The organism is Bradyrhizobium sp. UFLA06-24 (assembly GCF_054967145.1).
The window spans coordinates 1-56856 of record NZ_JADFUE010000032.1 but is presented as its reverse complement, the minus strand read 5'-3'; the positions used below and the strand labels follow the sequence as shown (position 1 = coordinate 56856).

Genomic DNA, 56856 nt, shown 5'->3' with positions numbered 1-56856 from the left:
CTGCATCCCTGGATTGAAGGAGCTTGCATTCGCACCGCGCCGAATGCACAGCCACCCTGCCGATTGAGAGCACCTGATGCGTCTGACCGACATTGCAATCTCGAACTATCGCTCCATCAGGCGGCTCTCCATACCCATTCACCCCTTGTCCGTGTTCGTGGGCGAGAACGGTGTCGGCAAATCCAACCTCTACAAATCCTTGTCGCTGTTGCGCGACGCGGCGACCGGGCGGATCACGCGCACGATCGCCGACGAAGGTGGGTTGAATTCGGTCTGCTGGTCCGGCATCCGCAAGCGCGGCGAGGACGGACGACTGCGATTGTCGGCGAGATTCGAGCGCCTGAAATATTCAATAGAGATCGGATTTCCCAGCCCGCTTGCGGCGGCGTTTGCCGGCGAGCCGATGATCAAGGAAGAAAGCATCGAGGCGACGCAGGGCAAGCGAACGGTCAGGTTGATGGAGCGGAAGAATTCGCTCGTCAGCGTCCGCGACGACGGCGGCACATGGAGCAGCCACAAGGATGCCGTGCTGCCGTCCGAGACGGCGCTCGCGGGATTTTACGACGGCAAGCAATGTCCCGAGATCGACCTGATCAGAAACGCAATGCTGGGATGGCGCTTCTATCACGACTTCCGCACCGATCCGGCCTCGGCGATCCGAAAGCCGTGCCTCGCGATCACGACGCCGTCGCTCAGTGCCGATGGCAGCGATCTGGCAGCGGCCCTGGCGACACTCTATACGATCAGGCAGGACGCCACCGAATTGCAGGACGCGATCCAGGATGCGTTCCCAGGCGCCGATCTCCGCGCCTGGGAGCAGGGCGGTCTGTGCGATTTCGATCTGCAACTGGAGGACATGCCGCGCCCGTTCAGGGCGCATGAACTGTCCGACGGGACGCTGAAATACATCTGCCTGCTCGCCGTGTTCATGGGCTATCGGCTGCCGCCGTTCATCGCGCTGAACGAACCCGAGACCAGCCTGCATCCGTCGCTGCTGGCGCCCTTGGCCCGGCTGATCGCCAAGGCATCAAGCCGCGCCGATATCTGGATCGTCACCCATTCGGAGCAGCTGATGGAAGCCTTGCGAAGCGAGAGCTCGGTCCCGCTTCGCCGGGTGATCAAGCAGAAAGGCGCCACCATGATCGAGGGCCTGACCCTCGGCGGGGAATACCGCGAGGAGGAAGCGGAGGAGGACGACGAATGAATTCCGGGCTCAGCGCTTCGCGCTGCCCCGGAATGACGATTTGGAGGGAGTGCTCTCGCCTTACGCCGGCTTCCGCAAAATCCTCACCAATTCCCCGTGCACGTACTCGTTCCCGCACACCACGTCGCCCGTGACCAGCGCATCGCCCGCGGTGTTGATGTCGCTGATCGTCCCGCCCGCTTCGCGCACCATCAGCATGCCGGCGGCGATGTCCCAGGATTGCAGATTGCGCTCCCAATAGCCGTCGAGGCGGCCGGCGGCGACGAAGGCGAGATCGAGCGAGGCGGCGCCGAAGCGGCGCAGGCCCGCGACGCGGTCCTGGATCGCGGTCATCTCGCGGCGGAATTCCTCGTGGTCGCCGCGGCCGATATGGGGCAGGCCGCAGGCCACCACGCATTCATTGAGCTGGCGGCGGCCGGCGACGCGCAGGCGCTGGTCGTTGAGGAAGGCGCCCTTGCCGCGCTCGGCGATGTAGAGCTCGTCATTGGCGGGGTTGTAGATCACGCCGGCGATCACGGTGCCCTCGCGGGCAAGGCCGATCGAGATCGCGAATTGCGGAATGCCGTGCAGGAAGTTGGTGGTGCCGTCGAGCGGATCGACGATCCAGGTGTGGCTCTTGTCGGTGCCCTCGCGGGTGCCCCCCTCTTCGCCGATGAAGCCGTAGCCGGGCCGCGCCTTGGCGAGGTCCTGGTAGAGGATCTCCTCGGCGCGCTTGTCGGCGAGCGAGACGAAATTGGCCGGCCCCTTCAGCGAGACCTGGAGATGCTCGATCTCGCCGAGATCGCGCTTGAGGCTGCGGCCGGCGCGGCGCGCGGCTTTGACCATGACGTTGATAGTAGCGGAATACAGCATGAGGTCAGTCTTTGATGGGGGAGGGGCGCGAAAGAGCGCCATTTGAGGAGATTGGGTGCCCCGCGAGGGGCCTCAGGTCAAGTCATTTGGTCCCGAGCCATTTCTTGGCGGCGGCCTCCGCCTTGGCACGGTCCTCCGCGGGAAGATCGGCCAGCTCCTTGTCGAGCTCCGGGTCGCCTTTGCCGCCGGTCTTGGCCACCAGATGCCATTTGAAGCCCTCGACCTTGTCCACGGGCGCGCCCATGCCGTTGATCAGCACCCAAGCGAGGCGGTTCTGCGCGATCGCGCTGCCCTGGCGGGACGCCTTGCGCAGCAACGCCACGGCCGCGGGCTCGTTCTTCGGCGTGCCGGTGCCGTTGAACAGGGCGATGGCATATTCGACCTCGGCATCGACATTGTCGGCCAGCGCAGCCGCCTGGAGCAGCCGCACCGACCGTTCGAGGTCTTTCGGCACGCCGGTGCCTTCCTTGTAGAAGGTCGCGAGCGCGTATTGCGCCTCGGGCAGGCCGGCATCGGCCGCCTGGCGCAGCAGCTCGGCGGAGCGCTTGACGTCCTGCGGCAGGGTCTGGCCGTCCAGATAGAGCAAGGCGAGATTATAGGCCGCCTTGGGCTCGCCGAGCTTGGCGGCGGAGGCCATCAGCTTGACCGCCTCGGCCTTGTCGACGGGACCGCCGCGGCCGGCGATGCGCAGCATGGCCAGCGCGAACATCGCCTCGCGGTCGCCGGCGTCGGAGGCGCGCTTGTACCATTCCACCGCCTTGGCGTAGTCGCGCCGGATGCCCATGGCGTTGGAATACAGCTCGCCCAGCATGGTCATGGCCTTGGCGTCGCCCGCCTTGGCGCGCTCGGTGGCGAGGTCGAAGGCAGTCTTGTACTGGCCGCGCTGATAGGCGCCGAACACCAGATCGACGTTGGGATTGTCTGATGGCGGCGCGGGGATCACGGTCGCAGGCAGGGTCGGGCTCGGCGAGGCCGACGGCTTCGGCGCCGGTGCGGCCTCCTTCTTCTTGGTGATCGTGTGCGGCGCGACCTTGGGCTTTTCCTTGGCCGGTTCTTTGGACTTCTGCTTTTCGGGCGCAGGACTTGGGATCGTGCCCGGCGGCGTGATCTGAAGCTGCGCGGCCGCAGGCATTGCCAGGAGCTGCGTCGCCAGCAGCAGCGTGGCCAGAAGCGTGATGCGAGGAAGCTTCATGGCACCCGCTAGCCCTGGCCCGCGGCAGCCGCCGCGAAGGCCTTCTTGATCGCGGCGTCGGCCTCGATCAGCGCGGCCCTGGGTCCGCGCGGGTCGGCCCAGACGAGATCGCCGACCAGCACGAAATCGGCGCCGCTGGCGGCGAAATCGTAGGCCTCCTCGAACGAGGTGGCGAAGCCGACGCAGGGCGGCTCGAACAGCTCGGCCCACCAGTCCAGCCGCTCGGCGATGGCCTCCGCGGACGGCCGCTGGCCTTTCGCATCGGGCTCGCCGAACAGCACGTAATCGGCGCCCATCTCGCCGGCGCTCATGGATTCGTGGCGCGTGGCGAGGCCGCCGACGCCGGCGATGCGATCGGGCTTGAGCGAGGGCAGTGCCTCCTCCAGCGCCGCGACATTTGCCAGATGCGCGCCATCGGCGCCGCCGCGCGCGACGATCTCCGGATGACCGTCGACCAGGAGGGCCGCGCCGGCGTTCTGCACGAGCGGCGCCAGCGCCTTGATCCGAGAGATCATGGTGCGCTGGTCGGTCTCCTTCAGCCGCACCAGCACGGCCGCGACATCGGCCGCCGCGAGCAGATCAGGCAGTTCAGCGAGCAGCGAGGCGGGATCGTCGACGACGGGCGTCGCGAGATAGAGGCGCGGCGCGGGGCGCGGCGGAGGCGATTTGTTCGACAAGATCTAGGCTGCCTTCTGTTCCAGGCTGCTTTGCCATTCGCCTCTGGAGGCGAGGCCGTTCATGCGGGCACGATGACTGAATGCGGCTTGCCCGGCCGCAACGTTCTCGGGCCGGCCGGACCAGGCCTTCTGCGGCGCGGCTTGCAGCGCGCGGCCGTAGGAGAAGGTCAGGCCCCAGGGCAGCGGACCGAGCCTGTGCATGGCGTTGAGATGCGCGGTGGCTTCCTGATCCGACTGGCCGCCGGAGAGGAAGGCGATGCCGGGCACGGCCGCGGGCACGCAGGCCCTCAGCAGCCGGATCGTCTTTTCCGCGACCTCCTCGACGGAGGCCTGCTTTGCGCATTTCTTGCCTGAGATCGCCATGTTCGGCTTCAGCACCATGCCTTCGAGCGCGACGCGCTGCACGCGCAGCTCCTGGAACGTCTTGTTGAGCACGCGGCTCGTCACCTCATAGCAGCGATCGATGTCGTGGTCGCCGTCCATCAGCACCTCGGGCTCGACGATCGGCACGATCTGCGCGGCCTGGCACAGCGCGGCATAGCGGGCCAAAGCGTGGGCGTTGACGCTGATCGCGGTCATCGAGGGGATGCCGCTGCCGATGTCGATCACGGCGCGCCATTTGGCGAAGCGCGCGCCGCGCTCGTAATATTTCTTCAATCGCTCGGCGAGCTTGTCGAGCCCGATGGTGACTGTTTCGCCCGGGCACATCGGCAAGGCCTGCGTGCCCTCGTCGACCTTGATGCCGGGAATGGCGCCGGCCTGTTCGATCAGCTTGACCAGCGGCGTGCCGTCTCTGGCGTCCTGCCAGATCGTCTCGTCATAGAGGATCACGCCGGAGATGTACTGGCTCATGGCCTCCTTGGCGCGAAACAGCATCTCGCGATAGTCGCGGCGGTTCGTTTCCGTCGATTCCACCCCGATCGCGTCGAACCGCTTCTTGATGGTGCCGGAGGATTCGTCGGCGGCAAGGATGCCCTTGCCCGGCGCGACCATGGCGGTCGCGATCCTGTTGAGCTCAGTCAGATTCATCGAGAGGTCCTCCCAAAACGATTCTGCCCTTGCCCGTGAAAATAGACCGTTCTCGGGCAATTGCCGAGACAACGTTGGTCGCAGGGCAAAACCGTTCCCCGTCATTCCGGGATGCGCCGAAAGGCGCAGGCCCGGAATCCATACCCCCAGGCTGTGGTTATGGATTCCGGGCCCACGCTTCGCGTGTCCCAGAATGACCCGGGAATGGGCTTGAGAGGTTTACGCCACCTTCACGATCGCTCACGCGACGCGGGGATCCAGCTCGCCCTTGGCGTAGCGCTTGGCCATCTCGGCGGGGGTCAGGATCTTCTTGAACTTGGCGGCCTGGCCTGCCGTGTTGAACTCCTGCAGCCGCTGCTTGCACAGCTTGGTCATGGCCTCCATCGCCGGCTTCAGGTACTTGCGCGGGTCGAACTCTTCGGGATTGTCCTTCAGGACTTTGCGGATCTGACCGGTCATGGCCATGCGGTTGTCGGTGTCGATGTTGATCTTGCGCACGCCGTTCTTGATGCCGCGCTGGATCTCGGCGACCGGCACGCCCCAGGTCGGCTTCATCTTGCCGCCATAGGCGTTGATGATGTCCTGCAGCTCCTGCGGCACCGAGGAGGAGCCGTGCATCACGAGATGCGTGTTCGGCAGCTTGCGGTGGATCTCCTCGATCACGTTCATGGCGAGGATGTCGCCGTCGGGCTTGCGGGTGAACTTGTAGGCCCCGTGGGACGTGCCCATCGCGATCGCGAGCGCGTCGACCTTGGTCTCCTTGACGAACTTCACGGCCTCGTCCGGATTGGTCAGCAGCTGGTCGTGGGAGAGCTTGCCTTCGGCGCCGTGACCGTCCTCCTTGTCGCCCATGCCGGTTTCGAGCGAGCCGAGCACGCCGAGCTCGCCCTCGACCGAGATGCCGCCGAGATGGGCCATATCGGTCACCGTCTTGGTGACGCCGACATTGTAGGCCCAGTCGCCGGGCGTCTTGCCGTCGGCTTTGAGCGAGCCGTCCATCATGACCGAGGTGAAGCCGGCCTGGATCGCGGTCATGCAGGTCGCGGCCTCGTTGCCGTGGTCGAGATGCACGCAGACCGGAATGTGCGGGTAGATCTCGGTCACCGCGTCCATCATGTGCTTGAGCATGACGTCGTTGGCATAGGAGCGCGCGCCGCGCGAGGCCTGGATGATGACGGGCGCGTCGACCTGGTTGGCCGCGTCCATGATCGCCAGCGCCTGCTCCATGTTGTTGATGTTGAAGGCCGGTACGCCGTAATCGTTCTCAGCCGCATGGTCGAGCAATTGACGCAACGTGATCCGAGCCATCTGTCTTTTTCTCCGTTCGAGCCTGAAGGTCGCTGTTTCCAGCCGACTGTTTACTTGATGCGCAGGACTTCAACGCCGGGCAGCGGCTTGCCTTCCATCCATTCCAGGAATGCGCCACCGGCGGTCGAGACATAGGTGAAGTCGCCGGCCACATGGGCCTGGTTGAGGGCTGCGACCGTGTCGCCGCCGCCCGCGATCGAGATCAGCTTCTTCGCCTTGGTGCGTTCGGCGGCGTGCTTGGCCGCCGCCACGGTGCCGCGGTCGAACGGCTGCATCTCGAAGGCCCCGAGCGGCCCGTTCCAGACCAGCGTGGCGGCGTCGTCGATCGCCGCGTGAACCCGCGCGATGGATTGCGGGCCGACATCCAGGATCATGCCGTCGGCCGGGATCGCGTCCAACCCGTAGGCATGCGAGGGCGCGTTGGCGGCGAAATGATAGGCGACGGTGGCATCCACGGGAAGGATGATGGCGCAGTTGGCGGCTTCCGCCTTCTCCATGATGCGCACGGCGGTTGCGGCGAGGTCCTTCTCGGCCAGCGACTTGCCGACCGCGACGCCCTGGGCGTGCAGGAAGGTATTGGCCATGCCGCCGCCGATCACGAGCGCGTCGACCTTGGTGACGAGGTTTTCCAGGAGGTCGATCTTGGTGGAGACCTTGGCGCCGCCGATGATGGCGATGACGGGCTTGGTCGGCGAGCCCAGCGCCTTCTCCAGCGCATCCAGCTCGGCCTGCATGGTGCGGCCGGCATAGGCCGGCAGCTTGTGGCCGAGGCCTTCGGTCGAGGCATGGGCGCGGTGCGCGGCCGAGAAGGCATCGCTGACCCAGATGTCGCCGAGCTTGGCCAGCTCCGCGACGAAGGCGGGATCGTTCTTCTCTTCTTCCTTATGGAAGCGGGTGTTCTCGAGGCAGAGGATGTCGCCATCCTTCATGTCAGCGACCGCCTTGGCCGCGGGCTCGCCGATGCAATCGTCGGCGAAAGCGACCGGCTTCTTCACGACCTTCGACAGCGCCTCGGCCACGGGCAGAAGCGAGTCCTTGGCATCGCGCCCCTTCGGCCGGCCGAAATGCGCGAGCAGGATGACCTTGCCGCCCTTGTCCGAGATTTCGGTGATGGTCGGCGCGACGCGCTCGAGCCGGGTCGCGTCGGTCACGCGTCCGTTGTCCATGGGGACGTTGAGATCGACGCGCAGCAGCACGCGCTTGCCCTTCACGTCGACGTCGTCGAGGGTGCGGAATTTGGCCATGTCCTGATCACTCGTTGGCTGGCGACGCTACGGCGCATCGCGCTCGGGTGGATTGCCTTCCTGCCTGGTCTTGATCTTACTCCCCTGGCGCACGCCATACGCGATCAATGCGAACAGCAGAATGACGCCAGGAATTCCGATCCAGGCAGGAAGCATTGCGCTCCCCTTAGATCACCTTCGCCATCGCGACGGCGGTGTCGGCCATGCGGTTCGAGAAGCCCCACTCGTTGTCGTACCAGGACATCACGCGCACCAGCGTGCCATTCTGCACCTTGGTCTGGTCCTCGTGGAAGGTCGAGGAGTGCGGGTCGTGGTTGAAGTCGATCGAGACGTTCGGCGCACTGGTGTAGCCGAGGATGCCCTTGAGCTGCTGCTCGCTGGCGCGCTTCATCGCCGCGTTGATCTCCTTGGCATCGGTCGCGCGCTTGGCGACGATCTTGAGATCAACGACCGAGACGTTCGGGGTCGGCACGCGGATCGCGACGCCGTCGAGCTTGCCCTTCAGTTCCGGCAGCACGAGACCGATCGCCTTGGCGGCGCCGGTCGAGGTCGGGATCATCGACATCGCCGCCGCGCGGCCGCGGTAGAGATCCTTGTGCAGCGTATCCAGCGTCGGCTGGTCGCCGGTGTAGGCGTGGATCGTGGTCATGAAGCCGGTTTCGATGCCGACGAGATCGTTCAGCACCTTGGCGACCGGCGCGAGGCAGTTGGTGGTGCAGGAACCGTTGGAGACGACCAGATGATCCTTGGTCAGCGTCTCGTGATTGACGCCGTAGACGATGGTGGCGTCGGCGCCGTCAGCCGGCGCGGAAACCAGCACGCGCTTGGCGCCGGCGGTCAGATGTGCCGAGGCCTTGTCCTTCGAGGTGAAGATGCCGGTGCATTCCAGCGCGATGTCGACGCCGAGATCCTTCCACGGCAGCTTCGAGGGATCGCGCTCGGCGCTCACCTTGATCTTGCCGTTGCCGAGGCTGATCGAGTCGCCATCGACAGTCACGGTGCCGGGGAAACGGCCATGGACGCTGTCGTAGCGCAGGAGATGAGCGTTGGTCTCCACTGGGCCGAGATCGTTGATGCCGACGACCTCGATGTCCTTGCGGCCGGACTCTGCGATCGCCCGCAGCACGTTGCGGCCGATGCGGCCAAAACCGTTGATTGCCACGCGGACTGCCATGTTTCGTCTCCTTCAATGACCGTTGTCATCCCGCACAACGCGCTTCTGACGCGCCTGCGAGGGTTTTTTAGGGCGGACGCCCGGTTCGGCCGGGCGGTGCTTGATCATATGAGAGCTTTGGTAGTCCTTTTTTTTGACAAGCTCAACTCTCAGCTGACGCGCTTCAGCACGGCGTTAACCGCAGCCTCGGCGGTAATGCCGAAATGCTGGAAGATCTTGTTCAAAGGCGCGCTGGCACCGAACGAGTGCATGCCTACGAATTCGCCATCCTGGCCGATCACGGCATCCCAGCCCCAACGCACCGCAGCCTCGATCGCGACCTTGATCGGCGCATTACCGATGATCGCGTCACGGCGTTCCTTTGGTTGCGCTAGCAAAAGCTCGAGCGAGGGCACCGAGACCACCCGCGTCGGAATGCCGCGCTCGGCGAGCTGCTTCTGGGCGGCCACTGCCATCTCGACTTCGGAACCCGAAGCGAACAACGTCGCCTTGGCTTCGCCTTGGGCGGCGACCAGCTCATAGGCGCCATGCTGGCAGGGATTGTCGTTCGGCGCCGTGGTCCGGAGCTGCGGCAGGTTCTGGCGCGTCAGCGCCAGCACGGTCGGGCCGTCGATGCGGTTCAGTGCGAGCTCCCAGCACTCGGCGACCTCCATCGCGTCGCAGGGACGGAACACGCGCATGTTCGGAATGGCCCTGAGCGCGGCGAGGTGCTCGACCGGCTGGTGGGTCGGACCGTCTTCGCCGAGGCCGATGGAATCGTGCGTCATCACATAGACGACGCCGGCACCCATCAGCGCGGCGAGGCGCATCGCGGGACGCGCGTAGTCGGTGAAGACCAGGAAGGTCGCACCGTTCGGCGCGAAGCCGCCATGCAGGAAAATGCCGTTCATCGCCGCCGCCATGCCGTGCTCGCGGATGCCGTAATGGATGAAGCGGCCCTTCGGCGTCTTGGCGGAGAAGGCGGTCGCCGAGTTCGCCTTGTTGTTGTTGGAGCCGGTGAGGTCGGCGGAGCCGGCGAGGAATTCCATCGGCATCGCACCGGCGATCACTTCGATGACCGCTTCCGAAGACTTGCGGGTCGCCGCAGTCATCGGCTTTTCCAGGAGCTCCTTCTTGTAGGCGCGCAGCGCCTTGGCCAGCGAAGCGGGACGTTCATGGCGCAGGCGGCGCTCGAACTCGGCGCGCTTGCGGTTGCCGAGCTCGCCGAGCCGCGTTTCCCATTCCTGCCGTGCGGCCGCGCCGCGGCTGCCGGCGCCACGCCAGGCCTTCAGCACGTCATCGGGCACCGAGAACGGCTCGAGCGAGATGCCGAGATTTTCCTTGGCGGCCTTCAGCTCGTCGGCGCCGAGCGCCTCGCCATGCGCCTTCGCGGTGCCGGCCTTGTGCGGCGCGCCGAAGCCGATGGTGGTGCGGCAGGCGATCAGCGTCGGCTTGTTCGACTTCTTCGCGCGGGTGATGGCATCGGCAATCGCCGCCTGGTCGTGACCGTCGATCTTCTCGGCCGCCCAGCCCGCCGACTTGAAGCGCTTCACCTGGTCGACCGAGTCGGAGATCGAGGTCGGGCCGTCGATCGAGATGCCGTTGTCGTCGTAGAGCACGATCAGCTTGTTGAGCTTCCAGTGCCCGGCCATCGCGATCGCTTCCTGCGACACGCCTTCCATCAGGTCACCGTCGGAGGCGAGCACGTAGGTGTGGTGGTCGACGATCTTCTTGCCGAACTCGGCGGCCAGCATCTTCTCGGCGAGCGCCATGCCGACCGCGGTCGAGATACCCTGGCCGAGCGGGCCGGTGGTGGTCTCGATGCCCTTGGTGTGGCCGTGCTCCGGATGTCCGGGGGTCAGCGACCCGAGCTGGCGGAAGTTCTTGAGCTGGTCGATCGTCATCTCCGGACTGCCGAGGAGATACAGCAGCGAATAGAGCAGCATCGAGCCGTGGCCGGCCGACAGCACGAAGCGGTCGCGGTCCGGCCATTCGGTCGCGGCGATGTCGAATTTCAGGAATTGCGTGAACAGCACCGTCGCGATGTCGGCGGCGCCCATCGGCAGGCCGGGATGGCCCGATTTCGCCTTCTCGACAGCGTCCATCGAGAGGCCACGGATCGCGTTGGCCATGCGGTTGTGGTCGACTTGCGTCATGTCTGAAATCCGTCTGAAATGAAGCGCTTGGCGGTGGTGCGGGCCGCGCGGGAGAAGTCTGGCGGCAGCTGAAGGTCGGGGCTGGGATAGCACCTCGGTTCCGGGAGTCCAAGGCAATCAAACGCGCCACGGCGCGAAAAGCTGCTTATCGGTGCATAGTTTCGCGGCGGCGTTGCGCTCGGCTAGCTTGCCACGTAAATTTCTGCTTCTAACCGCTTGCCGAACCGAGTCTTTTGCTGGCCGGCAAGCTCTCGAGGTCAAGCCCACGGGCTTAAGCCCACCAGGTTCCGCCGCTGACTGCATGAACGATCGCGTGTCCAAAAGCTCTGCCATGACGGAATCAGCTGCCGTCGAGATCGAGATCGCGACCCGCAGACTCACGGCGGCGCTCGACGCGCTCGAAAGCGCGGTCGAGCGGCGGCGCGATGCCGATCGCGACGAGAACGAGCTTGCGACGCGAATCCAGGCGCTGGGCGCGGACCGCTCGCGCCTTGCCGACGAGCTCGACGGCGCGCTGGTCAAGGCACGCAAGCTCGAGCGCACCAACCGCGAGATCTCCGACCGGCTGGATTCCGCGATCGTCACGATACGCTCGGTGCTCGATACCGGAGAGGACGGATGAGCCACATCAACGTCACCATCAACGCGCGGCAGTACCGCATGGCGTGCGAGGAGGGCCAGGAGGTGCGGCTGCTCAAGCTCGCCGAAAGCCTGGAGACCCGCATCCAGTCGCTGCGCGGAAAATTCGGCGAGATCGGCGATGCGCGCCTCACCGTGATGGCGGCGCTGACCGTCTGCGACGAACTGGTCGACGCCGGCAACCGCATCCGCACCATGGAGCAGGAGCTGACCGAGCTCCGGGATTTCCGCAACGCCGCCGTCGAGCGCGCGCGGATGACGCAGACCGCCGTGGTCAACGCCCTGAATGCCGCCGCCGAGCGCATCGAGAAATCGACCCAGGTGCTGAACCGCACCGTCGGGAATGGCATCGCGATCGGGTGATCGTGGTTAGAACGAAAGATCGCGCCGCGGCGGAGGTGCTCACCTCTCCCGGAGGGAGAGGTCGGATCGCATCGCAAGATGCGATCCGGGTGAGGGCTTAAGGTCCCTCTGTATGCCGCGGCCCCTCACCCGGATTGCTCAGGCGCGCAACTGCGCGCCTGAGCAATCCGACCTCTCCCCGCTGGGGAGAGGTGGGCACCGAGACCGCAGCCGCTCTGGCGATTCGGCAGTATCGTTGTTACATTGCCCCCGCGAGGCTGCGACGCGCGTCAGGAGCCATATATCCCCGGGGCCTTATCGATCCTTTAGGGAACTGTCCCTGGCCGGGCCCGTGGGCCCGGACATATGGTGCCCACCTACTTTCGTAGGGAACTCCGGGATCGAGTGCTTCAACGGCGTCCGCGGCTTCGCACTGTTTCTTCCTTCTGGTTCGTGCCTGTTGAAATGATTGCGGCCAGCTCAACAGGTGTCATTCCCCGCGAAAGCGCGCGAAAGCGGGGAATCCAGTACGCCGCGGCGTCGAAGTTTTAGCACTGGCGTCTCTGGCATACTGGATCGTCCGCCTTCGCGGACGATGACGGCGGAGCAAGATTCCGCCTCGGGGGACCAACGCACATGCCCAACACCAAATCCGAACTCCGCGCCAAAGCTCTCGCCGCGCGCGACGCGCTGAGCGAGAAGAAGCGCGCCGCCGCCGCGACAAAGCTCGCCAAGCGCGGGCTGCCGTTCGAGCTGCTGCCCGGCAGCATCGTCTCAGGCTATTCGCCGATCCGCAGCGAGATCGATCCGATGCCGCTGATGAAGAAGCTCGCCGAGCAGGGCGCGAAGCTGGCGCTGCCCTGCGTCACCGCGCGCGGACAGTCGCTGATCTTCCGCCTCTTCCATCCGAGCGACCGCCTGATGCTCGGCCCGCTCGGCATTCCCGAGCCGTCGCCGGCGGCCGCCGAAGTGATTCCCGACATCATGCTGACGCCGCTCGCGGCGTTCGACCGTCTCGGCCATCGCATCGGCTATGGTGCGGGGCATTACGATGTCACCTTCGCCCATTTGCGCAAAGCCAAGCACATCGTCGGCATTGGGCTCGCTTTCGCAGCGCAGGAGATCGAGGCGGTTCCGGCACTATCACACGACGTGGCGCTGGATTATGTGCTAACGGAAACGGACGTGTTCGATTTCCGGAGTTCTGAAGTTGCGCATTCTCTTCGTGGGTGATGTCGTCGGCCGTAGCGGGCGCAACGCCGTCGCCGAATATCTGCCCGGCATGGTCAAGGACTGGTCGCTCGATTTCGTCGTCGTCAACGGCGAGAATTCGGCCGGCGGTTTCGGTATCACCGAAGCGATCTACCAGGAGTTTCTCGATGCCGGCGCCGATGCGGTGACGCTCGGCAACCATTCCTGGGATCAGCGCGAGGCGCTCGTCTTCATCCAGCGCGCCGAGCGCCTGGTGCGACCCGCAAACTACCCGCGCGGCACGCCCGGCCGCGGCGCCGCTCTGGTCGAGACCAAGAACGGCAAGCACGCGCTCGTCGTCAACGCGCTCGGGCGCGTCTTCATGACCCCGTTCGACGATCCCTTCGCGGCGCTGGAGCGCGAGCTCGGGGCCTGTCCGCTCGGCGTTGCTGCCGATGCCATCGTCGTCGATTTCCATTGCGAGGCTTCAAGCGAGAAGCAGGGCGTTGGCTTCTTCTGCGACGGCCGCGCCAGCCTCGTTGTCGGCACGCACACCCATGTGCCGACCGCCGACCACCAGATTCTCTCGGGCGGCACCGCCTACATGACCGACGCCGGCATGACCGGCGATTACGACTCCATCATCGGCATGCAGAAGGAAGAGCCGCTACGCCGGTTCACGTCGGGGATTCCGTCAGGCCGCTTCGAGCCGGCCGCGGGCACGGCAACGCTGAGCGGTGTTGCGGTCGAGACCGATGACGCGACGGGCCTCGCACTGAAGATCGCGCCGGTGCGTGTGGGCGGAAGGCTGGAGCCGGCGACGCCGAAGTTCTGGTTGAGCTGAAGCGCGGCACCACAAGCTCGGAAATCGCAGGGTGGGCAAAGCGCACTTGCGCCGTGCCCACGATATTTCGCTCTCTTGGCAAGTGCGTGGGCGCTTCGCTTTGCCCACCCAGCTAGCCAGACGTTCAGCCGAATTTCGGAATAATGGCATTATGCGCCTGTTTTGCCCGACGGTGCAACTGTTGTTCGTCAGTGGGCGCCCCAGCACCCGAGTCACCTCTTCCGGAGAGGTGAACCCACGCTGCCAAACGGGTCTGACTTCGTCAGGCGTCTAAGCCGTTGATTCCCCACACACCGGCTACTGTGCATGGGGTCGTTTTCAACATTTTGGTCGGAGCGGCCGTCAGCTCTGCCGGAATCCCATCCGGAAGGCGCCCCAGTGCTTGCCGCGGATCATGATCGGCGAGGACAGATCCTTCATCAGCACGAACTGTCCGCCGCCCATGTCGCGGCGATAGGTCTGGAGCAGGAATGGTTTTGTGTTGGCCGCGACCTTCTTCACCGCGCGGTCTGTGAAGAGGCGGCGGTTGCGGCAATTGGCGTTGTTCCAGACCGGGTCCTTGCCCTGCGGCAGCCGATAGTTCGGATTGTGCGTCGGCAGATAGCCGCCTTTGGCCCAGGCGACGCAGAACACGATGCGCGGATCGGACTTCTGGATCGGATCCTGGATCGCGGGCAGCACGCGGTCGGTGAAGTCGACATAGGCGGTGGTGTACTGCTTGGGATCGGTGCCCGATATTTCCCGGTAGTTCTCGTCCATGAGCTGGTCGAGCGTGATCTCCCCGCGATCGATCGCGGCTTCGAACTCGGCCGAGATCCGCCTGGCGGTCTCGACGACGACGCGGATCAGCGGTGCATCCGACGTCTCGACGCCGCTGTCGGCGATCAGCGCGATCAGGGCTTCGGACGTGTCGAGCAGTTTCGTCACGCGCTGGTCGGCGCTCTTCAGATCGCGCGAGGAGAGGTCGACGCCCTTGGCGAGCTCGTTGAGCTCGCTGATCACGGTATCGCAATGGCCGAGATTGGAGGTCGCCGCGCGCGTGACGCTGTCGATCTCGGCTTCCACGGAAGCGAAGCCCTGCTGGACGCGCGAGATGATGCCGGAGATCGCTTGCGCGCCTTCGCCCGCGGTCTTGGCGCGCTGCGAGGCATCGCTGCTCTCGCCGATCAGCCCTTCGATCTGGCCGTCGAGATCGCGCACGGTATCCGAGATCTGGTGCGTGGCCTGCCGCGTCGCCTCCGCAAGATTCTTCACTTCGCTGGCGACCACCGCAAAGCCGCGTCCGGCATTGCCGGCACGCGCGGCTTCGATGGTGGCGTTCAGCGCCAGCAGATTGGTCTGCTTGGCGATCGCCTCGATCGATCCGGAGACCTTTGCGACCTGCGCCAGCGCCGAGCCGACGGCGCCGAGTCGCGCTTCGATCCGCTCCACGGCCGCGATCAGCTCGGAGATGTGGCTGACCGCGGTATCGACCGCGCTGCGCGACTGCGCGATCTCGCCGACCGCCGCCGACGTGGTCGATTGCACCGCCTGCGAGGCGTTGGCGATGTCGTGGTTCGCGGAGACCATGGTCTCGGCGGTCTGCTGGAGGTGATGGAACCGCTCGGACTGGTTGGCGACGCGGTTTGCAACTTCCTGGACGTTGCCGGCGATGTCGGCGAGCTCGACGCCGAGACCGCCGATGCGGTCGGCCAGCTGGTCGATCAATCGCTCGGCGAGCGTCCGGTTGGAGCCGGTGTCCATGACTGCAAGTTGTGCGACGGACATGTCAGATGAGTCCTCCAGTCGGAGCCGCCCGCCGGCCCCCGCGGCATTCCCATTCCAATTTCGATGTTAGAGGATGATTCGCGCCCGCCGTCTTGCCTGAGCGTGCACTACAGCTTGTAAGCCGTCCTGAATCCGCCCCAGTGCCGGCCCTGCACGCGGATCGGGACGTCGATCTCGCGCATCATCACGGTGTTGCCGTTGCCCATGTCACGGGCATAGCTCTGGATCAGGTACGAGCGCAGGTTGTGCGCGGCCGCGAGCCCCGCCGGATCGTTGAAGATGCGGCGGTTGCGGCTGTTGGCCGTGTTCCAGGCGACATCGCCCGGCCGCTGCGGATGCGAATAGATCTTGTTGTGCACCGGCAGGAAGCCGTTGCGGTCGACCATGGCGCAGAACGCCATGCGCGGTTCCCTGGCGAGAAAGGCTTCCTGGAACGGCGGCAGCGCGCGATCGGCCCAATCGAGATATTTGGTGCGGTATTGCTGCGGATTGGTGCCTGCGATCTCGACATAGTCGGTATCGAAGAGGTCGTCGAGCCTGACTTCGCCGCGCGCAACGGCCTGCTCGAAGATCTTGGTCAGCGCGTTGCCCGCCTCCATCGCGCGGGTGACGAACTCCGTGTTCTCCTCGTGGATCGACCAGAGCTTGTCTTCGATCTTCTCGCGCAGCTCGGCACTGGGACTGACGAATTGCGTGCGCGCACCGGCCTTGGACTGCTCGACCACGCGCAGGCGGCAGGCGCCGACGTCTTCGAGGTTGCCGTCGACGATGGCCTGCGATGCAAGCCGGCCTGCTTCGGCGCCGCCGATCAACACGCCGTCCATTGAGATTTCGTAGGCCGGCAGCACGCCGCGCGCGCTCTCGAATTTGAGATGGCAGGGCAGCCGCTCCGTCTTGCGGCGGTCATCGTGCTCGCTCTGTTTGAGCAGCACCGCGCAACGCGACTTCAGCTTCTGCGCAAAAGTCGTCACGGCCTTGCCGGCGCTGGCGACGTTCTCGCCGTGGGTTTCGGCCGCCTTGGTCGCGGCGTCGATCTCGGCCGCGCTCTCGCCTACCGAGCTGATGAATTGCGAGGCGCTGGTCGCGTTGTCGGAGACCTCGCTGGTGGTGGCGTTCTGCTCGGCGACCGCGCCGTTGACGGTCTCGAACACCGGGCGGATCGCTTCGATGGCTTGCGAGATCCGGTGCACGGCGTCGGCCGACCCGGCGGCGTCGCGCTGCAGCGCGTCGATCTTCTTGGTGATCTCCTCGGTGGCGCTTTGCGTCTGCACCGCGAGCGCCTTGACCTCGGTCGCGACGACCGCAAAGCCCCTGCCGGCTTCGCCCGCACGCGCCGCCTCGATGGTGGAGTTGAGCGCAAGCAGCGTGGTCTGCCGCGCGATCTGGGCAATCAGATTGACGACGTTGCCGATGGCGGCAGAGGACTCGCGCAGGCGATCGACGTTGGCGCGGGCTTCCTGCGCGGCGGCGCTGGCCTGGTCTGCGAGCTTTCCGGCCTCTCGGACCTGGGTGCCGATGCCCTGCGCGGACTGGGTGAACTTGTCGGCGGCATGGGCAAAGCTGGAGGCGTTCGACTGCGCGGCATTGGTCCGCCCGGTCAGCGCGTCGGTGCGCTGGCGTATATCCGCAAGCGTTGCCGCCGTCGCCTCGGCGCCGCCCGCCACCGAATTGGCGGCACGCTCGAGCTGGCGGATCATGGCGCCGAGTTCGAGTTCCAGCAGTTCCAGGATCTCCCGGGCCGAATCGCCCTCGGCGGCCGGGGCCGGCTCGGAATGGGGCGCGGCCGCCGGAGCGGCCGCAGGCGCAGCCTGGTCCGGCAGACGCTTCCGAAATAATCCGAACGCCATCGGCTCTCTCTTGTCGGGGAAAACGGTCGGACGCTATTCTTGCAGTCCGGAATGAAATCAGGGTTAACAATGCCCGATCTCTAGGCAGCCGGCCGTACCCAGGGCTAGCTTTACGGTGCTACCTTAGGAGTAGGAGATCCCTTTGATTCCGGCGGGTTGGCGGCCTATAAGGCCGCGCTTCCCAGGCTCACCTTTGGCTGACGATTCCTCGAGAGACCACGCATGGCCGGACATTCCCAATTCAAGAACATCATGCACCGCAAGGGGCGGCAGGATGCCCAGAAGTCGAAGCTGTTCGGCAAGCTGGCGCGGGAAATCACCGTCGCGGCCAAGCTGGGCACGCCCGACCCGGCCATGAACCCGCGCCTTCGCGCCGCCGTGATCGCCGCGCGACAGGAGAACATGCCGAAGGACAATATCGAGCGCGCCATCAAGAAGGCGCTCGGCAACGACGGCGAGAACTATGACGAGATCCGCTACGAGGGCTACGGCCCCGGCGGCGTCGCCGTCATCGTCGAGGCGCTGACCGACAATCGCAACCGCGCCGCCTCGGACATCCGCTCCTTCTTCACGAAATCCGGCGGCAATCTCGGCGAAACCGGCTCGGTCTCCTTCATGTTCGATCGCACCGGGGTGATCGAATATGATCGCAGCGTTGCCGATGACGACTCGGTGCTGGATGCCGCGATCGAGGCCGGCGCAGACGACGTGGTCTCGGGCGAAGGCGGCCACGAAATCTACGCCTCGACCGAAGGCTATCGCGACGTCGCCAAGGCGCTGGAAGCCAAGTTCGGCGAGCCGCGCAAGGCCGCGCTGATCTGGAAGCCGCAGAACACGGTCGCGGTCGACGACGAGACGGGCGAGAAGCTGCTCAAGCTGATGGACCTGCTCAACGAGCACGACGACGTCCAGAACGTCTACGCCAATTTCGAGGTGTCGGACGCGCTGATAGCGAAGATGGGCGGGTAGGGGACGGGCGCCTTTCCCGGGGGACTTTTGTTCTGTTTCTGTTTCGCTATCATGGGCCAACCGCTATCACTGGCCCATGACCGCGCTCCCGATTCGCCAACCCGTTCGCATCATCGGCATCGACCCCGGCCTGCGCCGCACCGGCTGGGGCGTGATCGAGGCTGACGGCAACCGCCTGATCTACGTTGCCTGCGGCTCGGTGGAACCGCCGGACGATCTGCCGCTGTCGAGCCGGCTGCTGGCGATCCATCAAGGGCTCGCAGCCGTTCTCTCCAGCCACCAGCCGGCGGAAGCCGCGGTCGAGCAGACCTTTGTCAACAAGGATGGCGTCGCGACGCTGAAGCTTGGCCAGGCCCGCGGTGTTGCCATGCTGGCGCCCGCGATGTTCGGCATCTCTGTCGCAGAATACGCGCCGAACCAGGTGAAGAAGACGGTGGTCGGCGCCGGACACGCCGAGAAAGCCCAGATCGCGATGATGCTGAAGATTTTGCTGCCGAAGGCCGAGCCGCCATCCGCCGACGCTGCCGATGCACTCGCGATTGCCATCACGCACGCTCATCACCGCCAGAGCACCGCGCTCAGGCTGAGGGTCGCGGGACTATGATCGGCAAGCTCAAAGGCCTGATCGATTCCTACGGTGAGGACTATGTCGTCCTCGATGTCGGGGGCGTCGGCTATCAGGTGCATTGCTCGGCGCGCACGCTGCAGCATCTGCCCTCGCCGGGCGAAGCCGCCGTGCTCTCGATCGAAACCTATGTCCGCGAGGACCAGATCAAATTGTTCGGCTTCCGCACCGACCAGGAGCGCGAATGGTTTCGCCTGCTCCAGACCGTGCAGGGCGTCGGCGCCAAGGTCGCTCTCGCCGTGCTCGGTACGCTCGCGCCGGCCGATCTCGCCAATGCGATTGCTCTGCGCGACAAGGCCGCGGTGGCGCGCACCCCCGGCGTCGGGCCCAAGGTCGCCGAGCGCATCGTCACCGAGTTGAAGGACAAGGCGCCGGCCTTCGCCAATGTCGATCCCGCCGTCGTGCATCTTGCCGGCGCCGTCGACGACCAGCGCGCGCCGCGGCCGGTGGCCGATGCGATCTCCGCCCTTGTCAATCTCGGCTACGGCCAGCCGCAGGCGGCCGCGGCGATCGCCTCGGCCTCGCGCAGCGCCGGTGAAAATGCCGAGACGGCGAAGCTCATTCGTCTCGGCCTGAAGGAGCTCTCGAAGTGAGCGATCCCAAGGCCAGCCGCATGGTTTCGCCCGAACGCCGCAGCGACGATGTCGGCGACACCGCGCTGCGTCCGCAATCGCTGTCCGACTTTGTCGGACAGCAGCAGGCGCGCAAGAACCTCTCGATCTTCATCGAGGCGGCGCGCAAGCGCGGCGAGGCGCTGGATCACGTGCTGTTCGTCGGTCCCCCCGGCCTCGGCAAGACCACGCTGGCACAGATCGTGGCGAAAGAACTCGGCGTCGGCTTTCGCGCGACGTCAGGGCCCGTCATCGCCAAGGCCGGCGATCTCGCCGCGCTTCTCACCAATCTGGAAGAGCGCGACGTGCTCTTCATCGACGAGATCCATCGCCTCAGTCCCGCGGTGGAAGAAGTGCTCTATCCCGCGATGGAAGACTTTCAGCTCGATCTCATCATCGGTGAAGGTCCCGCGGCGCGCTCGGTCAAGATCGAGCTGTCGAAGTTCACGCTGGTCGGTGCCACCACGCGCGCCGGCCTCCTCACCAACCCCTTGCGCGATCGCTTCGGCATTCCGGTCCGGCTGAATTTCTACACCGTCGAGGAATTGGAGAGCATCGTCACCCGCGGTGCGCGCGTACTCAATGTCGGCATGAGTGCCGACGGCGCCAACGAGATCGCGCGCCGCGCCCGCGGCACGCCGCGCATCGCGGGCAGGCTGCTGCGTCGCGTGCGCGATTTTGCCTCGGCTGCAAATGCCGACAAGATCGATTGGAAAATCGCCGATCATGCGCTCAGCGCGCTCGAGGTCGATGCCGCAGGCTTGGACGCCATGGACCGCCGCTATCTCAAGACGATCGCGACAAACTACGGCGGCGGCCCGGTCGGCGTCGAGACGATGGCGGCTGCACTGTCCGAGCCGCGCGATGCGATCGAGGATATCATCGAGCCTTATCTCATTCAGTGCGGCTACCTCCAGCGCACCCCGCGCGGTCGCCTGCTGACATCGCACGCGTTCCGCCATCTCGGCATCGCCGAGCCCTCGCGCGATGCGGCCGCGCAGTTCGGCCTGTTCAGCACCGAGGATGACGACGACTAGCCCGTGATGGCTTGGGCGCGCTTCGCTCGTCATGAACTTCCGGTAAGGTTGACGGAGGTTTGCAGGGCGGTGCAGATGATCTGCACGAACGCACCCCATTTCCGCTCCAATCGGATCCCATCAAGACGCAGCATCACTATCGGGCTTCCATGATCACGCGTCGTCATCTCATCCGTTCCATCGGGGGTCTCTCCGCCCTCGGCGTCTCGACGGCCGCCTATGGCGTCGGCGTTGAGCCGGTGCTGCGGCTCGGCGTCACCCGCTATCACCCGACGCCGCCGCAATGGCCTGCGGACTTCCCGCTGAAGATCGCCGCGATCGCCGACATTCATGCCTGCGATCCCTGGATGTCCCTGGAGCGGATCGAGGCGATCGTCGATCGCACCAACGCGCTGAACGCCGACCTCATCGTGCTGCTCGGCGATTACGTCGCAGGCCTGCACCAGGTCACGCGCTTCATCCCGGCGAACGAATGGGCCAAGGTGCTGGCCGGCCTCAAGGCGCCGCTCGGCGTCCATGCGGTCATGGGCAATCACGATTATTGGGCCGACAGGGCCGTGCAGCAGGTCGGGCACGGACCGACCGTTGCGCATCGCGCGCTAGAAGCCGCCGGCATTCCGGTCTACGAGAACGACGCGATCCGTCTTGGCAAAGATGGTCGCCCGTTCTGGCTGGCCGGCCTTGGCGACCAACTCGCCTTTCTACCCGCACGACGCTCCCGGAGCACGGGGCGCTTCGGCGCCGACGATCTCGGCGCGACGCTTGCCAAGGTCACCGATAATGCGCCGGTGATCCTGCTCGCGCATGAGCCCAATATCGCGCCGCGCGTGCCCGCTCGCGTCGCCCTACAATTGTCCGGCCACACCCATGGCGGCCAGATCCGCCTGCTCGGCTGGTCGCCCGCTGTTTCGCGGGAGCACGGCCTCCGGCTCGCTTATGGTCATTTTCGGCTGAAATGCGATGTGATCGTCTCCGGCGGTCTCGGCTGCAGCATCGTTCCAGTCCGCGTCGGCGTGCCGCCCGAAATCGTCGAGGTGAATTTGGGGCGGACACCCATGGCACCCGAGTCCTAGCCGCGCTTGCGCGGCCGGCTGTTTTTGCGCAAAACGGGCCGGTAGCGACAAGCGAAGAGGCTCGTGACGTGACTGCCCATCTCGACGGCGAGATCCGCGACGGCCGCCACCACATGCAGGTCCGCGTCTATTACGAGGACACGGATTTCTCTGACTTGACGTTATCATAGTAGACGAACGCACTGATCTCTCTCGTCTTGCGTCGATTTTCTGGGAAAAGATTCATGCTAGAAAGGGAAGCGCTGTTCAGGTACGGAGTATACTCGTAGGGCATCCGCTTGCGAACCGGATGTACTACGATGCTGTCGATCAAGTTGCGAAAGGCGACGCGGGTTTCGATGGCCTTCGGATTAATCTTCAGCGCGGTGAGCAGTCTCTTGGCCTCCGAACGATATCGGTCACCGAACTTTGGATGGTCGAACGGGATCACGTTTTCGCCGCCACTACCCAGAAGCCGCAAGCGCTCCTTAACTGTTTCCCGTTCCACATCGCACTCATCGATCCGCTTGAGCAACTCATCCGGCTTGCGACGGCTGTTTGCGATGGCATATGACAAGCGTTCGATCTCAGTGGTCAACGTACGAAGTCTACGCTCTAAATTTGCGTGTTCGCTGTTCTTTTTCCGATCGTTCTTACGCTCCTCCTTCCAAGCACGCATCGCCTCTTCAATCGCTTTGGGCGAAAGCAATTTTAATTCCATTTTGCTTGAGACATCCTCAAGTAGCACGTCCATGTCAAAGCTCCGGGTGTGCTCACACGTGCCTCGTTGATGCGCGTTGGCGCATGCGGCGCGCGGAGCGCCATTCCTGGAGGATTGAGCGATTCGCATATTCCCGTTGCAGACACCACACCGCAGGACCCCAGCAAGTGGGTGCTCATTATTGCGCGGGATCACAGGACGGCGCCGGGGCTTGCCCGTCGGTCCGAACATATGGATGGCGCGGCCGCTGCGAACCTTCTGCGCCCTGTCCCAAAGCACTTGCGGAACAATCCGCAGCTCGGGCTTCTTGACAATGATGTGCCGGTCTTCCGGATTGCGGCGTTTCTGTTTCTTCTGCGTTTCCGGGTTCAGAATTGTTGATCGAACGTTCCAATGTATTTCGCCGATATACAGCTCGTTGCCGATAATGCCGCGACCGTGGCGACCGCCAGTTATGCACTGATGATTCCAGGTCGTGCGACCAGCCTTGTTCTTGTGACGGGTGGCGCCAGGCGAGGGCAAGCCTTGGCGCGTGAGATCGGCCGCAATATCTCGGGTTGAACGCCCCGATACATATTCGGTGAAGATGCGGACCACGATCTTCGCTTCGTTCTCATCGATCACGCGCTCACCGGGCGCGCCCGGCCTTGGCCGGTAACCGTAAGCGTATGAGCCAGGAATTCTTCCACTAGCGACAGCATTATCATGGCCACGCCGAACCTTGTCGGCGAGCTGCGGCTTATAAATCGTGTTGTAGAGACTTGCGATGCTGATGTCGGTGGCAGTCGCGTAAACGCCTTTCTGATCCATTAGCTCAACGCCATTGAACTCGAAAACTTGCTTGAGACGCTGGATGGTTGCGGGATCGCGCGACAGGCGATCGAAATGCTCAACGATCACAACATCAAAATCATGGTTTCGCACGCCATTGAGCAATTGCTGATAGCCGTCCCTCGCATATTCGGTTAGGCCAGACTTCGCGGCATCAACAAATGCACCGATGACATCTAGGTCGTTGCGTGCCGCGATCTTCCGGCAGAGCAATAGCTGGCCGTCAATCGAGGTCGCCTTTTGCATGTCGCTCGAATAGCGGGCGTATAACACGGCCCTCTTTTTTGTTGGCCCCGTCATCATGCCTTTCCTCCTTTCGGCTGCTCCAAACCGTCGTTTTCGTCTCGTGCAATCTGCCGTCCGATGGCGCGCGCCAGTTCAAGCCAAACTTCCTCATTGTCAGGATTATCCCAACCCTGAGGGTGGGAAGGATCAAGCGGTCGGATGATCGCCTTCTGCCTCCGAGGCGATCGGATTCGAGTACGCATATGGACCGACCGGCAAACGTTAACGTAAATTGTCGCCCAGCGCGATAGCTGGGCTGTGATCACTTGCGGTGCCTGCTTCTGTTATTCGGAGCGTCGATCGCGCCGGCAGAGACCCCTCCCTGATTTCACAATTTTCGTCGGCGTGGTGATCAGGTTCAGATCGTCCTTCAGCCACAGCTTTCGTCAGCCTTGGCCGTGCGCCGATAGAAATCACAGAAGGTCCACACTTGACCTTTGCCTCTGGAGTGCTCACGGAAGTCTCGATCTGAGTAATTGTGGGTCCAATCATGTTGACCGCTGCAGCGATCAATGAAAATGAGAGTTTTCTGGTGTCGCGGTGCTCCACATCGGGCGTTAGCGCATTCCTGCGATAGCGGTCGTAGGCGAGAGAATTTTTGCCAAACAAGGCGGAGTAAAAAAACTTGCGCCTGACGGCGACGAAAGTCCGATGCCCGTGTCCATATTTAGCGGTGCAGTTCTCCGCTCGAGCATCCGCTCCGTCTGATGCCAGCGGTTGCCGCAGACGAGACGGCTTCATTGATCAGTGAAATCCGGCGGTCGGCCGACAAATCGTGGCGCACGACGCTAGATGCGGTTGTCCTGATCTGAGTATACGCACGGAGGAATTGCTGAGACGCCGCCTGTTTTAGCCGCTACCTTCGTCGCTTGGGGAGATATGGAAGACCACAAGGGAGGCCTTCTTCGGCCGGTGCCGCAAAGTGCGGTGGAGGCTGAAAAGACAATCTTTTTGCAGGAGCCCACCCAATCGCGAAAATTTTCCACGAACCGGCCTCGCAAGCGCTGATCATCACCGTGGAAACGCGTCTGATGGGCCGAGGCGGCGGCTTGTTGCTCCCGGTGGATTGCGTTGCTTCAATCCTTGTCGTCTCCGAGGAAGCGCAGGTCAGCAGATAATCGTTCGCCGCCTTCTGATCGTCGCCCGAACAAAGGAGCCGATTGGCCGCCGGCAGGGCACTCACAGCGGTGAGCGAGTAAGCAGTACCTGCTCTCCATTGTCCCCCACGTCCTCTATACAAGCCTTATTGCCGGCCTGGTCGGCGTGTTCTACTGGGGGCTTCCCGGACTCTGACACCATTGATTGGTGTGCTATTCCCGGAAGTGGTGCCAGTCACTGTCTTCATCGCCTCCGCAATCATGGGCGTCCTTAGGCGCCACCGCGGATTGGATGCTCGAAGATGATCGTTGTTGGAGAGCGGGCATAACACCTTACGTTGCGCCCGGGCACCGTTTGAACTTGCGACCTGACCCGCATGGACATGGATCGTTGCGACCGATCTTGCGGCGTCCTACTGGGAGCGCCCCTGGTATCAATCGACGGGCATTTGGCGGCGGGGCTAGCCTTTTGAGATGAACGCGGCCCGCCGCGATGGCTTCCACGACTTCAGCGCGCTCCTCAACCATCGCCCGCTGATCGGGTGTGCCACCATATTCCGCTAACGCGCGCACTTCCCTTCGTGCCTCTGCGAAGTCCTGGCACCAAGCCAAAACAATCGCGTAGTGGCTACGGATGGGCACTATCATATCAGTCAGTTGGAAAGCCGCGAGCAACGGGAGCACGTGCTGTTCCATCGTCTGGCGTGCGCCGACGGGATCGGTCATGATCTGGAGGAAGTCGTCTACCGCCTCCTGACCTGTACCAGCGGTGGAACGGCCTGCGTTTGCCAGGACGTAGAATTTGAGCGCATGTAGGGGCGGGAAACTGAGCGGCGCTCGGTTTGGCCGCAGCCTGCGGCTGCCCCCTGGTGACGGTTTCTGGGTCTCGGCGCCATCGTCGCCGACGCGAATGATCACGTCCGGATGGAAAGGACAAACAATCGTGGCACGCGTCGTCAACAAGGCGTAGCGCACAGCTGATTGGAGATTAGGGCTCGAGCTCGTGGATCAACACTTCTTCGATAGTGGCAGAATCTAACCGCTTTTTTGACAGTCTGCGGCCCTTGGTTGGTGTTGCGGCTGCGCATTCGCAGACTGTGAACAACGTGTGGCCTGCGGATTTTCCGCATGGGAAGATGATGTTTTTCCCGTATGGTGATTGTCAACGTCCGCAAGAGGAAGGGGGCGGTCCCCCGCGAAGAGCACCGCCCCAAACCGACCCTCTACGGATCGTTCACCTTGGAAGCCGCCGCACCCTAACGGGTCGGCGGCGACCATAGGCAGAGCCGCGCGGACCACTGCCTAGCCGACACTATAGCTGGCTTCAGTTGTGGAGCCGGGGCGTTGCGAGCGAATTGCGCCAACTCGTCAACACCTTTTCCTTTTCGGTGGAAGGCCTCTCTTTTTAGTGGCGACTGGCTGACGGGTGCGCCTGGAAGGCCGACGATTCTTCATGTCCCATCCGCGTCAACGGCACGATACAGCGCTCGGGCCCTCGCTTGCGCGTCGAGCTAAATCAAGGGAGCGTTAACCATTTAACCCGATGATCAATAATGAGTTATTCGTATGTTCTTGCTTTGTTCTAATTGCATGCTACGCTCTGCTGACGCTTTTGTCCCCGAAAAGCGTTGGCTTCTCAAAATGGTGGACTTCGATTCTGCGGATTCGACGCCGCGGCAGGGGGTAGCTAGGGTTGGACGATGAACCTTCTCGCAAGAATGAATGACGGGCCGGCCGTACGGTCAATCTCGCCGTGCAGGGAGTTGGGTGCGTACGAAGCGCTGTGGCTCGAGAAGGGGGCCACCTTCAAAACGATCGCGGACAAGTTCGCTTCAGATCCGACTGCTGTGCCCTCCGACTTCGTTTCAGGGGCTGTAGCAGACGCTCGCGCATCCGAGGTCTTAGCGGCGCTTAAGAGGGCGGGCGTGTCTAGATTTGGCACGCGACTGAATCTCACGGGCAACTATCCACCGAAGCTGCGGGATGCGAGGCATCCGGTAGAGATGCTTTACTTCCAAGGCGCTTGGGAGCTCGTCGAGACCCGATGCGTTGCCGTCGTGGGCAGCCGCAATCCAAGCGAAACCGGGAAGTTGCGTGCGGGAAAGTTGTCACGTGCGTTGGTCGAGCGCGGCTTCACCGTCGTGTCGGGACTCGCGACGGGCATCGACACCGCAGCTCATACGGCAGCGATCGAAGCGAAGGGCCATACCATCGCGGTGATCGGCACACCGATCGGGGCCTACTACCCAAAAGAGAACCAGGCGCTTCAGCGAAGGATCGCGGAAGAGCATTTGCTGATCTCGCAGGTGCCGGTGTTGCGGTACGCAAGCCAGCACGTCCCGCAGAACAAGCTATTTTTCCCTGAGCGAAACGTCACGATGAGTGCTCTCACGGAGGGCACGATCATCGTGGAGGCCAGCGACGCGAGCGGGACGCTCACACAGGCGCGTGCCGCTCTTCAGCAGGGGCGCAAGCTTTTCATCCTCGATTCTTGTTTCAAGCGGGACGATATCACTTGGCCGGCGACCTTCGAGAAGCGGGGCGCGATCCGCGTCCGTGACTTCGCCGACATCTGGGGCGCGTTGGGTGATGGTCGGCCTGCTTCAGCAAATTGATGAAACCAACCGGCGAGATCACTGGTACCTCGACGAGGGTGACGATTGTCATTACCTCTACGAATACACGGCCGGTAAAGGTTGGCAGGGTGGCGACACCAATCAGCTGATTCACAATCTTCAGAAGAAGCGTAACGATGGCGGCTACCACTACAAAGCTCCGGCGATTGCCAGATGCGCTCGCGACCTGTCTGCGGTTTTGAACGCCGAATGGCTGGCCCAGGCCACGATCGTTCCGATGCCGCCATCGAAGGTGAAGACCGATCCTGCTTACGATGATCGGATGGTGCAGGTTTGCAGAGGAATCCGCGCCCCGGCGCCGCCAGACGTCCGGGAACTAATCGAGCAGATCGCCTCTACCGACACGTTCAAGGGCGGCAACCGGAAGGCACCGGCCGAACTCAAACAGAACTACAGGATCGCTGAAAACCATCTGCAAAACCTGCGTGGTATTGTCGGCATCTTCGACGACGTCCTCACGACAGGCTCCCATTTCAAGGCCATCAAGGAGATGATTTTGGAGCGCGCGCCACAGACGCGCGTGATCGGTCTTTTCGTCGCCAGGCGCGCGATTCCAAATCCGTTTGGCGAGGTTTCGATCGATGAGTTGTTGAGATAGGAGGCTGGGCTCATGACGGGTCAACGCGCACAACACGAACTGATTGACTGCTACGACTGCGGCAGCGGTGTCTCGTTTTCGGCCTTGGCTTGTCCTCACTGCGGCTCGCGTGAACCAACCGGGCCCTATGTGGAGAGCTCCAAAGGGCGACGCCTGCACCGGATCGAAGAGAAAAACGATCAGACCTTGATTGGCATGACGGTCCTGTGCTCCGGGATAGGCTTCTTCTACGGCGCGGTGATGATCGGCGCGTTCGGCGCCTTTGGCTACGGCTTGCTCGGCGCCATCATCGGCGCGCCCGCTGGCTTCATCATCAATGTTAGCCGGCGGCTTTTTGGCTGATGCGGCCGACGTTGCGAGAGGTCACGCACGATCTCCGACATGTCCTTCCCTGCGAAGAGAAGAAAGTTTGTTTGTTAGCTACACCGCGATCCTGTCACAGGAGGGCCCGTCCTGCCGTTCGGTAGCAGTGCGACCTACAATCAGGCGACGGCGAACACCTCGAGCGCTTCCACCGGGATCACCATTAACAATGCCGCGTGGCGCTTTATCAGCGGAAAACGTCGGCTACGACTTTCAGGATTTTTTCCTGGATCAGATCCTTCGTAATCTGAGATAATGTTGCTTGATCGGCTGGGCCGGCGTGTCCACCACGCCCTGGCGACATCGTGCATTCGTGGAACCGAACTTTCTGCTGCTCCTTCTCGCAAATTACCGAGAAACCGGGATTCTCATGGACGGGATAGCGGCGTTCACCCAGGAATATCGTCAACCTGATTGACGCCGGCACCGAACGACTTCGGCCATCTGGCGAAGGCTTATCGTCTTCGGTTGAGATCTCGTAGCTGTAGCCCTTGCCTTTCACGTAACTGCCGATCTCCTCCATCGCCGGGCGAACGATGGTGTCCCTTGCTTCGATGAACTCGCGCGAGAAAACCTCTTCCTTGGTTTCAGCCGCCTGCTTAGCTTCGGCGGCCAATCGCTTTGAAGCTTCATGCTTCTCAAACGCGGCATCGAGCTTGGATTTGATGTCGTCTTTCATTGTCCCATTTCCGTGCGGTACTTTTGTCGTCATGGTCGCTTGACCCGAGGTTGATTCGCGGACGACGAGGATGGCATTGTCAAAGCGTCGCGAGGTTAATGCCCGTCCTTATTCACAGGAATCAGCTCCCGCGTCGAACCGGCGCGTCCCGACCGCCCTCAATCGAGGCTTCGCCAAACCGGTGAAATCTCCACATCCAGGGCCGGGATCGCGCGACAAATACTGGCCGGCTGTACGCCGCGGGACCGGCTGCATGATGATGTCACGCATCAAGACAGTATTGAAACCGAGAATGAGGGACGGTGTCTCACCACCGTAAGCATGCACCACGACACTTGGCCACGTCGTGGTGGCGCCCTGCAGTCCGTCGTTTGCGCAGCCGCTGGCCTCACGATAGTGTCTCAGTTTGAAATTTAGCGAGACTTTGTCGGGGGCGCGGATGCAAAAGAGGAACTTTCTCAGTGACCGTCAATCTCGCGCATGAGCAGGTAGCGCCGCAGCACTGCCGCCGCCTCCTGCTCTGAGACTCCGGTCGTTTGCTTGCTGGGCTGGCCGTCGATGATCGGCGAGTAGGCTGCCGCCTGCCGTATGACCGCGTGAAGGTGCCGCATCTCGTCATCGGTCACGCGCCGGTTGAAGTAGAAGCAAAGCGTCTTCTCGTTTTCGGCATCGCGGCCGGCGGCGGGGCTGCGCAGGGGCTCCTGTTTCGCGCCGCTGACAAGCCGCAGCGCGGGCCCGGGGTGCGGTGTTCCGGTCTTGGGGGTGTCGGACACGGGACGATCTCTCTCAACGTGTGGGTGAGGCTACGGACGGAGTTTTGGGTAGGCGGCAGGCGCGCTTCTCCGCATTCGGCGATCGCCGAGAGCGTTTCGTTCTGATCAATGAGAAGAGAGATCGCCTTCGTCGCCCAGTCCTCGTAGGTCAGGGTGCCGGTTTCCCACAAGAAGACAAGCGCGCGGGCGACCGCGTTATGGCGCGATAATTCCCGCAGCTTGCAGAAAAGCTCGGCGTTCATTTGTACGGGCATGATCGTCTCTTCGTAGTGTCGGGGTTTTCAGTCGACGCTAGGTCCAATAAATGCCGGCTCGAGTCTGTCGGCGCGATCGCGCCAGTGGTCGCGATCTTTCGTGATCTCACGTTCGGCACGCGACACGCGCTCACCGAGTTCGCCGAGGGCCTTTCGGTGCCTAGCGAGCTGCTTCTGCAGATAGGCCATGCTGATCTATGCTCGCTCTGCTTTGTCATCGCGGGCGATCCTGCGCCAGTCGTCGGTGTGTGAGCCGAGTATGCGGAGCCGGAGCATCCCCTTCGTTTCTGCTATCGTTTCGGGGCATTTAACACCACAACCGGTTCCATAATCGGCGCCGATGGGCCACCTTTTGCCGCTTTTCTGCATGATCGGCTGAGGGTTAATAAACCCGGCGGCGCTCACCCCTCATCTGGCGGTCCTTGGTGGTTGCACCAGTTTTTCCAGTTGCGCCGGGTCCCAACGAAATCCCTTCAGGCGATAGGGGCGGCGCGCGCGGGATTTCGGAGGCACAATGATGGACCCAGTCGCCATGCAACTCTCTGGGCTTTTCGTGGTCTGTTTCAAAAACCGCTTGCATCTCGCGGGGCGTCCACAGATGGGGGTTCACGGCCTAGTTCTACTTGATGGGAAACAGGTTTTCCACGATACGAAAGTCAGAAAGTTGTTCGTCACGCAATCGCGCGAGACGTCGGCACGACCACGCCGTCCGCAGCGCGCTTGCCATCGCAGAACGCGGCCCAATCAGCCATCATCATGCGCCGCTTCGACCGCGCCGATATAGGTCTTGATGCACATGGTGCAATCGGGGTTCTTCGAAATCGTGCCTGACGGTGGCGTTGCAGGCAAGTCTAACTAGGGAAAACGAGCCCCCCTCAATCGGCTCGGTGGTCCCACAACTAGAGGCGGCTGCCCCCGGCAGATGATACGTCAGTAGTGGCCGAGACGTTTGATTTGGAAGCGCTGTCACACGCTTACGTAATAGGCCTCACCTCGGTCCCTACGTGTAACGACCACGCAGGTTGTACCCCGCAGCAGAGGTTGAGCACTCGCCAGATCTTTTGCTAGGCGTTCTGCCGCACGGAAGGCTTGCAGCTCGTCTTCGAATGCTAACCCGCCGGGGTCGTCGACATTCTGCTTGCCTGCCAGATTAAAGTAGAAACGGGCCATTCGTTCGCTCGCTTCGTTGCCCCACGGGAGTAATGAATAGTATTGGGCAATTAAGCAGAAGTTCTCTGATGTAGGGCTCATGATGCCGAAATTCTGCGAACGATTGGCGAAATGCGAAGTGCTTTCGTGCGTGGGCTTTGGAACGGATTGAGCCCGCACGAATTGCTGCCGACGCCCGAGAACGCCTCGTTCTATGGTCCAGAGATGCAGTGCTGTTTGTTCTGCTCGGCTGCGCTGCCCGGCTGCGCGGGCTGGCCGCAGAAACCGCTGCAAAGCGGATGCTGCGTCCTATCGGCTGGCGAAGGCTGTCTGCCAAATCGTCACCACGTTTCATGGCACAGAGCAGATACGGTATCGATCGGGTTCCACGGGGCGCGACAACACGGCCGGACCCAAGCTGATTGAGCAGAAAGACGGCGGATCACAACCATCAAACGCTGCTAAGCGTCATGGTTGCAATGCTAAAGTGCCTCGCCGACCGGCTGGGGAAACAACGTGGTTAAGGCAATTCGCAATACCGTCATGGCACTTACTTTTGTCGGCGTCGCCGGCAGCAACATGTTTTGGAATTTCATGAATGATTATATCGCCTGCGGCCTTGCGCTGGCGGCTTCAGTCACCGCCGGCTTTTGCGTTGAGCGCGTCTTCATCGAGCGGTCCCGTCGCGAGATGATCCGCCTCCACGGCGCGGACTGGCATTCGGCGGAGGACCGACAGCCCGGCGCATGAACGCCACTCCTCGCACGCTCGTCATCTTCATCATTGGATTCTTCGCATTCGATCCGAGGGGCCTGCCCTGATGACAAAGCCGTCCCAGCCATTCCGGATCGCTCGCATCGAGCGGCTAGTGGAGCTGCTTGAGGCAGACTACAGAATGGCAGTTGATCCGAATACCAGTGAGAGCAACACGAAATCGGGGGCGTCCGATCCGGAGGTGCTTGATTGCCAAGTGCTACCCGGTCCTGATCCAGGAGGATGCGAGCAGGCGCCTTCGTTGCGAGCGAACCCTACGGCATGGAGGTCTCGACCAAGGCGGTCGGCACGCCCGAGGAAGCGATAACGATCTGGAACGGCGACCGCCACAAGCTGACCCCGACGTAATCGAGCTACGCAATGACCAAGGGGCCGCGCTTGGCTAGAGCTGGTTTGTGCAGCAGCGCCAGGAGTGGATTCGGAAACCTTGGGCGTGTTCGGCTTCACCAACCGCGAGCACAAAGTCAAAATCTCGACGCCGCAGGGCTCGAGCGACGTGCAGTTGTTTCAGCGGCGGCGTTCGGGCGTGATATATTTCAGCGCTTCCGCCAAGCGCTACCAGCCGGTGATCGAGATTGCCTCCGGCATCGAGCCGGTGCAGCTGAGAAGGAGAGACGACCGTCAAGGCGCCGCGTTCGTCGAGACAGTTGGCCGTCAGGTCGATGTGGACGGACTGCAAGTGATCCTTGGTCTTGGGCATGAGGAGCAGGCGGTATTGTTCAAAGGTGATAAGCGCTTCCTCCTTGGGCCACGTGACCTGGTTATCCACGCCGATCTGGAGAGGTGGGAGCCGTTGCGGACGCAGAGTGTTTCCGGCAACACTCCTGCTCGGCTTCCTCGGGGGCGTACTCTGAGGCGTCGCCGTCAAGCAGCGCGAAAAAGCGCGCGGGCAGCTCACATTCCCGAGCCAGCCGGCGAAAGTACTCTTGAGTAAACGACATTTCGCCCAATGCCGGCCCGCCCATCCGGTTGCGGTCAGAATCGAAATCCACTTCGCGCCCCATTGAGAGGAGCGAGACAGCTTCCCTTGGTACAAAATAGGCGCGCCGCTTTTCTCCGTTGCGCTGGTAGACTAGGCCTGCACCAATGGGCCTCACAACTCGCCGGCGCGGCGACGGCACTGCTTGCTGGCGTTGCCGTCGCAAATGCGAGCCACTGCTCTCGCAAGAATGTGCTCGGCACGTCGCGCGTGATCGCTGTCGATGCGAAGGAATATCCACGCGTCGGGCGAAGAGCGTTTCCCAGACGTTGCGCTTGGCCGACCGTGAAGTTGTGCTCACTTTCGAGACGGGCCCAGGCCGCCGAACACACAGAGGGTGCTCGTCGCCGGTTGGATGCACGCCGGCGTTCATTCGGCCCATATGCTTCTGCGATGGATCTTCGCAATCGTCTCCACCACCAGCATCCCAACCTCCCCGCGGCGCCTGAAGGCCGCGCGATACGCCAAGCTCGATGCCGGTCTGAACCCTCAAAGTTCCGGCTATAAAATAGGAGCCTCGCCCCTATGGAGATAGGGGCGAGGCTGCTCCCTGCCCCCGGCGGGAGCCGCGCTGTAAAGAACAGCGCGCTACGGCGCAACGTTCGTTTCCCTCCGGGGGAGACTCACGCGCGTTCCGATTTTCGGTCCTCGGCGGCTCTTACGACGTTGCGCAACGCAATTTCAGAAAGGCGAATAACCAGCTGTTTGAGACGAGCAATCTGTTGCTTGCAGTGCTCCAGCACGAGCTGTTCGTCCGTCATCACCGATACTTCATGGCGATTTCCGTTGTCGTCATGATTCATATCGAACCTTTTCTGAGCAAGTGAGTACGAACGAAGAGTTTCCCTGTGCTCGCCAACCATTAATAGCCAAATCAGGGCGGTGGCGACAAACACAGCACGGGACGTACGAACGATCCCGTTACTCGCCCGAGCGTGTTGCTTCGGCCGCAGATTTGAACGTTATGTACAAAATATCGTCCGCTCGGCTATGACTCTCGTGCTTTACGCAGCGGTCGCATCGCATTCTCCCCCATTAGAAGCTCGGAATCCCGCCCTTGGCCCTTTTCAGGATATTGAATGAGACCTATTGCAAAATTGCCTCGACACCGGAAATCTACTTTAACGCTGTGCTGCGCCTAATTCGCATGCGGGATGCTATCAAGGCCTCTATCGCTTTGGTGCTTCCATCTCGGAGGGGCGGACACTTCCAAGCCCGGCGCAGCAGAACCTTGAAAACGTATTGATCAAATCTAGAACCTTATTGGGCATCAGTTGCGATCGCAAACGCGACGTCATTAACGAGAGGTGTGTGGGGTGTGCATCGAGATTGTTTGTTCCTGAATAGTGGCGAAGCTCCGCTTGACGATTATTCTCGAGCTTTCGAGCGAGCAATACCTAATCATTCTAACACTGTGAGCGCGCTCGCCGAGCTGCGCTCGATTGAAACCCGGAGGCGCCATTCAACCCAGCCCAGCGCTTAAGTATTCATTACATTGGCCTCGGATTCTTGCGCTTGCAGCTAGCTTCGTCAGTGGGTCGGCATAGTTTGCTGATCTGCAGGCTTGTTTGACATTCGGCAGTTGGCGCGAGTGGCAGCGGGGCAAACGGTCGACTGTCAGGCAACATCGGCAACCGTTCAGACGGGCGCCTTCCTGCCGATAACAGAGACGCAACTGCGCAGCAGGCCGAAACCACAAAAATGGTCGATCGCTTAGCCCTTCTCGCGACGTACTGATCACTCCATCAAAGCTGGTCTCGATCTGTAAAGACGGAGTGGCAGATTGGGGAAGGACTTGTCGGATCGATGTAGCCAAGCTGAGAAACGTTGTCGCGATTGCGGAAGCTGGCGATAAGAGAAGTTCACTTCCTCGATGAAGTCGACGCTTCGGCGACCAACATGTGCCATCATAAAGCGGATCGCCGGCCGGTTTGACCACCTGCAATCTGCTACGGGCCTGTTCGGCTGCCTATTGCAATTATCGCCTGATCCGGTCGTCCGGCCATGAATGCACGGTGGCGGCGGCGTCTCTGATCCAAAGGAAGCCGAGCGATCTGGTGAAGACGAACCGCCGGGACGCTGTTTCTCGCCCGAGTGTTACTCGCCGGCGAGCAAGCGTCCGGTCCCTGCACGTCGCGCAGCTCTGACAAGATTTCCCGAGCTTTCCACGGCAGCACTTCACGAGGACGGTTGATCGAGTGTTCCGTCAACCATGCGGGGGTGACCTGGTCATGCAGGTGGCGGAGCCCAAACTCCCTAGCGTGCAGGTTTATGACCACTGCCGAACTATCCCGAACCGTTCTCCCGGAGATATTGTGAGAGCACACGATGATCCCGATACTCTGCGGGAAATCCTTAGAAGGCCAGCAGGGGCCTATCCTCGACCGGGCATCCGACCGCGCGGCCGTGTTCGGCGCGATACTCCTCGGGCGAGATGTTGATCGCCAACGCCGAGATCGCCACCTGCACCCGCCTGAGACTAGTAACTGGACGACGAGAGGTTCACCGCGACTTTGCAAAGTGTGCGCGCATTTGTACGTTCCGTACAAAGTTTTGGCGCCACACCAAACGGATTCTCGAATGAGATTCTGCCGGCTTTAACAAATTGCCGGTAAATCCCGAGCGTTAGACCTTGGAAGGGCACGCACTGTGAAAACGCTAGTACACTTTTTACGCGATGAGTCCGGGGCTACGGCCATAGAATATGGGCTGATAGCGGCGGGTATTTCGCTTGCAATCATAGCGGTCGTGAATGGGCTAGGCACTAAACTCAATGCGAAATTCGCTTCGATCAGCAGCTCTCTGAAATAATCAAAAGCCGCCTCCCTTGGCGGCTTCTTTTCTCCACCGCATGTGCAAGAACGGCTCTAGTCAGAGGCGAGCTAGTCCTCTGAATTCGGCGGAACTTGAGAATTGGTGCGGCGAGGGGGTGAACGGATCGTCTCGATGCTGCTGCTCGGAAATTCTTGTTTTAGCGAAAGACACCTGGATGAGTCTTTTGGTCGTCGGCAGATTTGCCAATCAATCGAAAGTGGTCCTTGAGGCATTTCAGTCCGTAACGGCCTGTTTCTCGCGCTTTGTCTCGGCTCGAGGGTCGATCCGAACTGCAATCTTGTGCTTTTGTCTTGCGATGAGCGCGATCGCAGTGAGCCTCGGAGGGTATTCCGTCCTTGGTATCCGGCACGCAGGCGACCTGGTTGCGCGGACTTTCGATGAGTCCTTGATGTCGATCAACTACGCACGTGCGGCTGGTGCCGATTTTGCCGCGATGCGCGTGGCATCTTCACACGTCACAAGGCAGCCGTCGGCCCGTCCTCGACTAGATGATGAAATCGACAAGCTGGCGAAGACGCTTTCGGAAGATGTCACTATTGCAGCTGAAAGGTCGCAATCAGCGCGAGCTGCGAAGGCAGCCGCCAAAGTTAAAGAAGCTGCAAACGCCTGGGTCGCGATTCATCGCCGTCGCTTTCAAGCTGATGGCACCGGGAATAATGCAGCGAGCGCTCGGGAAATCGACGACGTTGACCAGCTCTCAAACGTCGTAAATCAGCAGATTGAGTTGCTGGTGAACTATACGGCCGGGGATGGTTTTCTATTCCGTCAGCGAGCCCTTGCCGCGATCAAACGGGATCTGCAACTGAATGTGGTGGCGCTGACCGTTGCGCTCCTTCTGTCCGGGCTTTTTTCGTGGTTGCTGGCACGGCGGATTATCGGGCCTGTCGCCATTGCGTCGAAAGCGGCAAGGAGTATTGCCGATGGCGACTTGAACGCGGACATTCCCAGAGGCAGCAGTGACGAGTTGGGTTCGCTACTCGCGGCCATGAGGAAGATGCGGGACAACATCAGGAAGATGGTCGACCGAGAGGTGGCGCAACGTCGCTCCGCGCAAGCGCGGCTTTCCGATGCGCTTGAAAATTCTCGAGAAGGCATCGTGCTCCTGGACGCGAGCGGACAGATAGCATTGGTCAATTCCCGAGCCAGCGAATTCATCGGCTGCTCTTCGCAGCTTGTTCATCCGGATCCTTTTCGAGTAGAGCAGGTGCCAAGCGATGAATCAACCGGAGCCGAAATTACGCAACGAAAGGTCTCTCGCGACGTCGAAGGATCGGCGAGCGAAGCCCGACTCCCAGATGGACGGTGGCTGCGAGTTAGCCGCAGTCCGACCCAAGAGGGGGGTGTTATCCTCGTTTATAGCGATATCACCAGCTTGAAGCGTCAGGAAGCCGAGTTGCATGCGACGAATCTGAGACTGGATGCGGCGCTGTCACACATGTCTCAGGGCCTCTGCCTCTACGATAGCGAGGCACGGCTGCAGGTCGTAAACCGACGCTTCTGTGAGATCTTTGATCTTTCGCCTGAGCTCGTTGCTCCGGGCATGACTTTCGAGGAAGTGCTCGGTCTGAGTGTTGCGGCTGGAAGTCATGGCGGCCAGACGGTGCCCGATCTGCTGGCGGAGCGGGAGAAAATTTTGCCTCGCCACGAGAGCGGCAACTACCTCCAGCGCCTTAACGACGGACGCGTCATCTCTATTGGCCATCGCTCCACTTCTGATGGCGGCTTACTCGTCAGTTGCGAAGATGTGACCGAACAACAGAGAGCCCAATCTCAGATTACCTTCATGGCGCGGCATGATGATCTGACCCGACTACCTAACCGCTCATTGTTCGCCGAGCGCATTGAACACGCCGTCGCGGAGGCCGGCCGGGGTTCCGGCTTTGCGGTGTTCTGCCTGGATCTGGATAATTTCAAACAGATCAATGACACCTTGGGCCACCCGGTGGGTGATGGGTTGCTTTGCGCGGTCGCCGACCGACTGAGCGCGTGTGTCCGCGAGATTGATACCGTCGCCCGGTTGGGGGGCGATGAGTTTGCGATCATACAATCTGATGTCCAAAACGCTGCAGACGCCGAACGTCTCGCCCGCCGCGTGGTGGAATGTATCGGAGCTCCTTATGAGCTAAATGGGCATCGCGTTATCGTCGGGTGCAGCGTCGGAATTGCGCTCGCGCCCGGTGACGGCATGACACGGGAAATGCTCCTGAAAAATGCGGACATGGCCTTGTACCGATCCAAGGCCGGGGGCAGGGGAACATGGCGGTTTTTCGAGCCGGCGATGGACGCAAGTTTGCAGAGCCGCCGCGCGCTCGAACTCGATCTTCGCGAGGCCATGGACAAGGACGAGTTCACTCTGTTCTATCAACCCATTTATGACCTGCGGATGGACCGGATCAGCGGCTTCGAAGCATTATTGCGCTGGCCTCATCCGAAGCGTGGCCTGGTGCCACCCGACCAATTCATTCCCATTGCAGAAGACATCGGTCTCATCACTCCACTGGGTGAGTGGGTTCTCAACCGCGCCTGCGAGCAGGCGGCCGGTTGGCCGAGCGAGCTCAAGATTGCCGTCAATGTCTCGGCGACTCAGATTCGGGATCCAAGATTTGCAGAGGTTATCGCCAACGCGCTTGATGCTTCAACGCTGGCCCCGCACCGGCTCGAATTGGAAATCACGGAGTCTGTTCTCCTTGGAAACAGCGCCGAGACGGTTGCAACACTGCACAAGCTGAAGGCGCAGGGGCTGAGCATCGCCTTAGATGATTTTGGTACTGGATACTCCTCGCTGAGCTATCTGCGCAGCTTCCCCTTTGACAAGCTCAAGATCGATCAGTCATTCGTCCGTGATGCAACAGCGACAAATGGATCTAAATTAATCGTAAGAGCCATTACCAGCCTTGGAAAAAGCCTTGGCATAACAATAACGGCGGAGGGGGTCGAGACGATTGAACAGTTGGATCAAATAAGGGCGGAAGGGTGCAACGAGGCGCAGGGATTCCTATTCAGCCGCCCGGTCCCTGCTACCGAGATAGCATCAACGATCCTGAATCTGAGAGGCGGCCTCGCGAGACGTCAGTTAAGCGGTGCGATGACCGGCTAAGACGAACCAGGACTTTCCTGAGTGTTGTTCGGTCCTGAGTTCGCTCTCGCCGTTGGGTTTCAATGCGTTCAGGATCCACATGGTGCGTCGACATGTTAGCAACCGAGCCACAAAGGTTCCGATCGTCGGGCGCGATCATAATCAACGACGCTATCAGCGCGCCGCAGCTCCTGCCTACGGTTTTGTTGAGCGCTCTGAAATGAAACTCATCGAGGGCTTCCATTATAATGTCACACGGGCCCACTTCATCAATTGTTGGCGCGCCCCAGTCATGGAGGCGCAAGGGTTCTCTGAAGGAGATTTCGATTAATCGGCAGCATCCGATACTTGCTATTAAGGCTTTTTTTCCGGGGTTGCCATATAGGAGCACTATATCGTCGAGGAGCCGATGAGGATCTGGGTCAGCTTAGCTTTGCTCGCGGCCCTTTTTCCGCTGGGCCAACCTTTTGCCTCGGCAGCGGCGGAGACATCAGCGGATGCCACGGCGCGCGCCAGCTATCGTCGGCCGGCGGCGATCCCTTATCCCGATCGTAATCCCTACACGGTGCCGAAAGCTGCTCTCGGGGAAAGACTCTTCTTCGATGCGCTGCTCTCGAAGTCCCGCACCCGTTCCTGCGCGACGTGCCACAATCCGTCGCTTTCCTGGGGTGATGGCCTCGCGCGTGCGGTCGGCGAGGATCCCAGCGGCCTGCCATTGCGTGCGCCGACCCTGATCGACGTGGCGTTCACCGAACCGTTGGGGTGGGACGGCAAATTCAAGACTCTCGAAGCCGTCACGTTCGGGCCGATCACAGGCCGGGCCAACATGAATTTGACGGAATCAGAATTGATCGCGCGTCTCTCCGCTATCCCGGCCTATGCTGATGCATTCGCAGTCGCATTCGGGGACGGTGCGATCACGCGACCCAGGATCGAAGCCGCGTTGGCGACTTTTGAACGAGCCATCGTGGCTGGCGAAGCGCCATTCGACCGGTGGATCATGGGAGACGCGACATCCGTCAGCGCCGCGGCAAAACGCGGCTTTGAGATTTTCAACGGCAAAGCCCATTGCTCAAACTGCCACAGTGGACCATCGTTCACTGACGGATCGTTTCACGATATTGGCGTCGCAAGGAACGACGACGTTGGACGCGGTCGGCTTTTTCCGACGTCGCAAAAGCTGCGGTACGCATTCAAAACGCCGACACTGCGCGATGTCGCGCGGCGTGCTCCCTACATGCATGATGGATCGGTCGCAACCCTCGAAGAGGTCATCGAACTCTATGACAAGGGTGGGATCGACCGTCCGAGCCGCTCGCCTTCAATAAAGCCTCTATCTCTGACGGAAAGCGAAAAGGCGGATCTGATCGCTTTTCTTCAGACGCTCACCGCATCCTCGACGGATACGACTTTTCCCAGGTTGGCGCGATGACCGGTACCCCGATCGCGCGGTCGGGGAGGCTCTCAGGGGAAGTGCGGCAATGCCGCTCCCAGCAAGCCCAACACGAGGATGAGGAAACCGCCCGCCCACGTCTCCAGGGTTTCACTGCATGCTGTGAGTCTCATTGCGGTGCGGGCCAGCGCCGAGCCGACGGGCACCCTCTTCGTACGAAACGCACCAAACATGGACTACTCCGGACATCCGTTTTTTGTCTGACATTCAGTACGACACTTGCATTGAAGGCCCGTCGTCAAAATCTGTAAAATTGAAGGGACGTGCGCGATAGTCTCGCCGCACAAATCCTTGCCGGCGTGTCCCCATTAACCCAGCAAACAACCTTCGGATGCGAGCGTCGTCACATCCTTAAGATTTGTGCTAAGTTGAACAAATCGTCAGAGGCGGGCGCTTTTCCAAAAGGGGTGGTTTTTTATGTTCAGGTCTCCGACGCGGGATGCCTTTGCGGCATTCCGGAGAAGCTCCCTTTTTGCAAGGTCCATCGTGGCACTTTCTTTCTGGTTCTTGGGGACACAAGGTGCCAGTGCCCATGTCAAATGGTTCTGTGCCTATGACGCTGCCGGCCAGCCCCGAAGCCTCGAAAACGTACTGTGCCAGGATTTTGAACTGCTGTTGGCTCTTGCCCTGCTCTGGTTTTTTTCCGGCTGCATGGTTGAACGGACGTCTTTGGGTGAGCTGGCGGCCCGCTCCCTCAACCGCTTCACGGACGGATTGCGACTACACACTGAGGAAATCATCCGGGCTGTCTGCGGATTTTTCTTCATCTCGCTTTGGGCGGTGGGCGGTATCTTGCTGACCCCGGAATTGAAAACGACTTCGTCAATGGTTGGGCCTTTGCAACTCGCCATCGCAGCAGGCCTGCTGTCGCGCCGCACGATGCCCTTCTCCGCGGCGGGAATTGTCGTTCTGTTCGGGCTCGCCGTTCGAGATTACGGCACGTTTCATCTGGCCGATTATCCGATCTTTTTGGGCCTTGCGGCCTACCTCGCCCTCGCGGGCTTGCAAAAAGATCTGTTCGGCGTTCCGCCACTCGATGTCGTGCGCTACGCAACCGCCGTCACGTTGATGTGGGCTTCGGTGGAAAAGTGGGCCTACCCGGAATGGAGCTTCCCGCTTCTGATCGAGCACCCCGGCATGACGCTCGGGTTCGATAGTGAGTTCTATATGCGCGCCGCTGGCATGATCGAATTCACGCTCGCGTTTGCCCTAGCTTGGACGCCCTTGGTCCGGCGCGTTGCGGCTGCCATACTGCTTGGAATGTTCATCAGCGCGTGTTTCGAATTTGGCAAGCTTGATGTGATCGGGCACTCGGCGATCATCGTCGTACTGGTCGCGATACTTTCCGATAATCAGCCGAGGGAAGCCGACTATCGCGCTCCCTGGCTCGCTCCGGCCGGACTATGTGCGGCGTTGACGGTTACGCTGTTCGCCTACTATGTCGGTCATGCAGCGATCTTCAACACCTCAATTCTGTAGGGCCCTACTTTTTGACGTGCACGCCAAGCTTCATCTTGGGATGAATGCCGCACAACACAGTGTAGTCACCAGCCACAGAAAAGACGACGTCGAATTGGCTGCCTGGCTGTTGATCGCCAGAATCGAACTCGAAGGTGTCTGAGCTCAAATAGGTGTGGTGCATGAGCTCACCGTCATCGTTTATAAACCGTAGGGTCTCGCCGCGCTTTATTACGATTTCTTGGGGTCTGAATTCTCGGTCCTTTTGCGAAATTACATAGGGGGTGGCGCCTAGAGCGGCTCCAGCGAGGAGCCCTCCCACTATTGCGGCTATCATCTGAAAACCGAACTTGCCTGTGCGTGAAGGTATTAGCCTTTCTCTCATTCCGACCTCACTGAAGCTAAATTCTATAAAAATGCGACCTTACCGCGGACCGCCGGAGCCCGGGACTAGCGACACTTATGACAGATTGATCTTTATTTTGCGCCTCGGTTCCAATCATTATTAGAGGAAAACTGACGCGAGGCAGGCGGCCGGCTGTGTCCACGCAGCATGTTTGCGCTTTGGCGGTGCGAGGGGACTGCCAGTCGTCGCCAGGTGTCCCTGCGGCGAGACAAACGGTGCTCCCTCATGGCATCAGCGGTTGAAAAGGTTGATTGATTGTCTTGAGAACATCAGTGCAAAACTCGTGTTGGTCACAATGAATTTCGGCATAGAGGGAGCATGACTAAACTCTCGCCTGACATCTGAAATGTTCTCTGGCGAGGCGCGGTTGCCTTAGTGGTGCTGTGTTCGTCTCACGCAACGGACTTCGCAATCCCCGGCCAGGCGGTAACAGCGTGGCGCGCTGGTCTGACGGCGTTCCGGCGCCGACGAGTCCAAAGCGAGTTGCTCCACACCCCGGTCGGTCCCCGTCAGGCGTTGAAATTCGTCAAAGACGCCGTCTTAAGGCCGGATTTGTGCTCAACGCGCTGCACATTACAGGAATCCGTATGGGTATTTGGCTACGTTTCCAGCAGATATCCACGCTATGAGACGGACTGCACTATGACCAATCGGGTGCCAGCCGTCCTTGAACCGCGGGACAGCTCGGGTGACCCCGCTCTCGCAGGAGTTACCGGCACACAGCCGACGCTTCGTCGGCTCGATAGCCTGCGTCCTAATACGCGGCCCCCTGTCAGAAATGCTATCCTGTCCAGAATTTCTCCGGACGGCCTCGCAGCATTGGGGGAGTGCCTTGAGCCGATCGTCCTGAAAGAGCGTATGGTTCTGCAAGAGCCGAAAAGGCATGTAGAGCACGTCTACTTCGTGGAGTCGGGCCTCGTCTCGCTAAGGGTTGTCGCGGCGGGGAGCATGCTTGAAACGGCCGTCATAGGATATCGGGGTGTGGTCGGTGCTTCGTTCTTGTGCGGAGGACATCTTTCGACGCATCAATCTGTGGTGTTCTTTCCCGGAAGCGCGCACAGGATCCGTGTTGAGGAATTGCGCCGGCTAGTAGAAGAGCGTCCTGAGATCCGAGAGCATCTCTTTGAGTACGTTCAAGCGCTGACATTTCAGTGCGTTCAGACAGGATTGTGCGGGGTTCGGCACGATCGTGAACAGAGGCTCGCGAGCTGGCTTTGTTTGGCGAGTGATGCTGCTGACGTTCGTGTGCTGCCAGTTACCCATGACTACCTTTCGTCTGTCTTGGGACTTCGTCGCGCTGGGGTAACGCAGACTCTAAGCCGATTCGAAGAACGAGGGCTGATCCGCAAGATGCGCGGTCTCTTGGAGATTGATGAACCCAAGTGCCTCGAGAAAAGGGCATGTTGTTGTTACAAGCTCATTTCAGGCGCCTATGCCTCGTCTCAGTCCGCGATTCCAGCAAAAGGGCTGATGGGGTAACAACGTCGCATAGGCTTCACCTCTCCAGTTCATATCGAGACGACTTGCCGAACACGGTATTGCTGCGCGGAGCGAAGAGCCGAACAGCATTTGCGCTTGACTCCTACTCAAACAAAGCAAGTTTGAGGATGGAGGTTCTAACATCGATGGCGCCAGAATCGCCTGGCAAGTGCACCGTCGCGAGGATTGCGGGAGGTGAGGAGCTTTTTCAGTCTTGCGCCGGCCCGTAGTCGCTCGCCAGGAACTGATCTTGTGTCCACTGCCTCAACGCATCATCGTTGATTGTCGAGTTGACTAGGGCATTCCAGTTCTCACCTGCCTCTTTCCATTTCGTTCTCCGGTCCGGAAGGCTCCGCAGTAACCGGAATGCGCTCGTCGCAATCTTGCTTGCCTCTTTACCTTCAGCAGCCTCGCGGATCACGTCCTTGAAAGTTTGCTCTGGAAAGATCCACCCGGCGCCCGTGAAGCGCTCAGCAAAGATGTATTCGAATGAGGCCCGAAACGTAACGGCTGCTAGAGCATCCTCGTGTTCCGTGCCTTCACTACGCACGTCAAACCATTGCAACAGTCTTCGGACAGCGGCAGCGGGAGCAAACTGGCGATCACCGAGAGTCAGAGATACGAACATGTACGCGATGTCTGATTGAAGTTCGTTGTCCAGGGACACGTACCAGTCTTTAATCGCTTGAATAGGTGACATAAAATGATCCCGAGAAAACGACGCCAAGGCACGTGCTGAGGATCTCCTCGAGAATGAACCTAGAGCTCAGGGATGACGCGCAGAGTAGCGCGCTTCGAACCGAAGTATTAGCGAAGTGTCTACCACCCGAACCGCCGAATGCAACTGCTCGGGACTGGATCGGTGCTGGTCAACCTGCCGCTCGAGCTCTTCTACGAGGGCGGAGAATAGGCCGAAATCCGCCGCGTCGGCGCGACGCTGGGCCCGCGCGCGCCGGGCTCAGCGTCACACGCCGCTTCGGAGTGCAGACGTCGCGAGAGCGATCTTCAAATCTTAGGTCGCTTCGTTTGCAGGAAGATTGAAAACTACCATACGCGCGTGAATATATCCGCACCCTTCAACTTGCTAGGCTTGCCTTTGTTATCAACGTAGAACAGCGTCCAAGACGTTGGCATCTGAGACCCCTTAATTGTTCCAACCCAGCGGGTAAAGGAATTGCACTGGGCAAAGGTAACAACAAAATACAAGCCGGTTGGACTAACGGATCCCGCTGCAGGATACGGGATGCCCTGGCACGCAAACCCTTGAGCATGGTTTGTGAAAGTCCCTTGTATCGTCCCGCTATTGGCGGACCAAATAAGCAGTTCCGAACCTCGTTCATTTTTCCAGTATGAGGGAGCGGGAAGCCCCTGCGCCATGGCCTCGGCGGAAAGCAAGAAGGATTGGGCGAGCAGCAAAAGCCCCAGAAGTCTCTTCATATTGAAGCCCCAAAATTAGTCGCTTAAAGATCATGTAGTGTGGTTCAACTTGAGGTCATGTTCGCTGCTCTTATCTCGCATTCGGCAACAGAATGCGGCGCATATGCGCCAGGTAGCGCTGGATCGCGGCGGAGTCGGACTCCGTCGAGCCCCCCGGCACCGTTACCCCGACATGGTTCCTGGCGGCCGCGCGCCGAGCCCACTGCTAAAAGTGGATCAATTCGCCGGAAAGCACCAATGCGACACGGGCGGCGAAACACTGACCGACTACGACTTAATGGGATTGAACATTCATCCCGAATGGTGACTACCGACGGTTCTTGTCCTGGCCGGTCTCAACATCGGAGACTTCGTCAGCGTGCTGATCAAGGCTGTGATGGGTCGCCGAAGCGTTTCGTCTTGATCGGCGACGGTTAACGAACTCGTTGATAGCATCGTAAGCCTGAAGCAAAGGCGGCGTCAGCGAAAAGAAGACGCCCAGCCCGATCGCGATGACAACGTGGCGAAGAGAAGAGCTATCATCCTCTTCGCTTGATGGTTCGGCGTTCTCCTTAATTAATGCGGGTGAAAGCCTACCGGCGGTGCCGTTCTGACGGCTAGATTTCCGTGGTTTGCGCGGAGGAATCATGACTAGTACAAAGAGGACGTTGATCAACAACCAAATACTTAGAGCTATAAGAATCGTTCGCATCAAGTGTCCCAACCCGCTTGCCAAACAACGCTGCGAATGATCGATCCCGTAATCGGCCTCGATCGTGTGATTATCACATACCTCAGAAATCAATCGGTTAGCCTATCGCCTCGGAGGTGCATACAGCCACGATCGAATATGACGAAGCGCGTCTGCATGTTGTCACCGCGAAGTCCACAAAAATGCAACGGCAAGCGTGGTAGACGCCAGGAGACCTATGAGCGCCGTGAAACCTCATGTGCAAATCTCTTTAGTTGGGCTGTTGGCCGCGAGCTGCACGAGATTGGCCAGCGCGAATATCCAAGAAAGATGACGGTCCCGTTTAACGCGGAAGAAGCGGCGCAGAAAGACAGCGCACGAAGGCCCTCCTGCGCTGATTATCATCGCGACTGCCATCTACCGGGATCAGTATCATCAACCATAATTGGAATGCCGCCCGGATACTTGCTGCGGCATGTGCCAAATCGGCGACAAGGAGCATCAGCGCGGCAAAAAACGCGCATATGATGCGTTTCAAGAAGTTTTCCTTCACGTTATGTGGGAAATGCGTGAAATCGTTGCGCGGCGATTCTTGGTCGCTAAAAAATCGGGACCGGAAAGTCGGGAGATCTGTCTGCGCCGGCGGGAGACCGCTGCGGGGCTTACTCGCGGCGATTGTGTCGGCTATAGGATTGTCCCGAGCCGTCAGTAGTTCTGAACGCCGCACCCCAGAATGACCCACACCACACGTCGATGGCTGCTTGCCGCTGAAGTGCTCCCGGAAACTAGGCCAGCCATTGCTGGAATTTCCCGGGGGTAGACTCATGCCGGCGGGGGTGCCGATGAGCCATTCAACAGCGATATCGGCGCCTTGTTGCCGATCGCGCTATGTGAATCCTCCATTTTCTGCCGTGCGTCGTCAAGGCTCAGGAACCAGTGCGTGTTCAGGCATTCGCTTCTGAACTTGCCGTTGAAGGATTCGATGAAGCTGTTGTCTGTCGGCTTACCCGGCCGCGAGAAATCCAGCACGACACCCTTCTGGTAGGCCCAGATATCAAGATCGCGGGAGACGAACTCCGATCCCAGGTCGACGCGGATCGTCTTGGGGTAGCCGACGGTCTTGCAGATGCGTTCCAAAGTCTGCACGACATCCCCGCCTCGATGGCTGAAGCGCGGATCGACGGCTGGAGAGAAGCGACTGAGCGTGTCGACGATCGTGAGCACACGGATCTTGCGGCCGGTGGCGAGCTGGTCATGAACGAAGTCCATTGCCCAGGCCTCATTGATCCGACCTGCTTCCGTCCTGTCTTCACGCAGCTTGACCTTGACGCGACGCTTCGGCGTTTTGTTGCGCAATTGCAGGCTCAATTCCCTATAATGACGATAGACACGTTTGACATTGATGGCCCAGCCGTCACGTTGGAGCAGGACGTGGACCCGGCGATATCCGTATCTCACCCGCGTCTCGCAGATGTCCTTGATCCGGCTCTTGAGAGCGGCCTGGTCGCCACGCTTGAACTTGTAGACGTAAAGTGCGCGATCGATCCGAAGAGTCGAACAGGCCCGCCTGATCGAGACCTTCCAGTCACTCCGTACTTTGTCGACAAGCTCTCGCTTGCGGCCAGGCTTCAAAGCTTTTTTGAGAGCACATCCTGAAGCTTGGCCTTGTCCAAGGACAGGTCCGCAACAATCCGCTTCAGCCGGCGTGGTCTACAGTCAGAACAAGGCGCGTGACGAACTCACGGCCATGAAACTTCAGCAGGCTTCGATCGGCCGCGCTTTAGAGGTCATCAAACATCAGCAAGCATCTACCGGCCGTGATCTAGAGGCCGTCAAACATGAGCAGGGTATCCCTCCGCCAAAGGCCGCCTTGTTTGACGGAGGCGAGCGCTGCAGGTCCTAGGGGTAATCCTAGGAGAAGCGCTATGACGATTTCGCGGGCAGAGGTGATCACATCGGTCGAGCGGCGGCGGCGGTGGTCGCGAGATGAGAAGGAACGGCTGGTTGCAGCATCGCTTGAGCCCGGAGCCACTGTTTCCGAGGTGGCTCGCATGGCCGGCCTTCATGTGAGCCAGCTGTTCAGGTGGCGCAAAGAGCTTTGCAAGCACGGTGAGACGAGTATAGCTCCGTTCGTGCCGGTCGAGATTGGGCCGTCTGTGCGGCCGCGGGATGTGGCCGAAGTGCCATTGACGACGGCGCCGGTGCGTCGACGGAAGAGCCAGGGCATCATCGAGATCGATCTTGGTAGCGGACACCGCATCCGGGTCGATGGCGAGGTCGATGGAGACGCGCTGCGTCGCGTTCTCGATGCCCTGGTGCGCCGATGATCCCGGTTCCGACAGGCGCGCGAGTGTGGCTCGCGACAGGCTACACCGATATGCGCAGAGGTTTTCCGTCGTTGGCACTCCAAGTGCAGGAGGTGCTGCACAAAGACCCGCTCAACGGTCATCTGTTCGTCTTCCGCGGTCGCCGCAGCGATCTTGTGAAGGTGATCTGGCACGATGGCCAGGGAGCATGCCTGTTTACCAAAAGGCTCGAGAGAGGCAGGTTCATCTGGCCATCGGTTGCCGGTGAATCGGTAACGATCTCGCCGGCGCAGTTGAGCTATCTGTTGTCCGGGATCGATTGGCGCAACCCACAAGAAACCCAGCGTCCGACGCGGGTCGGATAACGTTTTATGGTTTGAATCTGCGGCTTGATCTGATTCACTGGCTTCATGATATCGAAGCCGGACGATCTTCCATCGGACCTTGCAAGTGCCCTGGCGGCGCTGCAGACCGAGCGTGAGGCGCGGCTGCAGGCCGAGGCGGTGGCTGCCAGTGCGCGGGCGGAGCTGTCGGACAACGAGGCGCTAATCGCGCATCTCGAGCTGCGGATCGAGAAGCTCAAACGCGAACTGTACGGGCCGCGCTCCGAGCGCACGGCACGGCTGCTCGAGCAGCTGGAGTTGGAGCTCGAAGAACTCGCCACCACGGCGAGCGAGGATGAGCTTGCCGCGCACGCCGCAGCGGCGAAGACGCAGAACGTCCGTTCCTTCACGCGCAAGCGGCCGGTGCGCAAGCCATGGCCGGATGACATCGAACGCGAGCGCGTCGTCATGGAGGCTCCAACGAGCTGTGCCTGCTGCGTTGGATCGCGGCTGGCGAAGATCGGCGAGGATGTGACCAGGACGCTGGAGGAGATCCCACGCCGCTTCAAGTTGATCGAGACGGTACGCGAGAAGTTCACCTGCCGTGATTGCGAGAAGATCAGCCAGCCGCCCGCACCGTTCCATACCACGCCGCGCGGCTTCATTGGCCCACAATTGCTGGCGACGATCCTGTTCGACAAGTTCGGCATGCATATCCCGCTCAACCGCCAGAGTGCGCGATTCAAGGCCGAGGGGATCGACCTGTCGTTGTCGACCCTGGCCGACCAGGTCGGCCACGGCACCTTCGCCGTCATGCCGCTCTTCCATTTGATCGAACGCCATGTGCTCGCGGCCGAGCGCCTTCATGGCGATGACACCACCATCCGTATCCTGGCGAAGGGCAAGTGTACCACCGGACGGATCTGGACTTGTGTGCGGGATGACCGGCCCTTCGCCGGGCCCGCGCCGCCGGCGGCGGTCTATTACGCCTCGAGCGACCGACGAGGCGAGCATCCCCAGAAGCATCTGGTCGCCTTCGGTGGTATCCTGCAAGCCGATTGCTACAGCGGGTTCGAACCGCTGTTCGATCCGCAGAAGAAGGCGCGGCCGATTACGCCGGCATTTTGCTTTGCCCATGCACGACGGGGCTTCTTCGAGCTGGCCGACATCGAGAAAAATGCCAGGGAAGGCCGCAAGGGCAAACCGGTCTCCCCGATCGCACTGGAGGCTGTCAGACGCCTCGATGCGTTGTTCGAGATCGAGCGCGCCATCAACGGCCGCAGCGCCGACGAGCGGCGTGCCGTGCGCCAGGAGCAGAGCAAGCCGCTGCTCGACGATATGCACGCCTGGCTGCTCCGTGAGCGAGAAACCCTCTCGCGCTCCTCCGAGGTCCTGAAGCCCATGAACTACCTGCTCAGGCGTTGGGACGATTTTGCCCGCTTCCTCGACGATGGCAGAATCTGCCTCAGCAACAACGCCGCTGAAAGAGCGTTGCGCGGCATCGCCTTGGGGAGGCGCAACTGGACCTTCGCCGGCAGCCTGCGTGGCGCCGACCGCGCCGCCATCATGCTGACGATGATCACGACCTGTCGCCTGAACGACGTCGATCCCAAAGCCTGGCTCGCCGACATCCTCGCCCGTATCGCCGATCTTCCCGCATCGCGTCTGCACGAGCTGCTGCCCTGGGAATGGAAGCTCCTGCGTCAGGCCGACAACCCCACCGATCAGCAAGCCGCCTGACCTTCACGCATCGCCATCATAGAACTCGCCGTGCCCGCGCGCATGCGTCAATCAGGCGGTCTTCGTCGTATGCGTACTGAGCAGGCATCCACCGACCGTGATTTAGGGGGGGCATCAAACATGAGCAGAAATCGACCGATCAAGCGATCGTTGCGCTGACGGACGCTTTGCGAACCTACCGCTCCGAGGTGACCGACTTCGCCGCGCAATATCAGGCGATGTCCACTCGGCTGATGCTACTCGATGTGGCGCACCGGCCGGCATCGGCCACTGCGCTGCGCCTGATGCGCGCGAAGCTTGACGTGATCGAGGAGGCCCTGCAGCACCAAAGCATCCTGCTCGCGCAGAAACTAGCTAATCTCAGCAAGTCACCTGCGCATGCTGACCCGTAGACACCTGCTGGCAGGTTTTTTCCTTGCTGGCATGCCCCACGATCTTGCGGGCCGCATCCGCCGTCGTAGTACCCGAGCCATCTCAAAAGCGCATAACCTCACCAATCAGCGTCAGCCATGCCGGGATCGACGGCGCTCAGATCGCCCGCAAAGAACTGCTTGAGGCCCACCCCTAGCCAGTTCGCCCGCGGTCGGACTATCCACGTCTCACCTACCGGCTATACCGCGGCAACTTGGCTGATGCAGCGGGCGGCACCGATGTGGGAAGCCGCGGGCTTCTTGGGTATGAGCGAAATGACGCTTCGCGAAACCTATGGTATCACCACCCGGCCCACCCTGCGTACCGCAGCGAACGCTATCGGAACGCATTCGGCACCGAGCAAGAACGTAGGATTGGTTGTTTCGTTGGTTGACGAAAAGACGAGGCGCGAACGGGCGGGCCAAGCCCTCCTTGAAAATACTGGTGGGCCCGGCAGAAGTCCCACCCTTCAACGAAATCAATCATTTAATTTTGTCTCGGCGCCACAACGGACCGCAGATGGACCAAAGGTTTTTAACGGAGTGTCTAGCCATGTCGCGCCTGTGCGCTGGCGCGGCCCGCCCGGTGGCCGGGCCCTGCGCCCTTGGCGCGCTGTGCGGCCTTCCTGCGGCCTTGGCCTGACGCCTTGCGCCGCCGCTCCCGCTGCCCATCCGCGTTTCAGCGGCCGTCGCCCGCGCATTGTGAGGGGGCGCAGGATGACTTCTGCCTCACGATTGATGCGGCGCGCACGCCTGATGGCGTCTCGCCGAAGCGTCGGCGGAACGAGCGATTGAAATGAGAAACATCACCAAAGCCGACTGCAAACGCGATATCGATGATGGCCAAATGCAGATGGTGCGGGTCAGTCAACATCGCGAAGGCACGCTCAAGCCGACACCCTGCAAGGTGCTCGGTGAAGGACTTTCCGGTCTCTTCGAGCAACTTTTGCACGTATCGCCGCGACATACCGAGCGCTCCAGCAACATTGTTCAGATCGCCATTGGGATCGCCGAAGCGTTGCGCGACCTCCGCCAGGATCGCCTGAAGCTTGGCTGCCTTCACTCCACGCTCCGTAACGATTGCAGCTTCGGCCGTCGGCCCGAGCGTTGCGGCCACGAGATCGAGGAGATGTACGCCGACGGTGGAGGCCAGTGTTGATGACGGAGGTTCTTTGAAGGATGCGAGCGACCGCAGGTAGCGGCCGAGCAGTCTAAGCGCCGGTTCGGGACGCACCGGCCGACCTGATAGATCTTCCGGCTGCGCAACCAGAGACCTAAGGGCGGCAGCCGGCACGGTCACGAATTTGACGCTGGCGCCACGCGGCCCAAATACTCGCAGCAGCCTTCCCCGGTCAACCAAACAAGCGGCGCCGACATCATAGACATGTTCCTGGCCAGCATTTGCAAATTGGACCGGGCCAGCTTCGACGATGTTCAGTCCGAATTGGTCACGGCTATCCTTGAGGTGGCGTTTGTGACGGATAAACTCCACCGGCGTGGTGACAATGCTACAAACGCCAACCGGGCCGAGCGGCCAGTAGGTGACATTGATACGTGGTCGGCCACCGCTGTGATCTATCACGTCCAAGGCGAGGTTCAGCCGCGCAAACTCTTCACGGAACGTGGAGAACCGTGTGCGCTCCGGCAGCATCTCAGTCGACCATCGCACAAGGGGAAATGACGTTGGCATGCCGGCCTTCCGTTTCGGTGCCCAACCACACAAGAACGACTGAGCCGCACGAAAGAAATCTGTAAATTCCTCGAATGACGCTAAGACGTCTCAAGAGACTATATCGGACCGCGCTTGGGTGCGGGTGTGAGGTGGATTACAGGGTAGGACTTCAAGAAAATGACGAGGAATTTCCCGTCAGGCTTTCGATGCTGACACGGTTCGCATCGAGGTTGCGATGATGCGCGAAATGCCGGAAGGGCACGAAGAATTTGCGTGTGCAACTTTCAGGATGCGCATGTGTAATCCACGGCCGATACGACTGTCGTCACTCCTCAAAAGGTGGAGAGAACACCGTGCCTAAAGGCCGCCAACCGAGACAGCTTTACTCACTCTTAAATTCTGTGATCTTTCGATCCTCAAACCACAGCTCTACGTCGTAGCCGTCAGCCAAGCATCTGGCGCGCTTCTTGGCTTCGGTTTCGTCCTCGCACATTAGAACGATGCGAAGCGCGATATGCCCGTCGAGGTCCATGATATGTGCGCGGTACTCTTGCATCTGCTCCCTACGCGCTCGGTCGGCCTGAGACGACCTTATTGCTCAGGGGGTTGCAGACCCGGCGACGTCAGCCATTTGTCTAGATTAGAAGCGGTTTTAAGCTGGCGCAGTTTGCGTTCTAGAAGATCACGTTGCGGTCCCGGCTGCGTGTTTTCCAGCTCCGCTATGATGCGGGCTCGTTCCGCATTCAGGTTGTTGTTAATGTGGGATTGTGGGTGTCGTCCCATGGCACTCTCCTTTCCCTGCGTGAATTGGGAGGGAGCGCAACCGGCGTTCTCGTCACCGATCCAAAGCACGGTGATAGAACCAATGTGCACCCGGAACCGGAGCGACGCCAGAACAAAAGTTGACCCAGCAAACGTCTACGGGGGGTCAAAACGCGACTTGCGTTCTGGGTCGGCTCTCGGGCCGGACCGAACGGCCTTCCCTGCTGTTTGATGCCCCCGGCCGGTACGCTTCCTTCTCGTTGGGGGCACCGCCGGTCGATGGGGGGATCAGCTTCGCCCGCCGCCCTCAGGATGACGGCAAGGTCGGCATCCGCAAACATCAAACGAGCCGGATCGAACGGCGGGGCGAGCGGCGGATTTTTTAGCCGCCGCCGAAGCCAAGCCCACAGCTCCATGGGATAACCTGATTTGAGAATATGGGGACGCGGTACGCACTAAATTTTTGTACCGGGTGTGTGAACTGGTTCACATTGGCCCACCCTCATCAAGCACAGAGTGACGCTGGAGGACGAAGCTATGTCCAGCATCCCTGAGTGGCTCACGGTCGACCTGGTGATCATCGGCTTTTCGATTGCGATCATCGGGACCGTAGTCTGGATTGTTCCCTGACGTAGCTCAGTTTCGCAGCCTGGCATCCTTGGGCGCAGCGAGCTGAACAAGGGCGGAAGCGATTGCCTGCGGGTTCTAGCCGCCATCGGCCCCGTCCCTGGCCCGGCGGCAGCTTCGCCGCCCGGTGCATTGCCCGCCGTCCTCAGAAGGTGGGCAATATCGGCATCCGAAATCGTGAAGCGAGCCGGATCAATCGCGACTAGCGGCGGCTCTCGGAGCCGACGCCAGAGCCAAGCGCGCAGCTCCAGCATGTCGAGCCGTACCGCCGCCGCAACGAACGCCTCGAAGAACCGCTGGCGCTGCGCTGCGTCGAGCCGCGCCCAGCCTTCCAACGTTGCCTCAGCCAGATCAGTGCGCCGCATCTCCGTGAACCTCAAAATCGAATTCAGCATACGAAACCCGAAAAATGGAAACTGTAAATATGCTGAAGTGGCGCGGTCGCGCGGTCCCCGCGTTTAGCCCTGGCCCCCGAGGGACCCGAAAAGCGAATAGGATGGCGCGTGGTGCGCGTCAGAGCGCTGCGCGCTGCGCGCTTCGCATCAGGCCCGCTGCACTTAACCTCTCCCTGCCTTTCCTGAGCGCGACGGCGACGACGATGGTCTCGCCCGCGACCTTGGCCTCGCGGGCCTGTTCGAGCGAATACGCGTGGAGGCCAAAAAGCGGCTTGGGAAAATTCTGGCCGGGTGTCGTCTGAAAGACCGAAAAGGGGATGGGGATTGGCACTGGCTTGCTCCTGTAGCTGGTGGGTATCCGACCCGTTCAGCCATCACTGTCGCGTGCATTAAAACATTGTTTTTGCTTGTAAATCTATTCTCACGCACTTCGAGTAACGCTCTGGAAAAGGCCGGTCGGGCCATGTCTTTGCCAAGACGGAGGCGCCCGCCAAAAACGCGATCGGTACCGCTTTCCTTCGCCCCCCGGTTGTGGATAGTGTGCGGGCGGCGGAGGAGATTAAGAAGAATGCGTAATGTGGGATTGGCCGTGGCGCTCAGCGTCACGCTAGCAGGCTGCGCTATTCAGCGAGCCCAAGTGGCGCAGGACGCCCGGGCGCAGATGGTCGGCCTCTCCAAGGAACAGGTTCTCGGATGCATGGGGCCACCCGCGAACAAGGCTGCGGAAGGCCAAACCGAAGTTTGGTCCTACGCGTCCGTGGTAACGTCGGACTTCTGTGTCGACGGGCCGACGACATTTGGGAAAATGCTGCGATCATTCAAGATGTAGTCGCACGTATTGATCGTTCGCGCATTGTTGTGTGCGACTGTACGGGTAGAAATCCGAACGTGTTCTACGAAGCCGGTATCGCCCACACCCTCGGTCGAGAGGTGATCCTAATCACGCAGAACGAAAATGATATTCCCTTTGACCTTCGACATCTCCGGCATGTCCGCTATCTCAATAACGCCGAGGGACGCGTTGCGCTGATCGAAGCCTTGCAGGGTCGAATGCAGACCATTCTCGGGCACTAGTAGATCGATGACGTGCCTGCTTAACGTCGCCCGATGCCTAATCTGGCGGTCGGAGCCAAAGGGGGAGTTGAATGAGGGCATTTTCGATAATCGTTGTGTTGTTCAGCACCGTCGCCGTTGCCGAGGCCGAAGAGGCCGCGCCGAGCCGGATCGACAGCATCACCAAATCCGCGCGAGACATGATGCCATCGCTGCCCTCCGTGTCACTGCCGTCGATGCCGGACCTTTCGCTTCCGGACTTCTCGGATGCAACGGGCAAGCTGATGATCGAGTTCAACACCTTCACCCAACAGGTCGGCGATGCTCTGCCGATCCTTGAACAGATGGGCTATGAGGTGACGACTTTCAAAGTGACGTGGGGCCTGCCACCAAAAGCTCGGCTTCGCTTGAAATCAAACAGCAACGCCGACATCCAGAAAGAAAATGCCATCGCCGCCAAAGCGACCAGTGGCGGCGTGCTGGTCACGGCCCTCATCACCAGCGCAGCGACGGCGAAGCGCATCCAAGGCACCATGAAGCTCGGCACAGCGTACCTCGACGTGGACTTCGCTGTCCCGCCGAGGGTCAACATGAAGTTCGTCAATCTCAAAGCCAGCGAGAAAGAGGAAATTGCCGCGCGACACGGATGACTTGGAGATTTCGTGCAAATAGAACCGCCCTATCCGTCTCGCCTGTGGAGCAGCCGTGTTCGTCAATGTGACCAACGGAATTAAGACGTGGCTTGTGGGCCTCTTCGCCTCAACCATCACCCACACGACGCGCCCCGAAGATCGGGTCCTCGCGATACGCTGGCTTAGCCAATCGCGCGAGGTCGTTGCAAGCGAAGTAAGCTCCCTCGAAAAATTGAGGCAGTTGAACGCGCTGATCAATTCACGGACGACCATCAAGGCGATGGCCAAGAGCATATCTGCAACCGTTTCAAATTACCGGAAGTCAAATCTATCATTGTCAATGAAGATCGCGTTACCGGCCACTCTCGCTGCAATCCCGTTGGTCGGTGGCCATGCCGCTGGCATAGCAGCGTTTGGTGGCGCTCTTGGCGTTCCGGTACTGTTGCTGGTCTTTCTCGGTACGGCAGGCATTACCTCGATTATCGAAGCTGTCGTGACAAGCCCGGAGGCACGAACCGATATTGCGGAAATCATCGACATCATCATTGAAGACGAGCGACTACGTCAGACTAGCGCACAAATGAAGGCTGCAATGAAAGAGCAGCCGATGGATCCCACCCGGTTCGCCATGCCGGTGGAGGAGATGGCGCTCCGAAAATACTTGCTCAGCATGGACCCCTTCAATTTCGAACAGCACAGCATGAGCTTTTTTCATAGGGCTGGCCTTGAGGCTTGGGTTACTCGAAAATCGAATGACTTTGGTGTCGATGGCTTTGCCGTCCACCCTGACGGCCTAATGATCGTCCAATGCAAGCGAAACTCGACGGAGAATAAAGTTGGCCGACCGACCATCCAGCAATTCAAGGGAGTTGTGGAAGAGCAGAATGCGCATCGCGGCTACATCATCACAACGTCAACATTTACAGAGGATGCAATTGTATCAGCCGCGCTGACTGACAAGATCGTGCTCGTTGCATTGGATGATCTGGTGCTCTGGCATGCAGAGCCACCGATATTTTAGCCTCCGGCCATGATCCTGCGGCGTCCCTCCGGCTTCATCGAACCGTGCCTGTCGTCGAAGGTGGCGCGACCACCGTCCGGCCAGTTTCGGTGCGGGTGTAATGTGCCGCTGATGCAGGAGACGGACATCATTGCGGCGACGCCACTGACCGGCACCGAGACCTACCTCGTGACATCGTTCGGCAAGCCGTTCACGGCGAACGGGTTCGGCAACAAGATGCGCG

Annotated in this window: 53 protein-coding genes, 1 other RNA gene and 2 pseudogenes; 30 read left to right on the top strand and 26 right to left on the bottom strand. The window is 60.9% G+C overall.

From position 1 onward, the window contains the following. Window positions 1-76: 76 nt before the first annotated feature. On the top strand, window positions 77-1204 hold the full coding sequence (locus IF809_RS23965; protein WP_462838731.1) for an AAA family ATPase: 1128 nt from the start codon (window positions 77-79) through the stop codon (window positions 1202-1204). 60 nt (window positions 1205-1264) lie between these two features. Here IF809_RS23965 and IF809_RS23960 read toward each other — a convergent pair whose 3' ends face one another. The 9 genes from IF809_RS23960 to tkt form a co-directional block, all read right to left on the bottom strand. After that, complete coding sequence (locus tag IF809_RS23960) at window positions 1265-2056, bottom strand: inositol monophosphatase family protein (protein ID WP_462838730.1); 792 nt, start codon at window positions 2054-2056, stop codon at window positions 1265-1267. A gap of 82 nt (window positions 2057-2138) precedes the next feature. After that, entirely contained in the window at window positions 2139-3248 is a 1110-nt protein-coding gene (locus IF809_RS23955; RefSeq protein ID WP_453997533.1) for a tetratricopeptide repeat protein, read from the bottom strand. 8 nt (window positions 3249-3256) lie between these two features. After that, entirely contained in the window at window positions 3257-3925 is a 669-nt protein-coding gene (locus IF809_RS23950; protein ID WP_462838729.1) for a thiamine phosphate synthase, read from the bottom strand. A gap of 3 nt (window positions 3926-3928) precedes the next feature. Continuing rightward, complete coding sequence (locus tag IF809_RS23945; RefSeq protein WP_462838728.1) at window positions 3929-4954, bottom strand: class I fructose-bisphosphate aldolase; 1026 nt, start codon at window positions 4952-4954, stop codon at window positions 3929-3931. 240 nt (window positions 4955-5194) lie between these two features. Continuing rightward, entirely contained in the window at window positions 5195-6262 is a 1068-nt protein-coding gene (gene fba, locus IF809_RS23940) for a class II fructose-bisphosphate aldolase (protein ID WP_128964141.1), read from the bottom strand. A 50-nt stretch (window positions 6263-6312) separates the two neighbouring features. After that, the gene (locus tag IF809_RS23935) at window positions 6313-7506 is read right to left on the bottom strand and encodes a phosphoglycerate kinase (protein WP_453981956.1); all 1194 of its coding nucleotides are present in this window, start codon (window positions 7504-7506) and stop codon (window positions 6313-6315) included. A gap of 27 nt (window positions 7507-7533) precedes the next feature. Continuing rightward, window positions 7534-7662 carry a hypothetical protein gene (locus IF809_RS23930; RefSeq protein ID WP_283814960.1) on the bottom strand — a complete coding sequence of 43 codons (129 nt, stop codon included), beginning with the start codon at window positions 7660-7662 and terminating at the stop codon, window positions 7534-7536. Between the two features lie 10 nt (window positions 7663-7672). Continuing rightward, the gene (gap, locus tag IF809_RS23925; RefSeq protein ID WP_128964143.1) at window positions 7673-8680 is read right to left on the bottom strand and encodes a type I glyceraldehyde-3-phosphate dehydrogenase; all 1008 of its coding nucleotides are present in this window, start codon (window positions 8678-8680) and stop codon (window positions 7673-7675) included. Window positions 8681-8829: 149 nt separating this feature from the next. Further along, the gene (tkt, locus tag IF809_RS23920; RefSeq protein WP_462838727.1) at window positions 8830-10815 is read right to left on the bottom strand and encodes a transketolase; all 1986 of its coding nucleotides are present in this window, start codon (window positions 10813-10815) and stop codon (window positions 8830-8832) included. Between the two features lie 331 nt (window positions 10816-11146). Between tkt and IF809_RS23915 the strand changes: the two genes are divergently transcribed. From IF809_RS23915 to IF809_RS23895, 5 genes are all read left to right on the top strand, one after another. Next, window positions 11147-11437: a DUF4164 domain-containing protein gene (locus tag IF809_RS23915; protein WP_128964145.1), complete on the top strand. Its 291-nt coding sequence runs from the start codon at window positions 11147-11149 to the stop codon at window positions 11435-11437. After that, window positions 11434-11817: a cell division protein ZapA gene (locus IF809_RS23910; RefSeq protein WP_027530136.1), complete on the top strand. Its 384-nt coding sequence runs from the start codon at window positions 11434-11436 to the stop codon at window positions 11815-11817. Before IF809_RS23915 ends, IF809_RS23910 begins: the two co-directional genes overlap by 4 nt. A gap of 251 nt (window positions 11818-12068) precedes the next feature. Continuing rightward, window positions 12069-12229: non-coding RNA, 6S RNA (gene ssrS / locus IF809_RS23905), on the top strand. 203 nt (window positions 12230-12432) lie between these two features. Next, entirely contained in the window at window positions 12433-13029 is a 597-nt protein-coding gene (locus IF809_RS23900) for a 5-formyltetrahydrofolate cyclo-ligase (protein WP_462838726.1), read from the top strand. Further along, a complete protein-coding gene (locus tag IF809_RS23895) occupies window positions 13007-13831 on the top strand; it encodes a TIGR00282 family metallophosphoesterase (protein WP_164938455.1) in 825 nt (274 codons plus the stop codon). The genes IF809_RS23900 and IF809_RS23895 overlap by 23 nt, the downstream gene beginning before the upstream one ends. A gap of 342 nt (window positions 13832-14173) precedes the next feature. On the opposite strand, the gene IF809_RS23890 is transcribed toward IF809_RS23895, so the two are convergent. Both IF809_RS23890 and IF809_RS23885 read right to left on the bottom strand, forming a co-directional pair. After that, window positions 14174-15598, bottom strand: a complete 1425-nt coding sequence (locus IF809_RS23890) for a methyl-accepting chemotaxis protein (protein WP_462838725.1) — start codon at window positions 15596-15598, stop codon at window positions 14174-14176. 107 nt (window positions 15599-15705) lie between these two features. After that, window positions 15706-17445: a methyl-accepting chemotaxis protein gene (locus IF809_RS23885; protein WP_462838724.1), complete on the bottom strand. Its 1740-nt coding sequence runs from the start codon at window positions 17443-17445 to the stop codon at window positions 15706-15708. 222 nt (window positions 17446-17667) lie between these two features. On the opposite strand from IF809_RS23885, the gene IF809_RS23880 reads away from it, so the two are divergent. From IF809_RS23880 to IF809_RS23855, 6 genes and pseudogenes are all read left to right on the top strand, one after another. Continuing rightward, on the top strand, window positions 17668-18414 hold the full coding sequence (locus IF809_RS23880; protein WP_128964149.1) for a YebC/PmpR family DNA-binding transcriptional regulator: 747 nt from the start codon (window positions 17668-17670) through the stop codon (window positions 18412-18414). A gap of 76 nt (window positions 18415-18490) precedes the next feature. After that, a complete protein-coding gene (gene ruvC / locus IF809_RS23875; protein WP_128964150.1) occupies window positions 18491-19018 on the top strand; it encodes a crossover junction endodeoxyribonuclease RuvC in 528 nt (175 codons plus the stop codon). Next, entirely contained in the window at window positions 19015-19632 is a 618-nt protein-coding gene (gene ruvA, locus IF809_RS23870) for a Holliday junction branch migration protein RuvA (protein ID WP_128964151.1), read from the top strand. The genes ruvC and ruvA overlap by 4 nt, the downstream gene beginning before the upstream one ends. 20 nt (window positions 19633-19652) lie before the next feature. After that, the gene (gene ruvB, locus IF809_RS23865) at window positions 19653-20687 is read left to right on the top strand and encodes a Holliday junction branch migration DNA helicase RuvB (RefSeq protein WP_462838737.1); all 1035 of its coding nucleotides are present in this window, start codon (window positions 19653-19655) and stop codon (window positions 20685-20687) included. Window positions 20688-20836: 149 nt separating this feature from the next. Continuing rightward, the gene (locus tag IF809_RS23860; RefSeq protein WP_462838723.1) at window positions 20837-21760 is read left to right on the top strand and encodes a metallophosphoesterase; all 924 of its coding nucleotides are present in this window, start codon (window positions 20837-20839) and stop codon (window positions 21758-21760) included. Between the two features lie 71 nt (window positions 21761-21831). Further along, window positions 21832-21918: pseudogene (locus IF809_RS23855) on the top strand (acyl-CoA thioester hydrolase); the annotation flags it as partial. On the opposite strand, the gene IF809_RS23850 reads toward IF809_RS23855, so the two are convergent. Both IF809_RS23850 and IF809_RS23845 read right to left on the bottom strand, forming a co-directional pair. After that, window positions 21891-23594, bottom strand: coding sequence for a recombinase family protein (locus IF809_RS23850; protein WP_038936755.1), 1704 nt, complete (start codon window positions 23592-23594; stop codon window positions 21891-21893). The pseudogene IF809_RS23855 and the gene IF809_RS23850 sit on opposite strands and share 28 nt — an antisense overlap. Window positions 23595-25006: 1412 nt before the next feature. Further along, window positions 25007-25201: an SEC-C metal-binding domain-containing protein gene (locus tag IF809_RS23845; protein WP_244433092.1), complete on the bottom strand. Its 195-nt coding sequence runs from the start codon at window positions 25199-25201 to the stop codon at window positions 25007-25009. A 1172-nt stretch (window positions 25202-26373) separates the two neighbouring features. On the opposite strand from IF809_RS23845, the gene IF809_RS23840 reads away from it, so the two are divergent. The 3 genes from IF809_RS23840 to IF809_RS23830 are packed head-to-tail and all read left to right on the top strand — an operon-like array spanning window position 26374 to window position 28249. After that, window positions 26374-27288: a DNA-processing protein DprA gene (locus tag IF809_RS23840; RefSeq protein ID WP_038936758.1), complete on the top strand. Its 915-nt coding sequence runs from the start codon at window positions 26374-26376 to the stop codon at window positions 27286-27288. Further along, entirely contained in the window at window positions 27263-27907 is a 645-nt protein-coding gene (locus tag IF809_RS23835; protein WP_049803107.1) for a hypothetical protein, read from the top strand. Before IF809_RS23840 ends, IF809_RS23835 begins: the two co-directional genes overlap by 26 nt. A 12-nt stretch (window positions 27908-27919) precedes the next feature. Beyond that, entirely contained in the window at window positions 27920-28249 is a 330-nt protein-coding gene (locus IF809_RS23830; RefSeq protein WP_038936760.1) for a hypothetical protein, read from the top strand. A 208-nt stretch (window positions 28250-28457) separates the two neighbouring features. On the opposite strand, the gene IF809_RS23825 is transcribed toward IF809_RS23830, so the two are convergent. The 4 genes from IF809_RS23825 to IF809_RS23810 form a co-directional block, all read right to left on the bottom strand. Further along, window positions 28458-28949 carry a hypothetical protein gene (locus IF809_RS23825; protein WP_038936761.1) on the bottom strand — a complete coding sequence of 164 codons (492 nt, stop codon included), beginning with the start codon at window positions 28947-28949 and terminating at the stop codon, window positions 28458-28460. A 458-nt stretch (window positions 28950-29407) separates the two neighbouring features. Next, a complete protein-coding gene (locus IF809_RS23820) occupies window positions 29408-29722 on the bottom strand; it encodes a hypothetical protein (RefSeq protein WP_038936762.1) in 315 nt (104 codons plus the stop codon). 281 nt (window positions 29723-30003) lie between these two features. Further along, entirely contained in the window at window positions 30004-30165 is a 162-nt protein-coding gene (locus IF809_RS23815) for a hypothetical protein (protein WP_441258646.1), read from the bottom strand. A gap of 777 nt (window positions 30166-30942) precedes the next feature. After that, window positions 30943-31419 (bottom strand): DUF6894 family protein, encoded by a 477-nt coding sequence (locus tag IF809_RS23810; protein ID WP_212477282.1) that lies wholly within the window; start codon window positions 31417-31419, stop codon window positions 30943-30945. A gap of 249 nt (window positions 31420-31668) precedes the next feature. On the opposite strand from IF809_RS23810, the gene IF809_RS23805 reads away from it, so the two are divergent. The 3 genes from IF809_RS23805 to IF809_RS23795 all read left to right on the top strand — a co-directional run bounded on the left by IF809_RS23805 (window position 31669) and on the right by IF809_RS23795 (window position 32833). Further along, window positions 31669-31875 carry a hypothetical protein gene (locus tag IF809_RS23805; protein WP_202557308.1) on the top strand — a complete coding sequence of 69 codons (207 nt, stop codon included), beginning with the start codon at window positions 31669-31671 and terminating at the stop codon, window positions 31873-31875. Between the two features lie 246 nt (window positions 31876-32121). After that, entirely contained in the window at window positions 32122-32247 is a 126-nt protein-coding gene (locus IF809_RS23800; protein ID WP_018646717.1) for a hypothetical protein, read from the top strand. Between the two features lie 64 nt (window positions 32248-32311). Beyond that, window positions 32312-32833, top strand: a complete 522-nt coding sequence (locus tag IF809_RS23795) for a hypothetical protein (RefSeq protein ID WP_162131494.1) — start codon at window positions 32312-32314, stop codon at window positions 32831-32833. A gap of 668 nt (window positions 32834-33501) precedes the next feature. Here the strand turns inward: IF809_RS23795 and IF809_RS23790 are convergent. After that, window positions 33502-33681: a hypothetical protein gene (locus tag IF809_RS23790; protein ID WP_038936765.1), complete on the bottom strand. Its 180-nt coding sequence runs from the start codon at window positions 33679-33681 to the stop codon at window positions 33502-33504. 1846 nt (window positions 33682-35527) lie between these two features. Between IF809_RS23790 and IF809_RS23785 the strand changes: the two genes are divergently transcribed. The 4 genes from IF809_RS23785 to IF809_RS23770 all read left to right on the top strand — a co-directional run bounded on the left by IF809_RS23785 (window position 35528) and on the right by IF809_RS23770 (window position 41721). Then, a complete protein-coding gene (locus IF809_RS23785) occupies window positions 35528-35689 on the top strand; it encodes a Flp family type IVb pilin (RefSeq protein ID WP_080588741.1) in 162 nt (53 codons plus the stop codon). Between the two features lie 412 nt (window positions 35690-36101). Beyond that, window positions 36102-38810 (top strand): EAL domain-containing protein, encoded by a 2709-nt coding sequence (locus IF809_RS23780; protein ID WP_244433086.1) that lies wholly within the window; start codon window positions 36102-36104, stop codon window positions 38808-38810. A gap of 388 nt (window positions 38811-39198) precedes the next feature. Beyond that, window positions 39199-40221, top strand: coding sequence for a cytochrome-c peroxidase (locus IF809_RS23775; RefSeq protein ID WP_038936767.1), 1023 nt, complete (start codon window positions 39199-39201; stop codon window positions 40219-40221). 507 nt (window positions 40222-40728) lie between these two features. Further along, complete coding sequence (locus IF809_RS23770; protein WP_038936768.1) at window positions 40729-41721, top strand: hypothetical protein; 993 nt, start codon at window positions 40729-40731, stop codon at window positions 41719-41721. 4 nt (window positions 41722-41725) lie between these two features. Here IF809_RS23770 and IF809_RS23765 read toward each other — a convergent pair whose 3' ends face one another. After that, on the bottom strand, window positions 41726-42085 hold the full coding sequence (locus IF809_RS23765; protein WP_014498121.1) for a methylamine utilization protein: 360 nt from the start codon (window positions 42083-42085) through the stop codon (window positions 41726-41728). A 663-nt stretch (window positions 42086-42748) separates the two neighbouring features. Between IF809_RS23765 and IF809_RS23760 the strand changes: the two genes are divergently transcribed. Beyond that, window positions 42749-43585: a Crp/Fnr family transcriptional regulator gene (locus tag IF809_RS23760; RefSeq protein ID WP_038936770.1), complete on the top strand. Its 837-nt coding sequence runs from the start codon at window positions 42749-42751 to the stop codon at window positions 43583-43585. A 208-nt stretch (window positions 43586-43793) separates the two neighbouring features. On the opposite strand, the gene IF809_RS23755 is transcribed toward IF809_RS23760, so the two are convergent. The 5 genes and pseudogenes from IF809_RS23755 to IF809_RS23735 form a co-directional block, all read right to left on the bottom strand. Further along, complete coding sequence (locus IF809_RS23755; RefSeq protein WP_014498119.1) at window positions 43794-44285, bottom strand: hypothetical protein; 492 nt, start codon at window positions 44283-44285, stop codon at window positions 43794-43796. 344 nt (window positions 44286-44629) lie between these two features. Beyond that, window positions 44630-45022, bottom strand: a complete 393-nt coding sequence (locus tag IF809_RS23750; RefSeq protein ID WP_080588743.1) for an avidin/streptavidin family protein — start codon at window positions 45020-45022, stop codon at window positions 44630-44632. 307 nt (window positions 45023-45329) lie between these two features. Continuing rightward, complete coding sequence (locus IF809_RS23745; RefSeq protein ID WP_225895088.1) at window positions 45330-45806, bottom strand: hypothetical protein; 477 nt, start codon at window positions 45804-45806, stop codon at window positions 45330-45332. 229 nt (window positions 45807-46035) lie between these two features. Then, complete coding sequence (locus IF809_RS23740; RefSeq protein ID WP_014498117.1) at window positions 46036-46230, bottom strand: hypothetical protein; 195 nt, start codon at window positions 46228-46230, stop codon at window positions 46036-46038. A gap of 284 nt (window positions 46231-46514) precedes the next feature. After that, a pseudogene (locus IF809_RS23735) lies at window positions 46515-47395 on the bottom strand (IS3 family transposase); the annotation flags it as partial. A gap of 222 nt (window positions 47396-47617) precedes the next feature. On the opposite strand from IF809_RS23735, the gene tnpA reads away from it, so the two are divergent. The 4 genes from tnpA to IF809_RS23715 all read left to right on the top strand — a co-directional run bounded on the left by tnpA (window position 47618) and on the right by IF809_RS23715 (window position 50453). Continuing rightward, on the top strand, window positions 47618-48019 hold the full coding sequence (gene tnpA, locus IF809_RS23730) for an IS66-like element accessory protein TnpA (RefSeq protein WP_212477285.1): 402 nt from the start codon (window positions 47618-47620) through the stop codon (window positions 48017-48019). A gap of 23 nt (window positions 48020-48042) precedes the next feature. Next, window positions 48043-48363 (top strand): IS66 family insertion sequence element accessory protein TnpB, encoded by a 321-nt coding sequence (gene tnpB, locus IF809_RS23725; protein ID WP_462838722.1) that lies wholly within the window; start codon window positions 48043-48045, stop codon window positions 48361-48363. Window positions 48364-48408: 45 nt separating this feature from the next. Then, the gene (gene tnpC, locus IF809_RS23720) at window positions 48409-50061 is read left to right on the top strand and encodes an IS66 family transposase (RefSeq protein WP_441258647.1); all 1653 of its coding nucleotides are present in this window, start codon (window positions 48409-48411) and stop codon (window positions 50059-50061) included. Between the two features lie 188 nt (window positions 50062-50249). Then, the gene (locus tag IF809_RS23715; protein WP_038936777.1) at window positions 50250-50453 is read left to right on the top strand and encodes a hypothetical protein; all 204 of its coding nucleotides are present in this window, start codon (window positions 50250-50252) and stop codon (window positions 50451-50453) included. A gap of 697 nt (window positions 50454-51150) precedes the next feature. Here the strand turns inward: IF809_RS23715 and IF809_RS23710 are convergent. Continuing rightward, window positions 51151-52122, bottom strand: coding sequence for a helix-turn-helix transcriptional regulator (locus tag IF809_RS23710; protein ID WP_441258648.1), 972 nt, complete (start codon window positions 52120-52122; stop codon window positions 51151-51153). A 1923-nt stretch (window positions 52123-54045) separates the two neighbouring features. After that, a complete protein-coding gene (locus IF809_RS23705) occupies window positions 54046-54258 on the bottom strand; it encodes a hypothetical protein (RefSeq protein WP_038936780.1) in 213 nt (70 codons plus the stop codon). 557 nt (window positions 54259-54815) lie between these two features. Here IF809_RS23705 and IF809_RS23700 point away from each other — a divergent pair. The 3 genes from IF809_RS23700 (at window position 54816) to IF809_RS23690 (ending at window position 56633) form a co-directional block, all read left to right on the top strand. Next, the gene (locus IF809_RS23700; protein ID WP_244433088.1) at window positions 54816-55001 is read left to right on the top strand and encodes a hypothetical protein; all 186 of its coding nucleotides are present in this window, start codon (window positions 54816-54818) and stop codon (window positions 54999-55001) included. Window positions 55002-55072: 71 nt separating this feature from the next. Further along, complete coding sequence (locus IF809_RS23695) at window positions 55073-55630, top strand: hypothetical protein (protein WP_157788454.1); 558 nt, start codon at window positions 55073-55075, stop codon at window positions 55628-55630. A 55-nt stretch (window positions 55631-55685) separates the two neighbouring features. After that, complete coding sequence (locus tag IF809_RS23690; RefSeq protein ID WP_244433089.1) at window positions 55686-56633, top strand: restriction endonuclease; 948 nt, start codon at window positions 55686-55688, stop codon at window positions 56631-56633. Window positions 56634-56856: the final 223 nt, after the last annotated feature.

What these genes read in the sequence shown, in the direction of transcription:
- IF809_RS23965 (WP_462838731.1), top strand. Translation starts at nt 77, where the DNA reads ATGCGTCTGACCGACATTGCAATCTCGAACTATCGCTCCATCAGGCGG.
- IF809_RS23960 (WP_462838730.1), bottom strand. Translation starts at nt 2,056, where the DNA reads ATGCTGTATTCCGCTACTATCAACGTCATGGTCAAAGCCGCGCGCCGC.
- IF809_RS23955 (WP_453997533.1), bottom strand. Translation starts at nt 3,248, where the DNA reads ATGAAGCTTCCTCGCATCACGCTTCTGGCCACGCTGCTGCTGGCGACG.
- IF809_RS23945 (WP_462838728.1), bottom strand. Translation starts at nt 4,954, where the DNA reads ATGAATCTGACTGAGCTCAACAGGATCGCGACCGCCATGGTCGCGCCG.
- fba (WP_128964141.1), bottom strand. Translation starts at nt 6,262, where the DNA reads ATGGCTCGGATCACGTTGCGTCAATTGCTCGACCATGCGGCTGAGAAC.
- IF809_RS23935 (WP_453981956.1), bottom strand. Translation starts at nt 7,506, where the DNA reads ATGGCCAAATTCCGCACCCTCGACGACGTCGACGTGAAGGGCAAGCGC.
- IF809_RS23930 (WP_283814960.1), bottom strand. Translation starts at nt 7,662, where the DNA reads ATGCTTCCTGCCTGGATCGGAATTCCTGGCGTCATTCTGCTGTTCGCA.
- gap (WP_128964143.1), bottom strand. Translation starts at nt 8,680, where the DNA reads ATGGCAGTCCGCGTGGCAATCAACGGTTTTGGCCGCATCGGCCGCAAC.
- tkt (WP_462838727.1), bottom strand. Translation starts at nt 10,815, where the DNA reads ATGACGCAAGTCGACCACAACCGCATGGCCAACGCGATCCGTGGCCTC.
- IF809_RS23915 (WP_128964145.1), top strand. Translation starts at nt 11,147, where the DNA reads ATGACGGAATCAGCTGCCGTCGAGATCGAGATCGCGACCCGCAGACTC.
- IF809_RS23910 (WP_027530136.1), top strand. Translation starts at nt 11,434, where the DNA reads ATGAGCCACATCAACGTCACCATCAACGCGCGGCAGTACCGCATGGCG.
- IF809_RS23900 (WP_462838726.1), top strand. Translation starts at nt 12,433, where the DNA reads ATGCCCAACACCAAATCCGAACTCCGCGCCAAAGCTCTCGCCGCGCGC.
- IF809_RS23890 (WP_462838725.1), bottom strand. Translation starts at nt 15,598, where the DNA reads ATGTCCGTCGCACAACTTGCAGTCATGGACACCGGCTCCAACCGGACG.
- IF809_RS23885 (WP_462838724.1), bottom strand. Translation starts at nt 17,445, where the DNA reads ATGGCGTTCGGATTATTTCGGAAGCGTCTGCCGGACCAGGCTGCGCCT.
- IF809_RS23880 (WP_128964149.1), top strand. Translation starts at nt 17,668, where the DNA reads ATGGCCGGACATTCCCAATTCAAGAACATCATGCACCGCAAGGGGCGG.
- ruvC (WP_128964150.1), top strand. Translation starts at nt 18,491, where the DNA reads ATGACCGCGCTCCCGATTCGCCAACCCGTTCGCATCATCGGCATCGAC.
- ruvA (WP_128964151.1), top strand. Translation starts at nt 19,015, where the DNA reads ATGATCGGCAAGCTCAAAGGCCTGATCGATTCCTACGGTGAGGACTAT.
- ruvB (WP_462838737.1), top strand. Translation starts at nt 19,653, where the DNA reads ATGGTTTCGCCCGAACGCCGCAGCGACGATGTCGGCGACACCGCGCTG.
- IF809_RS23860 (WP_462838723.1), top strand. Translation starts at nt 20,837, where the DNA reads ATGATCACGCGTCGTCATCTCATCCGTTCCATCGGGGGTCTCTCCGCC.
- IF809_RS23850 (WP_038936755.1), bottom strand. Translation starts at nt 23,594, where the DNA reads ATGATGACGGGGCCAACAAAAAAGAGGGCCGTGTTATACGCCCGCTAT.
- IF809_RS23845 (WP_244433092.1), bottom strand. Translation starts at nt 25,201, where the DNA reads ATGGTTGAGGAGCGCGCTGAAGTCGTGGAAGCCATCGCGGCGGGCCGC.
- IF809_RS23840 (WP_038936758.1), top strand. Translation starts at nt 26,374, where the DNA reads ATGAACCTTCTCGCAAGAATGAATGACGGGCCGGCCGTACGGTCAATC.
- IF809_RS23835 (WP_049803107.1), top strand. Translation starts at nt 27,263, where the DNA reads ATGGTCGGCCTGCTTCAGCAAATTGATGAAACCAACCGGCGAGATCAC.
- IF809_RS23830 (WP_038936760.1), top strand. Translation starts at nt 27,920, where the DNA reads ATGACGGGTCAACGCGCACAACACGAACTGATTGACTGCTACGACTGC.
- IF809_RS23825 (WP_038936761.1), bottom strand. Translation starts at nt 28,949, where the DNA reads ATGAAAGACGACATCAAATCCAAGCTCGATGCCGCGTTTGAGAAGCAT.
- IF809_RS23815 (WP_441258646.1), bottom strand. Translation starts at nt 30,165, where the DNA reads ATGGCCTATCTGCAGAAGCAGCTCGCTAGGCACCGAAAGGCCCTCGGC.
- IF809_RS23805 (WP_202557308.1), top strand. Translation starts at nt 31,669, where the DNA reads ATGGCACTTACTTTTGTCGGCGTCGCCGGCAGCAACATGTTTTGGAAT.
- IF809_RS23800 (WP_018646717.1), top strand. Translation starts at nt 32,122, where the DNA reads ATGCGAGCAGGCGCCTTCGTTGCGAGCGAACCCTACGGCATGGAGGTC.
- IF809_RS23790 (WP_038936765.1), bottom strand. Translation starts at nt 33,681, where the DNA reads ATGAATCATGACGACAACGGAAATCGCCATGAAGTATCGGTGATGACG.
- IF809_RS23780 (WP_244433086.1), top strand. Translation starts at nt 36,102, where the DNA reads ATGTCGATCAACTACGCACGTGCGGCTGGTGCCGATTTTGCCGCGATG.
- IF809_RS23775 (WP_038936767.1), top strand. Translation starts at nt 39,199, where the DNA reads ATGAGGATCTGGGTCAGCTTAGCTTTGCTCGCGGCCCTTTTTCCGCTG.
- IF809_RS23765 (WP_014498121.1), bottom strand. Translation starts at nt 42,085, where the DNA reads ATGAGAGAAAGGCTAATACCTTCACGCACAGGCAAGTTCGGTTTTCAG.
- IF809_RS23760 (WP_038936770.1), top strand. Translation starts at nt 42,749, where the DNA reads ATGACCAATCGGGTGCCAGCCGTCCTTGAACCGCGGGACAGCTCGGGT.
- IF809_RS23755 (WP_014498119.1), bottom strand. Translation starts at nt 44,285, where the DNA reads ATGTCACCTATTCAAGCGATTAAAGACTGGTACGTGTCCCTGGACAAC.
- IF809_RS23750 (WP_080588743.1), bottom strand. Translation starts at nt 45,022, where the DNA reads ATGAAGAGACTTCTGGGGCTTTTGCTGCTCGCCCAATCCTTCTTGCTT.
- tnpA (WP_212477285.1), top strand. Translation starts at nt 47,618, where the DNA reads ATGACGATTTCGCGGGCAGAGGTGATCACATCGGTCGAGCGGCGGCGG.
- tnpC (WP_441258647.1), top strand. Translation starts at nt 48,409, where the DNA reads ATGATATCGAAGCCGGACGATCTTCCATCGGACCTTGCAAGTGCCCTG.
- IF809_RS23710 (WP_441258648.1), bottom strand. Translation starts at nt 52,122, where the DNA reads ATGCTGCCGGAGCGCACACGGTTCTCCACGTTCCGTGAAGAGTTTGCG.
- IF809_RS23695 (WP_157788454.1), top strand. Translation starts at nt 55,073, where the DNA reads ATGAGGGCATTTTCGATAATCGTTGTGTTGTTCAGCACCGTCGCCGTT.